Raw genomic sequence first — 52,088 nt, 5'->3', positions numbered from 1 at the left:
GCCCCGATCGGGGCCCCTGTGCTTTGAATCTGCCGCAACGTCAGTGGCCTACTTTTACTCCGCCACAGTGGCCGGTTTTTGCTCCGCCGTTGACATCCAGCGCCGTGGTGGACAGGAAATAGAGGCTGTCCGTATTCCATGCCGGCCAGTTCCAGAACCGCTGGGACGAGATCGGATCGGTCACATGCAGCGACGCGCCATTTTCGCCCTCCTGCCGGGTATAGCTGATCGCATATTCGTCTGTGCTGTTGGGCGTGAAGCCCGCCTTCACGTTCACCCGCCAATCGGCGCTGCGCGAGAAATCGCGGCGGCCGGCAGCCTGGTTGGCGGTGCCGACATAGCTTCCGGGCAAGTCCCAGTGATCGGTGAAATTGCGGGCGAAGGAAGCTTGTGCATACCACTTGTCGTGCCGCGTACCGAGCAGGACATTGGTGGTGTAACCGGCATATTCCCCCTGCCGCCCAAGGTTGATCGTCGCGCCCACTTTCGCTTCCAGCGGCTTGGTCGGCTTGGCGGTGACCAGATTGATCGCGCCGCCCATGCCGTCCGGCCCGTTCAACACCGAGACATAGCCTTTGGCCATCTGCACTTGCGCAATGTCGTTGGTGAGAAAGCGGCCGAAATCGAGCCGGTTGTCCGCCGGCAGATAGACGCGGATGCCATCCACCGTCAGCGGCACCTGGAAGCGGTTGAAGCCGCGCACGAAAATCAGCCGTTCGTTGCGGGTGCCCCCGCTGTTGCCCGCCGAGACACCCGGCGCCAATGCCACGGCGTCATCCAGTGTCAAGCGGCCAAAGGTGTCGATGGCCTTCGCGTCGAGCGTCTGGCTGGTGATCTCGATGCCCTTGGCTGGCGGTCCGGTCACGACGATCTGCCCCAGCGCGAAACTGTCAGGCTGCTCTTGTGCAAAAGCCGGCATGGTCAGCGCCGATGCCAGCAACGCAGGCACAAATCTGGTCAAACGCATGGAATTTCCCTCATGGGCGCCCTTATGTCGGGCTTATGGCTTTCCGACCATGCTATATTTGATAGAATATAGCATGGTCGGAGACCGGAATGCGCGCAGACACCGCAACGCGAACGTTGGTAGTATCCAGCCTGGTGCTCGTGATGCTGTCCGCGCCCGCTGCTGCTCAAATGGAAGCCGCGCCGCCTCCCGCGCCCATCTGCGCCGCATCGGCTGCCGCCACCGGCGCTTATGCTCCGTGGAACCGGCCCAGCCCCCTGACGGCGGGGCGCGAGGCGGCTGCACCCGCGATGTTGACGCTGGGTACTGCTGCGCAGGTCAACTTGTCCCCCACGCCAGACGTGCACTATGCCCAGCGTCCCGAAAAGCCGGGCGGGTCAGTCAGCTATGGCGGCCTGCTCGGCTTCGACGTGGTCAAGGCGGGCACCTATCGCATTGCACTGGGCTCGGCCGCGTGGCTGGACGTGATCGGCAGGCAAGGGCCGATGCGTTCTGTCGCCCATGGCCATGGGCCGGATTGCACAGGGATTCGCAAAATGGTCGATTTCACTTTGGAATCAGGGCACTATCTGGTTCAGATTTCGGCCAATGGCGGGCCTGTGGTCACAGTGCTGGCCCTCACTGCGCCGGATGTGCCTGTGCCATGAAGCGTCGCATATTATTGGCCGCTGCCGCCACCCTGGCCGTTGCGACAACGGCGACGGCGGCGCGACGGCCGGCCAATGCGGCATCGCAAGCGCCAGCGCCTGGGCAGGCCAGAATCCCGCTGGGCCGGCGGCTGTTCTACGACGCCGATCTATCGCGCGATGGCACGATGGCCTGCGCGACCTGCCATGAACAGCACTAGGCCTTTGCCGATGGCAATCGTACCCACCCCGGCGTGACCGATGAGTGGGGGCGGCGCAATGTGCCCGGCCTGGCCAATGTCGGCCGCTTCACCCGCCTGACCTGGGCCGATCGACGCCAGACCTCGCTGGCAAAACAGGTATCGGTGCCCGTTTTTGGCACGCATCCTGTCGAGATGGGGATGCAGGGTCTGACTGAGGAAATTCCCAGGCGGCTGGAGCGCGATCCCTGCTATGCCCAGATGTTCGTCGCCGCGTTTCCGCGCGGCGCAAAGCCGATTACGTTTGCCAAAGTCGCGGCTGCGCTGGCGAGTTTCGAGCGAACGCTGATCTCTCGCGACACGCCATTCGACCACGGCCTTCTGGCCCAGGATGCGCGCGCCGGATATGCCCTGTTCCGCGAGCATTGCGCCGCCTGCCACAGCGGGCCCGATTTTACGGATATGGCCTATCACCGGCTCGGCGCCGTCGATCAGGCGGCACCCGACGAGGGCTGTTCGAAATCACGCACCGATTGCATGATCGGCAACGCTTTCGCACGCCGTCGCTGCGCAATGTGGCCGTTACGGCGCCCTATTGGCATGATGGTTCCGCGCCGACCATTCCGGCTGCGATAGCCCGCCACCGCCTTGCGATTCCGCCGCAGGAAGTGGCCCCGATCGAGACCTTTCTGCAATCGCTGACCGATAAGCGGTTCCTGGCCAATCCCGACTTCGCCTTGCCGAAATCGGCATGCGGCAAGGCGCTTTGACGCAGCATCGGCCGCGCCGTTGCGGGCCTTATCGGCCGGCTTGCCATCCCGCGCCGAAATGCACGGTCACCGCGAAGCGCAGCGCATTGGCGGTACGGTGCTGGGCATATGGGCCTCGCGCCGACTGTCGGGGGCCAACGGCATGCTCAACACTATCTTCGCCTCTGGCATTGTGGTGGTCGCGCTCTACATGCTGTAGCGTAGCTAGACCGCACTTTCGGGAGGACAGGCATGAGCGAGATCGTGATTTGCCCGCATTGCGGCGGCGCCAACCGCGTGGCACGCGAAAGGCTCAGCGATGGACCCAACTGTGGCAAATGCCATATGGCTCTGTTCACCCGCTACCCCCTGCCGGTTAACGCCGCCAGCTTTGCTGCGCATGTGGGCAAGGGAACGCTGCCCGTGTTGGTCGATTTCTGGGCGCCATGGTGTGGCCCATGCCGCGCGATGGCCCCGGCGTTTGAACAGGCCGCCGGGATGCTGGAGCCCACCATGCGCCTGCTGAAGGTCGATACCGAGGCCGAACAAGCATTGGGCGCGGCGCACCGCATCCAGTCGATCCCCACCCTGATGCTGCTGGCAGGCGGGCGTGAGGTGAAACGGATTTCGGGCGCCATGGATGCGCGCCGCATCGTGGAATGGGCTCGCGGATGATGGATCACGCAAGTCACTGGAACGGCCGCTTCGCCGGGAAAGATTACTTGTTCGGCACAGAGCCCAACCTGTTCCTGACGCAGCAGGCCGCGCGCCTGCCTGCAATGGGCAACGTGCTGTGCGTGGCCGATGGAGAGGGGCGCAATGGCGTCTGCTTGGCAGCCCAAGGCCATCACGTCACCAGCATCGACATTGCCGAGGCGGGCCTCGCCAAGGCGCGCAAGCTGGCGCAGGAACGAGGGGTGTCGCTCGGCCTGCAACAGGCCGATCTTGCCGCATGGGACTGGCCCGAAGACGGCTTCGACGCAGTGGTAGCGATCTTCATCCAGTTCGCTGACCCGGCCCTGCGCGCCCGGATCTTTGCCGGAATGCAGCGGGCAACCCGTCCCGGCGGCCTGATCCTGCTGCAAGGCTATCGGCCCGAACAGATCGCCTATGACACGGGCGGACCAAGCTTGCCTGACAATCTCTACAACGAGGACATGCTGCGCGAAGCCTTCACCGGATGGGACATCAAGCATCTGGCCGTCCATGACAGCGTCATCGAGGAAGGTCCGGGACACAGCGGCATGTCGGCGCTCATCGATCTCGTGGCGCGTAAACCGGCCTAAAACAGGCTCGGGAAAAAGCGCGGCGTGATCGCGCGGTAGCGGCTGTAAGCTTCGCCATAGCGCGCCAACAGGCGGCGCTCTTCAAAATGGCTGCCCACAGCCAGATAGAGACTAGCCCAAATCGCCGTGGCCAAGGCAAGTTCGTGATCCACTCTGCCCCACAGCAGCAGCAAGGCGGCGGTATAGAGCGGATGACGCATATGGCGATGCAGGCCAGCGACCGCCAGATCCTGCGCGGCATCCTCCTCGCCGCGCAGTTGTGCCCAACCGACAAATGGCCCCAGACGATAGGCCCGCAAAGCAAACAGACCCAGCACCAACCCGCAGGCAACCATTCCCCAGCGTAAACTGGTCAGCCACAATGGCTGGGCAAAGGGTTGATTGCCCTGTGCCAACCATCGGCCCAGCCCCAAGACCACCACGATCTGCACGAAAGCCAGCGCATTGTAGGCAAGTCTATGCCCCCGCCCGAACAGACGACCCATACCATGCGAAGGCCCAGCCCCCGCCGTCAGGCTGTGGCATAGGGCAAAACCCGCCCAAGCACCCGCATACAGGATGTGATCTGCAAGGGTCATGACAGCTCAAGGATTCATGACCGCTCATGGATGGAGATAGACATAGCCCTTGCCCTGCAAACGCGCGATTTCAGCAACCCCGCTGGGAACGACATCATCAGGCTTCACACCATAAAGGTCCGCAGGGGTCAGCTTCATCCCCTGCATCGTATTGTTGCAGACCAGGAAGCGCACGCCCTTGGCCCGCAGCTCATCGACGGCTTTGGCAAGCTCGGCATCCTCCTTGGCCATCACGAAAAGCTTTACCCCGGCTGCAAAGTTGACAACACGGATTTCAACTTTGCCGTCTGTGGCGGCAATATGCGCGCCGATATGGCGCAACAGGCGGTTGAAATAGGCTTTGTCATCCGGCCAACCACCATCGTTCTGGTAGACCACCTTTTGAAAGACATAATAGGGCTGTTCCGCGACAGCATGCCGCCCTTTGGCGAAAGAAAAGGCTGGAAAGGCCAATCCTGCTGCGACCAAGGCCAAGGAACAGATCCTCGAAATTGCGCTCATCCCGCACCCCCTTCCAATTCCAAACCAAAGCGGCGCCGACGGGAAGGGTCGGCGCCGCTGTGTCCTGACATGCTTAACCGTGAAGGTTCAGACCGCAGGATCATCGTCTATCGGCGAATTGAATTCGTGCCACAGCCCGTTGATGATGCCAAAGCCCACCGCAAGGCCCAAACCCAGCACCCATGTAAAATACCACATGGAAGTTCCTTTCAGTAAAAGTCGGGGTTGGTCTGGACATCACGCAGAGTGATCCGCCCGCCCAGCATCTTCATCACCCAGGCCGTATAGCCCAGCACCATCGGCAGGAAGATCACCGTCACAATCAGCATGATGAACAAAGTCATATGGCTGGACGAGGCATTCCAAACGGTCAGGCTGGAGCGCGGGTCAATCGAGGACGGCAGGATGAAGGGAAACATCGACAGGCCCACCGTGGCGATGATGCCGGTAGTGGCCAGCGCGGTGCCGATGAGGTTCAGCGCACCGGATCGTTTGACGATACCCACCAGTGCAACCAATGGCCCGAGCAGCCCCAAGACCGGCGCCAGCACCATCCACGGATGCCCGCTGTAATTGGCCAACCATCCACCGGGCGCAGCGACGCTGGCCGACATCAGCGGGTTTGACGGGCCTTGGGTATTAACAGCCCCCGTCAGCGCCAGCCCCATGCCGCCTTTGGCCACCATCACCCCGCCGATCAGGAACAGTGCGATGCTGGCCAGCGCCGCGATACGGGCGATGGCGCGGGTGCGGGTCAGCACAACCCCCTCCTCGATCTTCACCGCCAGCCAGCCCGCACCATGCAGCGCCAGCATCGCCACCGAGAGCAGGCCGGTGAGCAGCGTAAAGGGCGTGAACAGACCAAGCAGCGTGCCCTCATAGGTCATGCGCAGATCGCTATCGAAGCGGAAGGGCGCGCCAACCAGCACATTTCCCACCGCCACACCGAATACCAACGCCGGCACGAAACCGCCCACGAACAGCGCCCAATCCCAGCGGTTGCGCCATGCGGCATCGGCATGCTTCGAACGATACTTGAACGCCACCGGCCGCAGGATCAGGGCCGCCAGAACGAGAAACATCGCAAGGTAGAAGCCGGAAAAGCTCACCGCATAGACGAACGGCCATGCCGCAAAAATCGCGCCGCCACCAAGGATGAACCACACCTGATGGCCCTCCCAGTGCGGGGCGATGGCGTTGATGACCAGCCGGCGTTCTTGATCGGTACGCGCGACGAAGGGCAGCAAAGCCCCAACGCCAAGGTCATAGCCATCGGTCAGCGCAAAGCCGATCAGCAGCACGCCCAAAAGCGCCCACCAGATTACCCGCAGCGTTTCATAATCGAGAGGGATATGCATATCCCGTCCCCTTATTCGGCGGGTAGCGGGGCAAAGCCCTGCGCCTGCGCGGTAAGCTCGTGGTGCTCGATCGGCCCCTTGCGGATTGCGGCGATCATCAGGCGGATCTCGATCACGGCCAGCGTGCCATACAGCGCGGTGAAGCCGAAAATCGTCGCCCACACCTGCGGCACGGTCAGCGAGGAGGCACCAAGGAAGGTGGGCAGCACGCCGTCCACCGCCCAGGGCTGACGCCCGATTTCGGCCAGCACCCAGCCCGATTCTATCGCGATCCATGGCAGCGGGATCATCACCACCGCCAGTTTTAGGAACCAGCGCTTTGAGAACTGGCAGGCCGAGGCGCAATAGAAGGCCATGCCGAAGAAGGCGATAAAGCCAAAGCCCAATGCCGCCATCCCCCGGAACAGGAAGAACATCACCGGCACATTGGGCACAGTGTCCCACGCCGCTTTCAGGATCAGCTGGTCATCCGCCTTGCGCGGATCGGCGACGTAGCGTTTGAGCAGCATGGCGTAACCGATGTCACGCTTATGCGCCTCAAAGGCAGCGCGGGCAGGCCCATCGGCGCGGTCAACCTTCAGCTTTTCCACCGCATCATAGGCGATGATGCCGCTGTGGATGCGCTCGTCTGCGCGCAGCACCAGTTCCTCGATCCCGTCGATCTTGCCGGTCAGGCTACGCGTGCCAATGATGCCCATGACATAGGGCAACTTGATCGCGCCATGCGTGGTGCGCGCCGCCACATCGGGCAAGCCCACCAGCGTGATGGCGGCCGGGGCCGCTTCGGTTTCCCACATGGCTTCAATCGAGGCCAGTTTCATCTTCTGGTTGTCGGTCAGCGCATAACCGCTTTCATCACCCAGCACGACCACCGACAGCGCCGAGGCCAACCCGAAGGCCGAGGCCACCATCATCGAACGGCGAGCAATATTGGTGTATTTGCCACGCAGCAGATAAAGCGCCGAAACACCCATCACGAAGGTCGCCGCGCAGACATAGCCCGCGCTGACGGTGTGCACGAATTTGGCCTGCGCCACCGGATTGAACAGCACCGCCGAAAAATCGGTCACTTCCATCCGCATGGTTTCGGGGTTGAACGTGGCGCCGACCGGGTTCTGCATCCAGCCATTGGCAATCAGGATCCACAGCGCCGAAAGGTTGGTGCCCAGCGCGACCAGAAAGGTGACCATCAAGTGCTGTACCCGGCCCAGGCGATCCCAGCCGAAGAACATCACGCCGACCATGGTCGCTTCGAGGAAGAAGGCCATCAGCCCTTCAATCGCCAGCGGGGCACCGAAAATATCCCCAACGTAGTGAGCGTAATAGGCCCAGTTGGTGCCGAACTCGAACTCCATGGTCAGGCCCGTTGCCACGCCCAACACGAAGTTGATGCCAAACAGCTTGCCCCAGAACCGCGTGATCACCCGCCAGATTGGGCGCTTGGTGATCACATAGATGCTCTCCATGATGACCAGCATGAAAGAGAGGCCGAGCGTCAAAGGCACGAAAAGAAAATGGTACATGGCTGTCAGTGCAAACTGCAGCCGGGATAACTCAACAACCGCCATATCCATCGGACATGCCCCCTTGGTAAGGCTGCGCATTCCGCACAACACCGGCAATGGCAGGCGACACACACGCGTAGACTCGCTTGCTAATTGCAGATATTTCTAATATTATTGATTTGTAATATGGTCAAGTCCCTTTCCCTCGCTCGCTCCGTCCAGGGCGCCCGCTACGGCGAGCGGATGCTGGGCCACCGCGCCGCGCCGTTTGCGCGGTCTGATCTGCGCATGGAGCTATTGGCCCACATCGCCAAGCCCACACTGGCGGGGCCACTGCCTTTGCGCCGCGGCGAGATGGTTGCCTGCTTTGGCCGCGATGTCGATCTGCTGGAAGCGTACCCGATGGATTGGATCAATGGCTGGGCGGCGATGGGGCGCAGCTGTCTCGCGCGCAAAGACGGCGTGTAGCCTTTGCGCGGGCCTTGCTGGCCGGGCACCCATGGCTGGTGCTGCATCAACCGAGCGAAGGACTGGACGCCGCAACCGAAAGCCGCCTTGTGCAAAGGCTTGGCGCGTAGCTGGATGAGACAGGTACGGGGCTGATCTTGATCAGCCACCGCCTAGCCTTGGCCAATCAGACGATCAGTCTTTAACCGAAACCTTCAGCAGGCCTTGGCGTGCATACCAACAGCGCCCGCATCGCATAGCGCGCACATGGCGTGGATCACACCCGAAACGACGGGATCGCTCAGGCTGTACCAGCGTACCTGCGCGTCGATGCGCACGTTCACCGCACCTTCGGCGCGCAACATGGCCAGGTGCTGCGAAACGGCGGACTGCGAAAGGCCCGTCATCGCCACCAGCTCGCTCACGCTGACCTCACCTTCGTCCATGCGGCACAGCATCAACAGGCGCTCGGGATGACTCATGAGCTTGAGCCGCGCCGCCATATGCGTAGCGTTCGATTTCAATTCGGAAAGGTCAGTGAGCTTCATAGTGCCTCTCCAGATAAGGCAATCCCGTCATCCCGCAAGACCACGTAGATGGCGGGAATGACCAGAAGGGTGAGCAACGTGGAGGAAGCCAGCCCGAACAGCAGAGAAATGGCCAGCCCCTGAAAGATCGGATCGGTGAGGATAACACTTGCGCCGATCATGGCGGCAGCGGCGGTCAGCGCGATGGGTTTGACGCGAATACGCCCGGCCTCGATCAACACATCGCGCAGCGATTTGCCGGGCGTGGCAGTATGGCGGATGAAATCGACCAACAGGATCGAGTTGCGCACGATGATCCCGGCCAGCGCGATGAAGCCAATCATGCTGGTGGCGGTAAACGGCGCGCCAAACAGCATATGGCCCAAGACAATGCCGATCAGCGTCAGCGGCACGGGCGTGAGAATCACCAGCGGCAGTTTGAAGCTGCCAAACTGCCCCACCACCAGCACATAGATCGCCAGCAGCGCCACCATGAAGGCTCCGCCCATGTCGCGGAAGGTGACCCAGGTGATCTCCCATTCGCCATCCCACAGGATCGATGTGTGGCTTTCGTCGTCGGGCTGGCCGTGCATCAGGATAGTCGGTTTCGTCAGCCCATGGCCCACCCAGTCATAGGCCTCCACTGCCTTGTCCACCGCCAGCAGGCCATAGATCGGCGCCTCGTAGCGGCCCGCCATGTCGGCCATCACCATGGTGGCGCCCCGCCCGTCGCGGCGGAAGATCGCCTGCCCGCCAGATTGGGCCTTGGCATCAACCAGTTCACCAAGGCTGAGCAACTGCCCTGCGGGCGTGACCGCCACAGGCGTCGCCGCCAGCGCGCCCGACCAACTCCGCTGCGATTGATCGAGGCCGATCTCCACCGGCAGCGGTTCACGATCGGCGCCGCGCGGCACGTAGGCGAGGGTTTGCCGCCCCATCAGCGCACCGATGCTGTCGAGCACCTGGCTCTCTGCCAAGCCATAGTGATCCAGCTTGTCGCGATCAGGCACCAGTCGCAGCGTTGGGCGGGCCACGCCGAACGAGTTGTCGGTATCGACGATGAAGGGCACGGACTTGAAAATCTGCTCGAGCACCAGCGCGGTTTTCTGCCTTGTCGCCTCGTCAGGTCCATAGACTTCTGCCAGCAAGGTCGCCAGCACCGGCGGCCCCGGCGGCGTTTCCACCACCTTGATCACGCCACCGGCAGGCAGTGCCAGCGCCCGCAACCGTTCACGCAGATCAACGGCAATGGCATGGCTCGACCGGCTGCGATCGCCTTTAGCGGCGAGGCTGACCATGACATCGCCCTGATTGGGCTGGCTGCGCAGGAAATAATGGCGCACGAGGCCATTGAAGTTGAACGGCGCCGCCGTACCTGCATAGGCTTCCATCGCGCTCACTTCGGGGATCTGGCGCGCAATGGCGCTGGCCTGCTCCAGAATGCGCGAGGTTTCCTCCAGCGAAGTGCCTTCGGGCATATCAGCCACCAGTTGCACTTCGCTCTTGTTGTCGAAGGGCAAGAGCTTGACCGTCACGGCCTTGAAATAGAACATCGAGCAGGCCACCAAAGTGGCAACGCCAACGCCGATCAGAAAGCGCTTGGCGCTGGCCCGCGTGGCGATCACGCGCTTGGCATAGCGGGCATAGAGCGCGCCGAGCTTGCCGCCATCCTCGCCCGCATGGCCATGGGCGAGCGCACCCCGCGCAAAGCGGATCATCAGCCAGGGCGCGATCACCACCGCAACAAAGAAGCTGAACACCATCGCCGCCGAGGCATTGATCGGGATCGGCGCCATGTAAGGCCCCATCAACCCCGAAACGAACAGCATCGGCAGCAAGGCGGCCACCACCGTCAAGGTCGCGATAATCGTGGGATTGCCCACCTCGGCCACGGCCTCGATAGCGGCCTGCTGGCGACTGCGACCATCGTTCATGCCCCAGTGCCGGGCGATGTTCTCGATCATCACGATGGCGTCATCGACCAGAATGCCGATCGAAAAGATGAGCGCGAACAGCGATACGCGATTGATCGAGAAGCCCATGATCCGCGAGGCGAACATGGTGAGCATGATGGTGGTGGGAATGACAATCGCCGTCACCCCCGCCTCGCGCCAACCGATGGCGAAGCCGATCAGGATGACGATGGACACTGTCGCCAAAGCCAGATGGAAGATCAGTTCATTGGCCTTGTCATTCGCCGTTTCGCCATAGTCGCGCGTGACATTGACCGAAACGCTGGCCGGGATCAGCCCGCCCTTCAACGCCTCGACCCGCGCCACTACGCCTTGAGAAACAGTGACGGCATTGGCCCCGTTGCGCTTGGCAATGGCGATGGAGACAGCAGGCGCTTGTCGCCATCCGCTGCCATCCTTGCTCCAGCGCCAGCTGCGCGCCTGATCCTGCGCGCCGCCTTGCTCAACCTGTGCAACATCGCCCAGAAGCACCGGCGCGCCGCTTGCAGAGCGCACTGTCAGCCGGCGCACCTCATCCACACTGGCGAAAGGCGCGCCTGCGCTCACGGCCAGCGCTGCCCCACCCTCGCGGACCGAGCCGGCGGGGAAGCTGCGGCCACCCTGACGGATGACATCAATGACGCTAGAGAGCGGCACACGCGCCGCCGCCAGCCTTGCCGGATCGGGGACAACGCGGATCGCCTCGCGCTGTCCCCCGGTGATGAAGGTCAAGCCCACATCGTCCACCTTGGCCACTTCCGTGCGCAGCTTGCTAGCCAGCGTGTAAAGGCTGCGTTCGTCCCAGCCCGGTCCTTTGGGGGTGAGCGTCAAGACCACGATGGGCACGTCGCTGATGCCGCGCACGGTGATCTGCGGGGGCTGGACGCCGGCAGGGATCTTGTCGATGTTCGCCTTGATCTTCTCGTCCACACGGGTGGCGGCCGCTTCAGGGTCTTGGCCCACATTGAACCGGGCCGTCACCATCACGCCATTGTCTTGGGCCTGGGTGTAGGCATGCTCGACGCCGTCGATGCTCTTGACGATCTGCTCGAGCGGCTTGCCTGCCAGTTCCACGCTGTCCGCCGCCGAAAGGCCGGGCGCAGCAACGCGAATGTCGACCATCGGCACCTTGATCTGCGGCTCTTCCTCGCGCGGAATGGTAATCGTGGCGATCAGCCCGACAAGGATCGCCGCCAGCAGGAACAGTGGCGTCAGGGGCGAGGCAATGGTGGCACGCGTGATGCGCCCGGAAATGCCCAGATTCATGAGGCGCCTCCCACGAGCACATCGCCGGCATTGACGCCCGAGAGGATTTCGACACTCTTGGCATCTGCGGCGGGCGATGTCTGCACGGGCACTTGCATTACCCCGCCAGATTTTGTCGCAACCTGCACATAGTCGAGACCGTAGCGCGTGACGATGAAAGCGCGGGGCACGATGATCCCGCGATGGATTCCAGCCGCCAACTGCGCCGCCATGCGCCGCCCGATCAGGCTCGAATCCAGCCCGGCCATGGCGACATCCGCACTGACCTGCCCAGCGGTCACCGCCGGATAGATGCGCGTCACGCTACCCTCGCCGCTCATCCCATCGACGCGCACCCGCGCGCCAGGTTTCACCTTGGCCGCCAGGCCTTCTGGCAGATCGAGCCGCAGCACCACCGGGCCGGAGGTGACCACCGCCACCACCATCCCTGGCACCACCGGCGATCCGGCCGGCACATCCGCGCGCAACACGCGGCCGTTGGCTGGCGCGACCACCGCACCATTGCCCGCCATCGCGCGAATGCTGGCCTGCTGGGCATGGGCGGCCCGTGTCTGGGCCGCGGCGGCGCTGGCGCCTGCCTCGGCCTGCTCCAGACGCGCCTTGGCATAGACGCCATTGGCGGCCAGGAACTTCACGCGATCCAGCTCGGCCTTGGCCTGTGCGGCCTGCGCCTGTGCGGCGGCAGCTTGGGCGCCATAAGCGGCGGATTGATAGGTGAGCTGACTGTCGGCAATCCGGCCGATGACCTGGCCCTGCCGCACCATATCGCCGGCGCGCACAGACAGGCTGGTCAGCAGGCCAGGAATGCGCGCCAGCACTTGCGCCTGGTCCTGGCTGGTCACCTCGGCAGACACGCTTTGCCAGTCGGGCGTATCGCTGGCAGTTACGGTCAAGCGTGGCCCGTTCGCCGACACTCCCGCGTCAGGCACAGGTTTGTCCTGCCCACAGCCCTGAAGTGTTGCCGCCATGAGCGCAACACCCAAGGCCCCGACCGTCAAACCCCGGCCCTGCATGCCTTTCACCCCCCAGTGGCTTCTAACCATTGTCATCTCCCGTACCCATGCCCGATGCGCCCGATCCTGCGCGCCTGCACTCAGCGCTCGACCGGCAATCCAGCCTTGGCCCAGGCGCCAAAACCGCCAGCCAGATGGGTGTCGACACTGGCTTGCGCAGCCGCGCATTTGTCGAGCGCCATGCCCGACCGCTTGCCACCGAGGCAGGTCAGGACAAGTTGCCTGGCCCCGGGAGCGGGCAGCTTGCTCGGCTGAAAGGTGGACAGCGGCATGTTGATCGAGCCGGGAATGTGCCCGCTCGCGAATTCGTCCACCTCGCGCACATCGACGACGAGAACCTGATTCGCGGCAACCATGCCCGCCAGTTCCTGCGGCCCAACCTCCCGGTGTTTTGCCGACTTTCCAAAGCCAAAGACCATGATTCGCTCTCCCATTCCGCAGCGTATGAAGACGCGTAAAAAACACCACTTGCTTATATTGCTTAATAGTCATATTAGTCAAGTGCGATTGAAGCGGATGCCGAGTCCCCATCGGTCAGAAAGCCAAGGGGCCGCATATCTCTGGGAGAGCTGATCCATGTCCAAGCCTGCAAACGCATTGCCCCGCATCCTTGTGCTGGGCGCTGGTCTCGGCGGTACCATCGCCGCCTACGAGATCCGAGATGCTACCAAAGGCCGCGCAGAGGTGTCCGTGGTGTCGGACAGTGACGATTACTGGTTCGTGCCGAGCAACCCATGGGTGGCGGTGCGGTGGCGCGAGACCGACGCGATCCGCGTGTCGCTGCCGCCGGTCATGGCCAAGAAGGGCATCACTTTTACCAGCGTTGGTGCCGCCCGCGTCCATCCAGCCGAAAACCGCGTGGAACTGCGCGACGGCACCAGCATGTCTTATGACTATCTGGTGATCGCCACGGGGCCTGAACTGGCATTTGATGAGATTCCCGGCTTTGGCCCCGATGGCCACACGGTTTCGGTCTGCCGGACCGACCATGCGGCACATGCCGCCGACGTGTTTGACGAATTCTGCAAAAACCCAAAGCCGATCGTGGTGGGCGCGGCGCAAGGCGCTTCATGTTTCGGTCCGGCCTACGAATTCGCGCTCATCCTCGATACCGAGCTACGCCGTCGCAAAATCCGCGACCAGGTGCCGATGACTTTCGTCACCAGCGAGCCCTATATCGGCCACCTCGGCCTCGACGGCGTGGGTGACACCAAGGGCCTGCTGGAAAGCCAGTTGCGCGAGCGGCACATCAAGTGGGTGACCAACGCCCGCGTCACCAGCTTCGATGACGGCATGGCCCATGTCGAGGAAGTGGGTGAGGATGACGCCGTCAAGAAGGTGCATGATCTACCGTTCGGCTTCTCGATGCTGCTGCCCGCCTTCCGCGGCATCAAGGCCGTGTATGGCATCGAAGGGCTGACCAATCCGCGCGGGTTCATCCTGGCCGACAAGCACCAGCGCAACCCCAATTTCAAGAACGTCTACTCGCTGGGCGTTTGCGTGGCGATTCCGCCGCTGGGACCGACGCCGGTTCCTGTGGGCGTGCCCAAGACCGGCTTCATGATCGAGAGCATGGTGACGGCCGTGGCCCACAATATCGCCGCCGAACTTGATGGGCGTGAGCCGAATGAAGTGCCGAGCTGGAACGCGGTGTGCCTTGCCGATTTCGGCGACGGAGGCGTTGCCTTTGTGGCCCAGCCCCAGATCCCGCCGCGTAACGTCAATTGGTCGTCTCATGGCAAATGGGTTCACCTCGCCAAGGTCGGCTTTGAAAAATACTTCCTCAAGAAGGTCCGCTCGGGCGTCAGCGAGCCCTTCTATGAAAAGCTCGCGCTGCAAATGCTGGGTATCAACAAGCTGAAAGAAACCACCAAGGAGGATGTGTGATGAGCCTTGATTCCGCTGTGATGCGCTTTGCCGGGGCAGTTGTTTTGGGCAGCGCCTTGGCCGCCCAGTTCGTGAGCCCTGCATGGATTTACCTCACCATGTTTGCCGGGGCCAACATGCTCCAAGCCAGTGTGACGGGCTTTTGTCCCGCCGCGATCCTGTTCCGCGCGCTGGGCGTAAAGCCGGGCTGCACGTTCAAATAAGGGCTGATGCCATGCGTCATCTGATCATGCTGTTGCCCTTGTTGGTGGCCTCGCCCGCCTTTGCCGAAGGGCAGGATCTGAATGCCACCATCGCCGATGCCTTGGCGCACGCTCCTGTCCTGGCCGAGGCCCAGGCGGGAGAAGCGCAGGCACAAGCAAGGCTCGACGGCGCCAAGGCACAGGGCAACCCGATGCTCAGCGTCGAAGGACAGATTGGCGCCGGGCGCATCGACAATGGTGGCTTCTTTGGCTTTACCGCCAGCAATGTCACGCCGCTGGCGCTGCGAGCAGGCGCGGAAATGCCACTGTATGCCGGCGGGCGGGTGGCTGCGGCGGTGGACCAGGCGCGTGGGGGGCAGGCGATCGCCACGCTGGCGTTGGCTGATGCACGGTCGCGGGTGATCGTGGGCGCGGTGGCTGCGCATGCTGAGGTATTGGCAGCGCGCCGGATCGAGACACGCTTTCAGCAAATGGCCACCGAACTGGCCGAAGTCGAGCGGCAAGCCCGCTTGCGATTTCAAGCCGGCGAAATCCCCGCCTCGGATCTTGCCGCTGCCACCGCCCGCCGGGCCGAGGGCGAAGCTGGCCTAGCTGCCGCGCAGGGCCGCCGCGTGACCGCAGAGGCCCAATATGTCCGCCTGACCGGCCATGAAGCGGGCGCGCTCGCCCCCTTGCCAGCGCTGCCCGCCACCCCGCCCAGCCTGGACGAGGCGCTCGACAATGCCCATCACGCCAATCCCGTCCTCGCACAGGCCGAAAAAGGCATCGACGTCGCCCGAGCCGGGTTACGCGGCGCAAAGGCGGAAAGCCTGCCCACCATTGGCGCCTTTGCCGAGGCGACCCGCACTCGCGACCAATTCTTCCCCGATTACCGCGCAGATGCGATGGCAGTGGGTATCCGTGGCCGCTGGACCTTGTTTGCCGGTGGTCGCACCACCGCCAAAATCCACGAGGCCGACGCCACGCTCGACGCCAGCGAAGCGCGCGCGCGCGAGGCCCGGGAACAAATCGACGCTGCGGTCATCGCCGCCTGGACCGGCCTTCAGACCGCGCGCCGCGTGGTCGACGCCAGCGCGGCCCGTTCCGCCGCGACCGCCGAAGCTTTGCGCAGCGTTCAACTGGAAGCCAAGGTCGGCGCCAAGCCCACTCTGGCCGTTCTCGACGCCGAGCGCGAGGCCACCGCAGCTGATGCGGCCGCCATCGAGGCGGAGGGCCAGCGCATGGTTGCCGCCTGGCAATTGAATGCTCTGGCTGGACAGATCAATCCTTGAAAGGAGGAACGTCATGCACAAGGACTGGCCGCAGATGGCCAAGGAACTGTCGGGCGCGATCAAGCAAGTTCGTCTTGGCGCACCGGATGTCATGAAGAATTTCTCTGCAATGGCCAGCGCCGCCACGGCCAATGGTGCATTGGACAGCAAGACCAAGGAGCTGATCGCGCTGGGCATTGCGGTCGCGATCCGCTGCGATGGGTGCGTGGCCTTTCACGCGCAGGCCGCCGTCCGGCACGGTGCTTCCCGCGAAGAGGTGATGGATGCCATGGGCCTCGCCATCTACATGGGCGCTGGTCCCAGCCTGATGTATGCCGCTCAAGCGGTGGAGGCCTACGATCAATTTGCCGCAGATCAGGCGCCGGGCGCCTGATCGCAGCGCCCGCCCTATTCATGCAAAATCCATATAGATCGCGAGGCCCATGGCATCCTTGTTTTGAAGAGGTTGATTGGGTTTCAACCCTTCGCTGGAGCGCTTCGCTGCGTCTTCATTTCAAAGCGCTGCGGAAATGCCAACGGTTATCATCACGAGGCTGGGCATGGCCTTAACGGAATCGGCAATCGCGCGCGTGGGGGGACGCCCACTACGGAGCAGGGAGACGGCGGCCCCGTGGCAGCCCCTCACCCTTCCGCCGGTGCGCCGACCGCCGCTGCGACCAGGCAGACCAGACCGATGGCGCCAAAGCCGATCCGCTGGGCCGCTGTTCCCACGCCATTCCTGATCGAAACGATCAACGCCAGCGCGCATTGCAGCGCATAGAACAGCGCAAAGGCGCGCGATGACAGCGCGACCACCTCGAATGGGTCGGTCAGCCAGACGATGACGATCGCCAGCGCGCCAGCCAGCAGGAAAGCCAGCGGCACGCTGATCTTGCGCCGTGACACCTCGTTGATCAGCCCGCCCGAGCCGATCGAATCTGCCACCGCCGCGCTCAACTGGCTGGCAACCGCGCCGATCAGCACGAACACGCCAAGCGCCGGCGCGATCAGTTCCATGATGTCGAGAATGCCGGCCACCCCCTGGGTGGCCGCAGCGCGTGAAAGGAACGGTGTGAGCAGCGCGATGAATGCGAGGTAGATCGCCGAGGAAATCCATTGCGCATGCCGCATCGTGCGGACCCGCAATGCCGCCGGATAGGCATGGCCGAGATAGCGCGAGGTCTCGAAGCCCTGCACCGTGATCAGCAGGCCGAGCAGCATCGGCACGCTGGCGAACGACAGCCGCGCGGGCGGCAATGCCGCTTGCATCCCGCCGATTGCCCACGCCAGCGCCAGCGCCACGAGCAGGCCGGCGATGATCCCGATCTTGAGTGAGACCGTGCCATGGGCCAGGTGCTCCACCTTGCGCAGGCTGCCCCCCAGGGCCAGCAGCGTCATCAGCACGATCAGCACGGTCACGATGATATTGGCGGCAAGGGGCTGAAGCGCCGGCGCAATGGCGATCGGCTTGAGCGAGAATTCCGCCAGCAGCTTGAGGTAATAGGCGACCGATACCGCATAGGCGAGCGCCAGCACGCCCTGCGTCAGCCGTGCCAGCCAGGCGACGGGATCGTTGAAGCTGGCCCTGGCAAGATAGCTTTCGACATGGACGATGTTGAACCGGATTACCGCGCCCGCCGCATAGGCAATAGCCAGCAGAACGGCCATGGCACCGAGCGCCGCGCTGCCGAACTCGCGCGCAAGCAACGGCCCGCAGATGAGAAAGCCCGATCCGATGATCGACGCCAGGGGCGTGACCGTCGCGCGCCACGTATCGCTACGCGCAAACCGGCCGAAGGTCAGCGCCAGGGTGACGACAAGCGCCACGATCAGGGCAACGGCAACAATCATATGATCCCTTCCATTCGGTCTGCATCGCCCGCGCGGCTGTCTTGCGCGCCAGCATGGACCAAGGCGTTCAGCACACTGTCGGCGCGCGCCACCACGGCATCGCGACATGCGCCATCCAGCGCCTTGGCGGCCAGCGCGCGAAAGGCACGGGCCTGTCTTGCCAGCGTTGCGATAAGCGCGGGATCATCGCAGTTGCGGGCAACATCGCCCAGCGCATCGAGATAGTGCTTTCCGGCGATCATGTCGGCGCTGGCATACTGGGCAAGGGCGCCAAACGCGCGGTCGACAAAACCCTCGAACGTTACTGGCTGCGCGATCAGCCGCAGGCTTCCCTCCGCATCCACGCGCTGGCACGGCGGCAGGCGCCGTCGCGCCAGAGTGGCCAGCGCCGCGCCCAGCCAGTCGAGGCAACTGCTGGCCGTGAATGGATCGTTGACGCCCGGTGACAAGGCGCGCGCGGCAATCTCCACCAGTTCATCGATCAGGAACCGCAGGTCTTGCAGCGCGCTGCGCCGCGAACCAAGCGCGACAGCATGGCGCAGGGCTGTGGCCGCCTGCTCGGTGCAGGCATCGGCCGGCCAAGCCGTCATCAGCACGCTGTGCTTGTGCACGAAATCACCCGGCTGGCGATGCAGGCGGACGACCATGTCGTGCTCCTTGGCCACGGCGATGACGGTGCTTTCGTCGATGAGCTGGATATAGCCCATGCCTTGGCACGCGATCGTGGCGGGTCGGTCCGGGCCGACAACGGGCCTCTCGGCCAACAAGGCAGCGGGCATCGGCATGGCGCTGGCGGGAGTGGCAGACGGGGGCTCGTCCCGAGCCGGAAAGCGTGCCTCGATATCATCGACCAACCGCCCGCCGATCTGTTCGATCACGCTGTTGATGTGGATTTGCATCGGCACATGGTGGATGAAGTAGATCAGCACGGCGATCGAACACAGCACCAGGACCAGGGCGATCAACAGCGCCAGTTGCGGCACGAACGCCGCGACCGCCGAGCCGCCCTCCCCTGCCGAGTGGATCGTGCGCAGCACCACCAGCGAATAGACGAACGTGGCGATGAAGGTGCCGAGGGTAACCTGGTTGCCTCGATCCGACATGAAGTTGCTGAGCAGGCGCGGGCCATACTGCCCCGAGGCATAGACCACTGCCGCGATGGTGACCGAGAAGGTCGTCCCGGCAACGCCGATCATCGAACCACCGATCGCCGACAGCAGGCTGCGCGCGCCATCGGGCCGGGCCGTGTCGAGCCCGGGCAATCCGGTCGTCCATGTCGTCGATCCGGCATGGCTGTCGATCATCACCGTGGTCAAGGCCAGCAGCAGCGCGGCCAGGGCCATGATCGTGGGGACGAACCAATAGCTTTCGCGCAGGGTGTTCGACAGCCGCAGCAGCCGCGCCTTCATGCCGGCGCTCCTTCATCCCTCGCGGTCAGGCGCTGCAACACGCCCTTGATCGTGCCGCCCTGCCCGATGACCGAGAACAGCACGACCAGGTAGGTCGCTGCCAGGATGATCGGGCGCGCCGGGCCATCGGGCAGCCCCAGCGCCAGGGCGATGGATATACCACCGCGCAGCCCGCCCCAGATCAGCGTAACGGGGGCCACCAGACCATAGCGATGCCCAGGACGGATCGCGCACAGTGGGAGGAGCACCGAGATCGAGCGCGCCAGGAGTGCCAGCGGAATGGCAGCAAGGCCCAGGACCACCAGGCGCAGATCTCCCGGAATGGTCACCACTTCCAACCCGATCAGCAGGAACAGCACGGTGTTGAGGATATCGTCGATCAGATCCCAGAACTTGTGCAGATAATCGCGGGTCGTGTCGCTCATCGCATGGGCCACGCCGGCATTGCCGATGATCAGCCCGGCCACGGCCATGGCCACCGGCCCGCTGGCATGGAGCGGCCGCGCAATGGCATAGCCGCCCATCACCACCGCCAAGCTGATCAGCACTTCGACCTTGTAATCGTCGATCGAGCGCATCAGCCGGAACGCGATCCAGCCGATGACCAGCCCGAGCACGACGCCGCCGCCCGCTTCGGTGGCGAACAGGCCGGCGGCATGGCCGAGGGAAAAGGCCTCACCCGAAAGGGCCGATACCAGCAGGATGGTAAAGATGACCACGCCCACGCCATCGTTGAACAGGCTTTCCCCCGCCACCGTCGCCTCGAGCGTGGGCGAGACGTTGGCACGCTTGAGCACGCCCATCACCGAGACCGGATCGGTCGGGCTGATCAGCGCACCGAACACAAAGCACCAGATCGCCGGCAGTTCGAAGCCGATGGCGCGGGCCAGCAGCAGGAAGCCGCCACCAATCAGGGCCGTCGACAGCGCCACACCGATGGTGCTGAGCACGATGATCGGCCAGCGACCGCGCCGCATCTCGTGCCAATCCACATGCAGCGCGCCGGCAAACAGCAGGAACGAGAGCATGCCATCCATCAGCGTGGTGTGGAAATCGATGCCGGCGATGAACCCGACAATATCCCGCGCGAACGCGGCGCCGGGCACGACGCGGGCTATGCCGACGACGAGCAGCGAGGCAATCGCTCCCATGACCGTCAGCCCGATCGAGGCAGGCAATTTGAGGAAGCGATAGTTGCAATAGCCCAGCCCGGCGGCCAGCACGATGAGAATGGCCGCCGCATCGAACGGCGTCAGCGCCACGCCGGCGATCACTGGCCTTCTCCAGCCGACAAGTGGAACCGCTGCCCACCGCCGGGCGCTGGCAGCGCGTTGACGCCTTGCGTCGCCAGCGTTGCTGCGATGGCAAGGGCGCGCCGCTGGGCCAGACTTGGCCGCGCCGGCGTTGTCCCGGCCGGCAGACCCGGCACGCCCAGCGCCGGCACATTCCACCGCCGCGCCGCCCAGGCCGAAGCCAGCACGGCCTCGCGCGCCACGGGGTCCAGCGTGTCGGCATCATTGGCAAAGGCGATCTCGGGCAGCGGGCCTTGCGGTGGCACGATCGCCACGCTCCAGCCATCGGTCTGCGCGGCAGCGCGGGCTTCGAGCACGCGATAGGTAGCAACGGTTGCGCCGGGAAGCGGCATGGCCGCCGCCGTAGCGCGGTGATGATCCCGGTCGATCGTCACGTCGTCGGCCGAAACACCGGTGATCAGCGCGATCATCCGCGCGATCCCGGCTAGGCGCTGTGTCTCCAAGTCCGGCTGATCGCCTGCCTGGCGCAGTTCCTCGCGCTGCGCCTCGATCGCGCCGGCCCCCGGTTCGAGCAAGATCTGGTCGATATTGAGGCGAACCGGGCGCCCGAGTTCCTGTTCGATCGCCTTTTGCAGCACCACGGTCTTCTGCGTCTGCCCGCGCGGCGTGATGACCACCGCGCGAATGACGTTGGGTTCGCGATCGAATGCCACGTCGAGCTGGGTCACGCGCGAAGCGCTGCCGAAGCGCTTGTTCAGCAGCGACCGCACTTCCGAGACGATCAGGGCCTCGCGCGCGATGCGGTTGAGCGCCAGGCCGAGCGGCACGGCCATGGCCACAAAAACCAGCAGCAGCAGGATGGTCTGGGTCCAGCTCTGACGGCTGGAAAGCTGGTGGCCAAAGCCGTAATAGCGCGCCATTGCCGTTGCCGAGAGCGCGATCGTGATGAAGTTGGTGACGAACAGCGCCAATGCGCCGCCCAATACGGGCAGGTTCCACGTTGCCAGGCCATAGCCGACCACGGCAAGCGGGGGCATCAACGCGGTAGCGATCGCCACCCCCACGATGGTTTCGCCCCGCCCGCGAATGATCGCAAAGCTCCCCGCGAGCGCGGCGAACAGGGCGACGCCCAGATCGAACAGATTGGGGCGCGTGCGGGCCACGATCTCCGCCGTGGGGGCCTGCAAGGGCGAGGCCGTGACGATCAGCGCCGTGAATGCCACCGCCGCAACCGCACCGACCGCCAGCGCCAGCAGCGAACGGCGCATTTCGGCAAAATCGAACAGCGCCAGGCTGAACCCGAAGCCCAGGATCGGGCTCATCAGCGGCGAGATCAACATGGCACCGATCACCACCGCCGGAGACGAGAGCAGCAATCCCAGCATCGCGATCCCGGCAGACATCATCGTCATGAAGGCATAGCGCGGTGACCAGCAGCTTTCCGCGAAGATGCGCGCAACGACCGCCTGGTGATCGACCTGCCCCACGACCCGGCGCCGCCACCAGCGGTAAAGCGCCAGTCGGCTCAGCCGCGCGCCCACCCGCATGCCTGTGTTCCGGGCCGGTTCCGTCAATGCTTCCATGCTTGCTCCGCTGTCTGCGCAAAGGCCCGCCGCCACTCCCGAGGGCCGCAGGGCGGCACCCGCGATCGCTTCAACGCCAATCGGCGGCGGTTGATCCGGTGCCACGGCACCGGTGCGGGCCGCAATCGGGATGCAGAGGCCCCTCGGCAAAGCGCGTGGCAAAGCCGGGCAAGAGCACTGGCAAAGTCATGGGTATGCAACACGGGAAACGTCCGGACACGACTGTTGGCCCGCTGGCGGCCCGACCAGCGCAAAAGCCTGCCCGCACCACGTTCTGGCCAGCGAGCACCCGCCCCCTCTATTGCATCACCTTTCCCGCACCGCAATGATTTCAGGCCAGGGCACCGCCATGCAGCAAGCCATCGGCCGCCCATCGCGCCAGCCAGTGACCGGCGATCCCGACACCTTCTGCTTCACCATGCGCGCAAACCAGATGTTGGCACACCTCGGCAAACGACACGCCGGCCAGCAGCCGCGGGGCAAGTTCGGCCTCCGCCGGGTCCAGCGTGCGAAAGCAGGCGGTGTCCCCTTGCCGCCAGACCAGCACAGCGACGGGGTGCGGCATCCTTTCCGCGCGCGGCACGGTGCCGCCAAGAACCAGCGCGGACCAGATCGCCGGCGCATTCGTGCGCAAGGTCACCAGGCGGGCACTGGGCACGCAGCGGAGCACGGCCTTGTCCCAATCGACCTGCCCCAACGCGGCGCTGGGCAGCGGATCGGCATCTGGGCCGACAAAGGCATCGGCCAGCGCCAGTTCCAGTGCGGCGAGGTCGGCCACTTCGGGATCGTCAGGCCATTGCGCGGCCAGGCTTTGCGGGAACAGGGCGGCATAGTGGTCCAGCGACCAGCTATCGGGCGGGCGATCATCGATGCAGCGGGCGGCGCTGGCCTGGAAGTCTTCAGGCCCCAGCCACTGCACCGTTTGCGGAAAGCTCTCATGCAGGCAGGCCATCAACGCCGCGCGATAATTGTTCTGGTAAACCAGCAGTCCGGCTTGGGCCACCGGGCCAAAGCGCGCCGCCGCCCGGTCCGACCCGGTCATCAGCCAGTTGCCGAATTCGGCCTGAAACATGGCCAGCGTCATGCCGCCATCCCGCGCCGTGCCAGGCTCCGGGCCTGGTCGAGTTCGGCCAGCAGGTCAGCCAGCGGCGGGATATTGTCATCGCGCTCGATCATCACCGCGACCGGGCCCAGGCGATCGATGACTTGCGCAAACAGCGTCCATACCGAGGGTGGGACCGGCTGATCATGGGTATCGATCAACAGCGTCTCGCCCTGACTGTGGCCGGCAAGGTGGATCTGCCGCACCCGGTCCAGCGGCACCCCGGCCAGATAGGCGAGCGGGTCGAAGCCATGGTTGATCGCCGAAACGTGGATGTTGTTGAGATCGAGCAGCAGGCCGCAGCCGGTCCGCGCGCAGACCCGTTCGAGGAATTCCCACTCGGCCATGTCGGACTGGGCAAAGGCCAGGTAGCTCGAGGGATTTTCGATCAGCATCGCACGCCCGAGGCACTCCTGGGCGTGGGCCAGGTTGGCGCAGACGATATCGAGCGCTTCGGCGGTATAGGGCAGTGGCAAGAGATCGTGCGCGTTGAAGCCCGGCGTGCGGGACCAGCTCAGGTGGTCTGACACGAACAGCGGCTCGATCTCGTCCACCAGGCCACGCAAGCGCGCCAGGTATGCCGCGTCCAGCCCATGGGCCGAGCCAACGGAGAGCGAGACCCCGTGCAGCGCCACCGGGTAGTGTGCGCGTACCTGGTGCAGGATGCGCCTTGGCCGCCCGCCTGGAACCATGAAGTTCTCGGATATCACCTCGACGAAATCGACCGGGACGGCCGCTTTCAGAAAGTCGGCATAATGCGGTTTGCGCAGGCCGAGGCCGAAACCGGCAAAGCTGGAGTGAGGCACGATCGCTCTCCTCTTGCCTGCGCGCCGCCGCCCACTGGCCGGGGCGGCGGCGCGCAGGCCAGGTTGGGTGCCGCAGCGCTTACTTGGGCTCGGTCAGGCTGCCGCCAGCGGCCTTGCAGGCCTTGACCGACAGAGCCTTGAAACCCTGGCCCTTGCAGTCGTTCTGGCCCTTGCAGTCATGGTTGCCCGACTTGCAGTCCGACGTGCCCTTGCAACTGTTGACGCCATAGCAGTGGACCACGGCAGTGCCGCTCGCTGCCATCGCCGGGGTGGCAACGGCTGCGGCCGACATGGCCACGACAGCGGCGGTGGCAGCAAGGCTCAGACCCGAATTGAGAGTGTTCATCATAGCGCTCCTGGGAAATGCGGTTGCCGAAAGTGGCATGGGGTTATTCGCCAGGGTGCCGGCTGCGGTTACAGCGGCGAAAAAAGATTACCAGCGCAGCAGACGCGGCCCGAGGATGGCGCCGGCAAGCGCCGCCAGGCCAATCCCCAAGGTATACCAGGTCAGCACGAAGATCGCGGACACTTCGGGGCAGTGCAGGCAATAGAGCGTTGCGCCCCACGATCCCGCCGTCAGCCCTGCGGTGGCGCCGGCGGCTCTCAGGCGCGTCGGGGCGAGGCGCCGAAACGACCACAAGAGCCCGCCAAAGATCGGCACCGAGAGCAGGAACACGATCGACGAGCACACGCTCCAGCTTTGCCCCAGCCACATCGCCAGCCATTGGGCGGGCGGAACCCGGCTCATTTCGAACAAGCCGATCGCCACCAGCGAAAGGACCGGGATCGCCATCAGCCACAACCAGCCGAACCGGCCACTATCGGGCCGGGCGAGGCGCGCCGTGGCCAGCGCAGCGCAGATGCCCAGCGACACGGTGTAGCCCCATTTCATCCAGAACGAATAGTGCCGGATGGCCGCGCCAAGCTGCGGATTGAACCCCAGCAGCCAGGCAATCAGCGCCAGCGTGATCACGCCACCAGCGGCAAGACCAATGGCCAGGCGGCGCCCCACGGCATGGCGCGGCACGGGCGTCACCTCGCGCGCCAGGGCATCGATCAGTTGGTCGGTGTTCATCCTACAATTCGCCTCTGATACGGGCCGCGAGCGCTTTCAGGCCGCGATGCACCGACACTTTCACGTCAGATTCCCCCATCCTTTCCCGCGCCGCCGCCTCGTGCGTGCTCAGTCCGTCGAGGCGGGTGGCGCGGATCGCCTGCGACTGCTTGGCCGGCAGCGCGTCCAGCAAGCGGTCGATATCGATCCGCGCGCTGCTGGCCTCCTCGAACCCCTCGGCAACCAGAATGTCGTCCAGCCCCTCGATCGGGCAGGTTCGGCCGCAGCGGCGGAAGTGGTCGACCATCTTGTAGCGCGCGATGGCGAACAGCCAGCCACCGAACGCCCGCTCCCGGTCGAACGTCGCCCGCCGCGTGTGAACGGCAATCAGCGTTTCCTGCACGAGATCGTCGATGTCGTCGCGGCGATCGCGCATGCGGCGGCGGTAAAACGCTTCGAGCACGGGAACGAGCGCGCGCAGCAATTGCGCCTGGCAGGCCGCATCGCCATCCAGACCGCCAATCATCCACGCTTTCAACTGGGCTTCGTTCGCTTGCATGTGGGCTCCCACGCCATGCTTCGCGCCAGACCCGCCGATGGTTACACCGCAAGCGGCCCATCGTCGAAAATATATTCTGTAACCGACCGTCCACCCGCGCCGAAATGCTCCCTGTCGGCCGGGGCAGGAACGCCGCCCGCGCCGCACCTGACCGCCTTCATTCCCAAGGAGCTTGATAATGACCATTACCCAAGCCGCCGCTGCCGTCGCTCTCTCCGTTGCCCTCTCGGCCACCATTGCCGGGGCGAGCGCCCAGGCCGCCGACGCTCCTAAGACCGAGAAGTGCTATGGCGTCGCGCTCGCCGGCAAGAACGACTGCAAGGCCGGTGCCGGCACCAGTTGCGCCGGCACCTCGGTCAAGGACTATCAGGGCAACGCCTGGAAAGCGGTGAAGATCGGCACCTGCACGTCGATCAAGACGCCCCACGGCATGGGCTCGCTCACGCCGCGCGGTTGAACCAGCCCTCTCCACCAAGCGGTGCCCGGACGCTGCCATCCGCACTGTCCGGGCCGCCTTGCCATGTCTGCCGAACGACCAAGGACAAGCCGATGACCACGCTGATCTCGTTTTGCCACCACGCCACCGATCAGGCGCGGCGACTGCTTCCCGAATGGCTGTTGCTGTTGGTGGCGAGGCTGGGCGCGGGCGCCATCTTTTTCCTGTCGGGCCGCGCCAAGGTGGAAGGCTGGTTCACCATCACCGACGGCACGTTCGACCTCTTTGCCAGCGACTATGCGCTGCCGCTCGTGCCACCACACCTCGCCGCCTATGCCGCGACGATTTCGGAGCACCTGTTCTCGCTGCTGCTGTTCCTTGGCCTGTTTACCAGATTGGGGGCGCTGGGCCTGCTGGGCATGACACTGGTGATCGAAGTGTTTGTCTATCCCGATGCCTGGCCCACCCATCTGAGCTGGGCCGGTCTGCTGTTGCCCCTGCTGGCCAAGGGTGGTGGAACCCTGTCCCTCGATCACCTGCTGTGGCCCCGGGTGCCGGTGCCGACCAGCAAGAACACCAATATCCCCGGATCACGCGCCGAATAACTTCTGTGACGTCCACGCATCCTGGCGGCGGTAATCACCCGTGCAAGGATGCTGGAGAGGCGCGATGCGCCTTGAGCGCGATACCAAAGTTGCTATGCCGGAGCTTATCCTGACCTCGGTTCCGGCTAGCATATGATGCCATTCTGCATGTCGATATTCAGGTTGAAACACCTGCTGACCGAGAAGTCGTCAGATCATCCCTCAAGGCTGTTAATGTGCCCGGCGAGAAAACTCCCAGCGAATTCCGCGTTTTCGGGTATCTCTCTGATGATCAGAGCGCCGACTACATCTAAAGCCGATCGCCCTGATCGAGTCTGAGCGCTAGAGGATCAAATGACGGACTTGCTGTCCTGGGATACCGGCGCGATCATTCCGCTGGAAAGTTATGTGCGTCTACGCGCCAATCCAGGCTATCCCAGCGCCATCCGCTGGCTAGCACGGGCAATGCTCGAAAGCGCTGACGCCGACCCCGCTATCGCCGGCATACTCAAGGATGCAGGTCGCAAGGTCGCCGCTTTGTGCACGGCGATGCTTCACGTTTCGGGCGGCATAACCCTGCCGCGCTTGAAGGAGTTGATGACACAGCTTGGGCTCGCTAGCCCCGGCCGGGCGCGCTTGCTTCTTATCTACATGGGCTATCTTCGGTTTATCGAAGTGAGGCCGGCACGTCCCTCGCATTCCCCGGCCGTTTACCTCCCGACCGACAAATTCCTGAATACCTACACCGCTCATCTTCGTCAGGTTGTCGAGGCGACCGCTTGGATTGCACCGGCAGCAAAGCAGGTGGCTGGCGCCTTGGACGATCCCCGCACCTTTCACGCCTTGGTGCGGCACTTGACGCAAGGGTTTCTGGACAGCAGCGCGCAGGGACACGACGTGGACAACTACTTCCAGGTTTTCTCGCATCGTCACGCCGGAGCCCAAATCCTCAACCAGCTTGTGAGCGAAGCGCCGGGCGATAGCTTCCCGCCGACCGGTTCGATCCCTTTTGCAGTTGCTACGGCAGCGCGGCGCTTTCATGTATCCCGCCCCCATATCCGGCGTCTTTTCCAATCCGCCGTAGAGGCACAGCTGATCGAACTAAACGACGGAGCGGTAACTTTTACCGACGCCGGCCAGGACATGATCGAGTGGGTCTTCGCCACGAAGATGATCGTCTATCTCGGAGCCGTTGCCCGCACATTCCGCGACATTAGCGACCAGAAGAATGTAGATCGCGACGGCATCGCCGCCTGAACCTCCATCACGAGCTGATCAAAAATGTTCCATCACCGAAATCACGCCGCTGGGATATCGCTTGGGCAGGCCACAGAAAGACGACGTCGTTAATCGCGTCGAGTGCTCATCCGGCCGCGCAAGCTTATCCTGACGCAATTAACTCGGTGGGGGCTCTATGAAGCACTTCCTTTCAGCAGTCGCGCTCCTCTGTGCGGCGTCGAGCACGTCTGCTGCGGCGCAGAGCGTTTTCAACGGCGAGTGGGTACTCGATCTTTCGTCGGCGCAGCTTTCGAACAAGCCGTTCACGGTGACGGTCAAGGACGGGCAATTCACCTGCGACAGCTGTGTCCCGTCATACACGATCCCTGCGGATGGTGCGTTTCATCCCGTGGCCCGCCAGACCAGCCTTGACGAAGCATCGGTAACGATCATCGACCCCCGCACCATGCGGATGGTCGAGCGCCTCCGTGGCCGGGTGGTGCACGATGAAACCGACGTTGCCTCACCCGATGGCGCGACGCTGACCTACACCGTCGTCATTGGCGGCGCCACCAGCGGGAAGACGACCAAAGAGACCGGAGTCCAGGTTCGCACGGGGACTGCGGATCCCGCCGCACATCTGACATCGGGCGCATGGCGCACCACCACAATCGCCGATCCGAGCGCGGAAAAGACCCGCTTCACTATCACCGTCAACGGCAACGTCATGTCCCAGCGTAACTCCACCGGCCAATCCTTCGCAGCGACGATCGGCGGCGGGTTCGTGCCGATATCCGGCACGGACATACCCGGAGAGGTGTCGGTGACACGCGATGGCCCGCGCACGCTGATCGAGACGTTTCGGCGCCAGGGGCAGATCGGGATCGTACGCACGCTGACCGTGCTCGCAGACGGCAAGACGCTGGCAATCAGCAATGACAACAAACTGCTCGGCTCTGTCGACCGTCTGACCGCGCACAAGAGCTGACCAGAAGGGGTCGCACAATGAGGATCGTCATTGTTGCCGCGGCGGCAAGTGGCAGCTCGCCTCCGCCCCCGATCACCAAGATGAACTGACGACACCGCGGGGGCTGACATGCGCAGGCCGGATTGCATCGAACGCGCAGGATTAAGCGATGCGTCAACAAGCGGTTGGTCCGCGACCTGGTTCGCAAATCAGGCCCAGCCCTGGGGGGTGATCTGGTGTACTCTGTGAAAACCTCATCGGGCCTGCTTCGCGTGCTCGGGACCGCGTTCGCGCTCGCTGTCGGGCTCGGCAATATGGTCGGTAGCGGCATCTTTCGCAGCCCAGGCAATGTGATTGCGCAGACCGGCAGTGTCCGTCTTGCCGTGTTGCTGATCGTCGCGGTGGGGGCGCAGTCGCTGCTGTCGGTAAATCTATGGGCAGAAGTGTCGACTGCCATCGGCTTGTCGGGCGGCAGCGTCGTCGTCGCACGTCGGGCATTTGGCGACACGGCCGCCATGGTGATCGGCTGGACGGACGCGCTAAGCTGTATCGCCGGCACCGCGCAGGCTGCGGCGGGGGCGCCGATCTTTCTGGCGATTGTATGGCCGATCATCGCGCCGGACCCAAGGCTGAGCGCGGCGATTCTTCTGATCGTTTTCTCACTGATCAATTGGCGCGGTGTCGTGACTGGCGAAAGGACGCAGATGACGGCCAGTCTGGTTCAGGCGGCGTTGGTCATCGGAATCATTATCCTGTTGTTCGTCGTTGCCCCGACCGCAGCGCCAGTGGCAGCATTGGTGCCGGCGAAGGCCCCGATCTGGACCGCCGGGGGACTGATCATCGGCTATCAGTTGGTCTACGGCACCTATGTCGGTTGGAACAACGCCGCCTATTTCGCCGAAGAAACCGCCGATCCCGGCCGTACGGTGCCGCGCGCGCTAGGCTGGTCGGTCATTGCCTTCGGCGCGCTGTACGTCGGCATGCTGCTGGGCCTTGGCCACGCCCTGCCGTTGGCGAAGCTTTCGGGCGCGGCATTCCCTGCGCAACTGGCGCTTGGCAGCGCCCTGGGTACAACGGGTATCAGAATTTTGTCGGCCGTGGCGTTCGCCACGCTGGTCGTCTGCATGAACAGCGGGATCATGCCCGGCACGCGCGTCCTGCTCGCGCTCGGCAAGGCATCCTACGCCCCGCGTTTCCTGACCAGCGTCAACGCTGGCGGCACGCCGGATCTTGCGTTGTTGGCATTCGCTGGCGTCGCTGTCCTGTTGGTGCTTACCGGGCGATACGAGACAATCTTCATGCTGATGGGGACTTTGGCGCTGGCAGTGACCGCCGCGATGGACCTGGCGTTCTTTCAGCTGCGGCGGCGCGAGCCAGAGCTCAACCGGCCCTACCGCGCGATAGGCTACCCGTTTCTGCCGGCGCTCGCCCTGTTCATGGACCTGGCAATCCTGCTGATGATCGCGCTGTCCGACATGCGCAGCACGTGCCTTGGGCTGCTGATAGCGGGGGCTGGCGGCATCGTCGCACTTATGCTCTCCTCAGCGCGGCGCGGGCGCGAGCGCGCTGCGGTCTCATAGCAATGAAAGAATGATCCAGCCGAAATCATGCGGAAGGCTCAACGATCAGGGGATCGCTTTGCACCCGCCAAAAAAGTCACGCTCGTTTACGAGCGGCAGTGAGACGTCGTAGAAAGACCTACCATTACCTAGGCGGCGTGGACAAATTCCACATCGCCTAGATCCCGCGAATACGCGCGACTTATCAACCTGCGCAGGCTTGTTATGATTGCGCAACGGTACGGGGCGAAATGAGCATGGCGATGCGCAAGACTCGGCAGCGAGCTCGACCGGGAGTTTTGGCCGCCGCACTCTTGATCTTGGTATCGGCATGCCAACGCGATGCTGACCCGATATCGGCGTTGGCATGGGCCTATCCGCACGGTCCGACGTCGACCTACGGACAGCCGCTGGGGAGGGGGCCGTTTCGTGTGCCTGGCAGCCCGCTCGTCTTATCCCGCGCGCAGATGGAAGCAGCGCCAAGGCCGATCGACTGGCACCCACAAGATCACCCGCCGGCTCCAGCGGTCGTAGGCGGTCCCGAACGGGCCGGGCTCACGCCATGCGCAGAATGCCATTTGCTGAACGGGGCGGGCTTTCCCGCCTCGGCGGATCTGGCCGGCCTCCCAGCCGATTATATCATCGAGCAAGTCACGGCGTTTCGAAACGGCGATCGCCGGTCAGCCGCGCGCGGTCAGCCCAGCACGGCCGAGATGATCAAGGTGGCAAAAGCAGTCTCGCCGACGGAACTCAGACGGGCGGCGACATACTTTTCGCAACTGCCGAGGTCGCGCTGGGTAAAAGTCGTCGAGAGCGCTACGGCGCCGCAGACCTATCCCGACAAATATGGCTGGCTCAATGTCGCTCCAGGCGGAGGAACCGAGCCGATCGGCAACCGCGTTGTCGAATTGTCCAGTGACCTGCAACGCATGATGATCGACGACGATCATGTGGTGATGACCGATTATGCCCCGTTGGGGGCTATCGACAGCGGGAGACGCATCGTCATGACCGGCGGTGGCGGCGGGATGCCGTGCCAGAGCTGTCACGGCGAACGCCTGGAGGGCGTAGGTATGACGCCGCCGATCGCCGGACGGCCAGCCGGCTATGTCGCGCGTACGTTGTGGGATATGCGGACCGGAGCACGTGCCAATCCGGGGGTTGCGCCCATGAAGGTAGTTGCCCGGGGATTGTCCGCAGCAGACGTCAGGGACGTTTCCGCCTACCTTGCCTCACTACAGCCCTAGGCCGTAATGTCGGTGTGGTCACAGTCGTGCTGCCAGGCAGCGAGCACGAACTGGACCGCCCTGGCTTTTCCGAAGGCTCCTGTTTGTGAAAAGGAGCTTTCGTTATGAGCAAGACCCGGAACAAATTTTCGCCTGAGGTGCGCGATCGCGCTGTGCGCATGGTTGGCGGCGCTAGGCATGACATCGGCCGAAGCCAATACCACTACTACAAATCGCTTTCACCCGATGCCAAGCACCTCGATCCAGCCGGTGATCGCTACCGCGCTCTATCATCCCCGCGTAATTGAGCATTCACCGCTGGTCTCGCTCCACGCAGTACTGATGAAGTGCTCCGATGGTTCGGGTGGAGTAAGAGGCGCACAGGCGTTAGCAGGACAGCAGCAAAGACGCGATCGGCAGGGCGATTCGGCAGCATCAAGAACTCGAACCTGCCCAAGATAATTTCTGAGGGTATCGCTTAGGGCATCAAGCAGAAGATCCTCACAAAAAGTGGCGGAATTCAGGCATAAATGGGCGTGAATGGGAGTCCTCTCCTGGCGCCACTTTCTCTCTTGCAAATCTCCCTACACATGCGCTGAATGGCTGGCATCGGCCAGTTTCTCCGCGCTGTTCGCGCAGCGCTATTCTGGCGCGTTCGGTACCAATCGAAAGCCACACAGGTATCCTGATGGGTATCGGCCTCTGCCATTCGGCGGGGCGACGTGCGCTTGAGCACCCTCTTTGCGATTGCGAAGACCAACAGCCGGCGGGCAAGCAGGTCTGGAACGGTTTACACGCCCTATCGCGTTCGAACCGCAGCAAATGCCTCGATCAGTGGGCATCTGCAAAGCTAGAGGTTAGGCAGCAATCGAGAGGAGAGGCCTTGATGGAGATTCGCCAGATCGCGCGCCTGGCCGTTTTCGTTGCCACACCATGCGCTGCCTCTGCCCACGCCGTGGAGCGCGCGGACAAGACCGAAACCGAGCTGCGGCGCTGCCTGGATGGCGCGAGCAACGTATCCACGGCCGGCCAGGTCGGCTGCGAGGTCGCTGCCCGCGACGCCTACGACAAGCGCATGGGCACGGCCTACCGCGCGCTGTTGCACGCCTTGCCCAACGACGCGGCGGGTAAACTGCGCGAGGCGCAGCGCGCGTGGCTGCGCTTTCGTGACGCGCATATCCAGGCAAGCAACGCACTGTTTGCAACGCGACAGGGCACGATGTACGTGCCGATGCAGGCGGCCGACCACACGGCGATCGTCAGGCAACGCGCGATCGAACTGGAAGCGCAACTGCGCATTTTCAGGATCGACTAGTAGGCCGTTAAGGCGGTGATCATGCCGCCCGCGAGGTGGCAGAGAAAAATGGCGGTTACAAAGGCCGCGCCTAACGCGAACAGCCCCATCGTTCGGCATCGAGCCGCAACGTTTCGCGATCACCCAGCAGCCCGGCGTCGCGCCGTTTCGCCTGGCGCCAGGTGAGCGCGCGCTTCTGCCGCGCTCCATCTTGGCCAGCGCCACGCCTGCCGCACGCGGCACTTGCATTGGCGGCATTGACCGGCTTTGCCGCCCTCGCAACAAGGATTATGCGCTGGCGCCCGCGCGGCGGGCACAGATCGCATAACAAGCGCAACGCCTGCCCGATAGGATCGGCGCAATGACCTGCACCGCCCTGCCTGCTGCCACGCCCGATCTGGCCACCCCGCCCGTCGCCCCCGCGCCGATGGCTTATGCCCAATGGGTTGCCGCCGCCGTGGCGCTGGCACGCCAGGCGCCGCGCCCGATCGTGAGCCTGTTCGAAAGCGCGGTGCCCGAACCGCGCGCCTTGCTGCGCCAGGCCGTTCTGGCCACGGTCGAACCCGATTTTTCACCGCGCTATGTCAGCGCCTTTGGTGATGGCAACCCGTTCGTGCGCGCGATGCTGGCGCAAAGCCATGGCGTCGCTATCGACCAGGTGCTGTGCACCACCGGCGCCACGGGCGGCCTCGCCCTGCTCTATCGCGCGCTGCTCCGGCCTGGTGACCGCGTGCTGGTGGAAGTGCCGGGTTTCGATCTGTTTGCCGGCGCAGCGCAAGTGCAGGGGATTGGCGTGGATACGTTCACGCGCCCAGCCCCGCATTTCGGCATCGACGTGGAGCAGGTTGCCGCCGCGCTTCGCCCGGAAACGCGGCTGATCGTGGTGTCTGACCTGCACAATCCCTCGGGCATGGGCATCCCGCGCGATACCCTGGTCGCGCTTGCCCACTTGGCACAGGCACGCGGCGTGCTGCTGGTGGTGGACGAAGTCTATGGCGACTATGCCGACAAGGCCAGCCGCCCCGGCCCGGCCTGCGCGCTTTCGCCGGCGGTGATCAGCCTGTCGAGCCTGACCAAGATTTTCGGCCTGGGCGTGTTGCGCTGTGGCTGGATCGTGGGTGCGCCCGGCGTGATGGCCACCCTGCGCGACTATGCCGCGCGCGCCGAATTCGGGGTTTCGACCCTGTCGCACGCGGTCGCCGCCGAAGTGATGCTGCGCGCCGACGCCTTTGCCGATCACTGGCGCAGCCATGTGGCGCGCGCGCGGCCCCGCTTTGCCGCGTGGTTTGCCCGCATGGTGGATGCCGGACTGATGGCGGGTGAATTGCCCGATGCGGGCTGCATCTGCTTTCCCGCTTTGCCCGGCATTGCCGATACCCGCGCCTTTTCCGAAATGCTGATCGCGCAAAGCGGGGTGATCGTGGCGCCGGGCGAATTCTTTGGCCAGCCCGGACACATCCGTATCGGCTTCTGCCTGCCCGATGCCGAACTTGACGCCGGCCTTGCCGCGCTGGAAGCGGCCCTGCGCCAGGCAGCAGGCAACCGCTTGGCAATCTGACCACGCAACAGGGGATTTCTGCCAATGCCGCGATTGCCCCATTCCCTGGCCGCGTTGCTGGCCGCAGCCGTGCTGCTGCCTGCACCGGCTCGCGCCACTCCGCCCGCGTTGACGGTCACCTTTGCCCCGCGCGCCGATGTGGCCGACCGGGACCGCGTGGGCACGGTGGAGATTACGCTGCGCCTGTCCGGCCTGACCGCCAAGGCTGGTGCGCCGGTGTTGCAATTGCCGCTGGTGGCCAGCAACGTCGATACCGTGGCCAGCCTGCTTGGCCCGCTGCACGCACGCGATGCGGCCGGGCCGCTGCTCTTGCATCCACGCGATGCGGTGCTGGCCGACAGCGCCGATGGCGATGCGGTCAGCGGCGGGCCAGGGCGGGAATGGCTGGCGCCGCGCGCGGTCCGGGGGCCGCTCGTCGTCTCCTATCGCGTGCCTGCCCAGGCCAGCCTGCCACCGCGCGGCCCCGCCCCGCCCTTTGCGTTCAGCGCCGATGGTGGCGCGGTTTCCGCCGCAGGGCAGGTTTTCCTGCTGCTGCCCCCCGGCACCACGCGTTGGCGCGCCACGTTCGGCTTTGATCTGTCGCGCGCGCCCAGGGGCAGCCGCGGCGTCAGCTCGCTGGGCGCAGGAACGGTCACGGCGGCAGAACCACTCGACGCCAGCGCCCTGCGGCAAAGCTTCTTCATGGCCGGTCCGATCGGCACCTGGCCGACGGGTCACGCGCAAGATGGCTTTTTCGGCGCCTGGCAAGGCCGCCCGGCCTTCGATGCCGGCGCCCTGCTGGCGTGGACCGGTGCGCTCCATGGCCATTACCGGCAGATGTTCGGGCAGACCCGGCCCGCGCCCTATGGCGTGTTCCTGCGCTACAACCCGATCAACGCGGGCGGCGGGGTGGGCCTCCACCATGCGTTCGTCACCACGTTCGGCACGGGGCGCGGCGCGGACCTGGCCAGCATCCGCATCACGCTGGCGCACGAAATGTTCCACACGTTCCAGCCCTATGTCACCCGGCCCGGCGGCCTTGAATCCGCGTGGTTCGGCGAAGGACTGGCCACGTTCTACCAGGCGCGCCTGCCGTTCCGCTTTGGCATGATCGATGCCGATGCGTTCCTGCACGATCTGAACTGGACGGCCGCGCGCTATTACACCAGCGCCATGGCCAGCGTGCCCAACGCGCAAGTGCCGGCACGGTTCTGGGCCGATACCCGCATCCGCACCCTGCCCTATGACCGCGGCATGCTCTATTTCGCCACGGTGGACCACGCCCTGCGCCAGAAGAGCGGCGGACGCGAGAATCTCGACACGCTCGTCCTTGCCCTGCTGGCCCGGCAAAAGGCCGGCGCGACCCTCGCCAACGCTGATTGGGAAGACCAGTTGGCCCAGCACCTGGGGCCGCAAGGCGTAGCCGATTTTGGCGCGTTCCTGGATGGCGCCGTGCCGCTGCCGGCGTCCGACGCCTTTGGCCCGTGCTTTGCCCGCACCACCACCCGCCTGCGCCGCTATGAGCTGGGCTTTGCAACGGACGTTCTCGCCGAGCCCAAGCGGGTGGTGCGTGGCCTGGTGACCGGCTCTGCCGCTGCGCTGGCCGGTGTGCGCGATGGCGACGAGATCGTCGATCCGGTGCCGCAGGACGGCATCCAGGGCGAGCAGACGCAGGAACTGACCCTGCGCCTGCGCCGCGATGGCCATGTCTTTACCGTTACTTACCTGCCGCGCGGCGAAACCGTCGATGCCTGGCAGTGGCGGCGCGTGCCGGTTTCTCCCGGCACGGCCTGTGCTCTTTGAGATGCGCCCTTTGCGAAAGGTTGTCCCGATGCGCGCCCTGCTGCTTCCCCTCGTCCTGGCAAGCGCCGCTGCGCCGTTGCACGCCCAGCCGGCTTCACCGGCGCCCGCGCAAACCGCCCAGCACGCGCTGGCAGCGCCGGTAATCACCCACCACAAGGGCACGTTCGGCGGGCAGACCCTGGCCTATACCGCGCAGGTGGAGGCGACCGAGGTAAAGACCGTGGATGGCGCGGCCCGCCTTGTCAGCTTCGCCTATCTGCGCGATGGCGCCAACCCCGCCACGCGGCCGGTGCTGTTCGCGTTCAACGGCGGGCCGATCGTGGCCTCGGCCTATGTCCACGTCGGCGGCCTTGGGCCACGCCGCGCCGCTTTCCCCGATGACATCGCCGCCGACCCGGCCAAAGTCACGCTGGCAGACAATCCCGCTTCGCCGCTCGACGCCGCAGACATGGTCTTCGTCGATCCCGCGTCCACCGGGTTCAGCACCGTGGCGCCGGGCACCGATACTCATGCGTTCTGGTCGGTGCGTGCCGATGCTGCGCAAGTTGCCGCATTCATCCGCGCCTGGCTGGCCGCGCATGGGCGAACCGGGGCGCCGGTCTATGTGTTGGGCGAAAGCTATGGCACCAACCGCGCCTGCGAAATCGCGCGGCAATTGGCGCAGGGCCCCGATCCGCTGCCGCTGGCCGGCGTGGTGCTCTATGGCCAGGCGGCCAATATCATCGAATATGCCCAGCGCCCCGCCAATGTCACCAGCTATGTCGCCTCGCTGCCCACCCTGGCGGCGATCGCGTGGTATCATGGCCGGGCCGATCGGATGGGTATGAACCTGCCCGCTTTCCTCGCCGCCGCGCGCGCCTTTGCCAAGGGCGATTACCTGACCGTGCTCTATCAGGGCAGCGGCGCGCCCCTTGCCGATCGCGCCCGCGTCGCCGCGCGCCTGGCCGCGTTCACCGGCATCCCGGCCGCCTGGTATCTGGCGCACGACTTGCGCATATCCAAGGAACGCTATCGCGTCGAACTGCTCAAGGACAAGGGCCTCGTGCTGGGCCGCATGGACGCGCGCTATACCATGGCCGCGCCCGCGCAGGGCGGCGCCCCCGATGCGTCGGAAGCGATTACCGATACCCTGGCCCGCCTGTTCGAGCGCTACCGCCACGACGAACTCAAGGTGGCGGAAACGCAGCCCTATGTCCTGTCCGCTCCCGTCGAAGGGTTTGACCAGTGGGGCTGGGGATCGGGCACCAGTCCCTTTGCCGATTGGCCCTATTACCAGGGCATCACCGCGATGATGGCGGCCAACCCGCGCTTTCAGGTCCTGGTCGCCAACGGCTATTACGATACGCAGACCACGATGGGCGGGGCCGAGCTGCTCGCCACGCAATCGGGCTGGGACCCGCAGCGCGTGACCTTGCGCTATTACGACGGGGGCCACACCGGCTATTCGGTGGCCGCCACGGCCCAGGCCCTGGGGAACGACATCCGCATGCTGATCAGCAAGACTGCTCCTGCTCAAACCGGGCAGGCGCCGCGATGAGCCGCGCCCTGCTCCCGCTCGTCCTCGCTCTCGCCGCAGCGCCACCGGCAGCGCAGGCGGCGGACGAAAGCCTCGTCATCGTCTCCAACGGCGAAACCGTCGGCTCGCTCAAGATCCACACCCAGGGCAACCGCGTGGCCGTGGATTACCGCGTCGACGACAATGGCCGCGGGCCCAAGCATCACGAGGATCTGGTGCTCGATCCCTCGGGCGTGCCGACCAGCTGGACGATCCATGGCACCTCGCTGATGGGCGGCACGGTGGATGAAAGCTATGCCTATGCCGGGCAGGAGGCGCGCTGGAAAAGCCAGGCCGACGCCGGCAGCCAGGCCTTTGCCCGGCCGCCGCTCTATATCGCCAACGATGACAGCCCCTATGCCCTGGCGCTCTATGCCCGCGCAGCGATGGGGCGGCCAGACCATTGCCTGGCCGTGCTGCCCTCGGGCCGGGTCTGCGCGCAGGCGGTGCGCACGTTCGCGCTGGGCAGTGGCAAGGCGGCCCTGCCGGTCACTGCCTGGCGCATCACCGGAGTGCAGCTCAACCCCGGCTATGTCCTGCTCGACCAGGCTGGGCAGTTGGCCGGCGTGTTCGGCCCCGGCGCCGATGGCACCACGATCCGCGCCGGCCATGAGGCGCAAGTGCCGATGCTGGGCAAGCTGGGAACCGAGCTGGAAACGGCGCGCGCGCTGGCCCTGCAACAGCAACTGGCGCACCGCTTTGCCACGCCGCTGCGCATCCGCAACGTCCACGTGTTCGATCCGGCCAGCGGCACCCGCTCTGCCCTGTCGGCCGTGGTGGTGATGCGCGACACGATCACCCAGGTCTTGCCCGAAGACCCCGCCGCGCCCGATCCGGCCGACGAGACGGTGATCGATGGCCAGGGCGGCACGGTCTATCCCGGGCTGCACGACATGCATTCGCACGCCACGCTGCCGGCAGGGCTGCTCTATCTGGCGGCCGGCGTTACCGCCACGCGCGACATGGGCAACGACAATGCCTTCCTGCAAGACCTGATCACCCGCGTCGATGCCGGGCAGGTGGCCTGGCCGCGCATCGTGCCCAATGGCTTTATCGAGGGGCGCAGCCCCTATTCGGCGCGCTTCGGCTTCATTCCCGCCAGCGTGGACGAAGCACTCAAGGACGTGCGCTGGTACGCGGCGCGCGGCTATGCCGAAATCAAGATCTACAACTCGATGAACCCCGATTGGGTGGCGCCGATCGCGGCAGAGGCACACCGCCTCGGCCTGAAAGTGACCGGCCATGTCCCCGCGTTCGACACGCCCGACCGGGTGATTGCCGATGGCTATGATTCCATCGCCCATGTCAACCAACTGATGCTCGGCTGGATCTTGCAGCCGGGCGAAGACAGCCGCACGCCCCTGCGCCTGACAGCCATGGCCCGCGCCGGCAGCCTCGATCTATCCGCGCCCGCCGTGCAGCACACCGTGGGGCTGATGCAGCAGCATCATGTTGCGCTCGATACCACGGCCTCGATTCTCGAACAGCTGATGCTCAGCCGCGCCGGGCACGTGCCGCCGGGGCAGGAGGATTTCCTCGGACACATGCCGATCGGCTTCCAGCGCTATCGCAAGCGTTCGTTCGTCAGCGTGCCCGATGCCGCCACCGATGCGGCCTATCACAGTGGCTTTGCCAAAGTGCTGGAAACCATCGGCATGTTGCACCGCGCCGGGATCGTCCTGTTGCCTGGGACCGATGAAGCGACCGGCTTTGCCGTGCAGCGCGAGCTGGAGCTTTATGTGCAGGCCGGCCTTACCCCGGCAGAGGCGCTGCGCACCGGTACGCTGGATGCCGAGCGCTTTTTCGGGCGCGAGGGGCAACTGGGCACGATCGCGCGGGGCAAGCTGGCCGATCTGGTGCTGGTGCCGGGCAATCCGGTGGAAGACATCGCCGCCATCCGCCGCCCGCGCCTGGTGCTGCGCGGCGGGGTCGCCTATTTCCCCAGCGAGATCTACACCGCGCTGGGCATTGCCCCGTTCACCACGCCACCGCAGCTTCACCCCGCCAAGGAAGCCCTGGCCAGCCAGGATGCCGGCCTGACCGCCCGGTCCGCCTTTGGATACGAGATTGCCGACCATGCCGATTGATCGCCTGATCCTGGCCGCTGCCCTGGCGCTCGCCCCGCTCGCCGCCCCGCTGCCCGCGCACGCTCAGGACGCCGGCCCACGCGCTTTCATCACCAAGGGTCAGGGCACGTTCGGCACCACGCGCATGGCCTATGACGCGGCTGAAGAGGAATTCATCCTGCGCAGCCCCGATGGCAAGGCGGCCGCCAGCGTCTTTGCCACCAGCTATCTGAAAGCCGGCGGGAAGACCGCAAAACCCGATGCCAGCCGGCCCGTGCTGTTCGTGTTCAACGGCGGGCCTGGCTCGGCTTCGCTGTGGTTGCACATGGGCATACTTGGCCCGCAGCGCATCGATTTCGACGATCCCGATCATCCCCAGACCACCGCCCCGTTCCACACCGTGGCCAATGCCGACAGCCCGCTCGACGTGGCAGACCTGGTGCTGATCGATCCGCCCGGCACCGGCTACAGCCGCATCCTGGCCGATGGCACTCCGGCGATGTTCTATGGCGTGGAACAGGACGCGGTGGCCACGGTGCAGGTGATGGAACAGTGGCTGGCCCGCCACGGCCGGATGAACGCGCCCAAGTACATCCTGTCGGAAAGCTATGGCACGGTGCGTGCGGCGGTGGTGGCACGGCTCTTGGCCGGCGGCCCCACCCAGACCGGACAGATGGACGGCATCAGCTTGAACGGCGTGATCCTGCTGGGCCAGGCGATGGACATGGCCCATGGCGCGGCGGGCGACGATCGCGGCTATCTCGGCATCCTGCCCAGCCTGGCGGCCACGGCATGCCATTTCCACAAGGTGGCGCCTGGCTGCACCCCGCAGGGCCAGGTCGATGCGGCGCAGGCCTTTGTCGATGACACCTATCTTGGCGCGCTGCATGCCGGGTCGCGCCTTGATCCCGCGCGCCGCGCCGCCGTGGCACACGCCATGGCGCGCCTTGTCGGCCTGCCCGCCGAAACGATCCTGGCCAACGACCTGCGCCTGTCGGGCGCGGCCTTTGCCCGCCTGCTGCTGGCGTCCGAGGGACGGCGCACCGGGCTCTATGATGCGCGTTTCACCCTGCCGCTGGCCGCTGCCGGGCCAGACCCGGTGGCCGATGATCCGGCCATGGCGCAATATGTGCCGGGCTTTGTCGCCGCGTGGGACGCCTATGCCCGCGACACGCTCAAGATCACCCTGCCCCAACCCTACAAGGCGATTGCCTTTCGCGACGTGAACGGGGCGTGGGATTATGGGCCATCGCCCAGCAACTATGCCACCGATCTTGCCACGGCGATGAACCGCAACCCGGCGCTGCGCGTGCTGGTTGGCACCGGGCTCTATGACCTGGTCACGCCACTGGGCACGGCAAGCGATACGATGGCCCATTCCGGTGCGCCGGCAGACCGCGTCGCGTTCCGCACCTATCCCGCCGGGCACATGGCCTATCTGGGCCGCGAGGCGCGCCAGGCCCTGGCTGCAGACTTGCGCGCCTTCATCACGGGCAGCCTGCGATGAGCGCACCCGAAGCGCCGATCCAGCTCGGCAAATCGGTGGGCCTGGTCGGTGTCGTCACGTTTGGCGCGGGCACTGCGATCGGGGTCTCGATCTTCACGATCCTGGGACCGACCGCGCAAGTCGCCGGGGCGGGCCTGTTGCCGGCGATCGGCCTGGCCGCGTTGCCGATGCTGATCTTTGCCGTGGCCTATGCCTATCTCGGTTCGGCCCTGCCGGTATCGGGCGCATCGTATGAATGGCCGCGCCGCTTCATCCACCCGGCGGTGGGCTTTCTCATCGCCTGGATGCGCATCGTGGCCAACGTGGGCGCCATGGCGATCCTGAGCCAGGTACTGGTCGGCTATCTCGGCATGGTCGTGCCGCTGCCGCCCCTGCCCGCCATGGCGGCACTGATCACGCTGGTCTTTGCGCTCAACTATCGCGGCGTTGCCCTGGCGGCCAAGGCGCAGACCGCGCTCATGGCCCTGCTGCTGGTGGTGCTGGCGCTGCTGGTCGCGCTTGGCCTGCCGCATGTGCGCGTGGCCACGATGGGCGCGCCGCTCTCGGTGCCGCTGCCCCAGGTGCTTGCTGCCGTGCCGCTGATGATCAGCCTGTTCCTGGGCATCGAAAGCGCGGTGGAAATCGGCGAAGAAGTGCGCAATCCCGCCCGCACCATGCCCTTGGGCATCGCGCTGGCGATTGCGCTGACGGCGCTGGTCTATGGCGCTGTGGCGGCCACGGCGCTGGGCTTGATCGGCCCGGCCGGATTGGCCGCCAGCAAGGCGCCGCTGCTCGACGCCGCGCGCGTGGTCATGGGCAGCCCGGCCGCCACGATACTGATCGTCGGCGCGGCCACACTCTCCATCGTCAAGTCGATGAATGCGCTGGCGCTGACCTTTTCGCGCAGCCTCTTTGCCATGGGGCGCAGCGGCGCGCTGCCCACCGCACTTGGCCGCGTCCACCCGCGCTTTGCCACGCCGCACGTGGCCGTGCTGCTGGCCTGGGCCTGCGCCATGGCCGGCATGCTCCTGCCGCAAAGCCTGGTGTTCCTACTGCTCGCGGTCAATCTGCCGACCATGTTAAAATACGCCGCCTGTTCGTGGTCGGCCACGGTGGTTGCCCGCCATCACCCCGAAATCCATGCCCGCGCGGCGCTGGGCATGGCGCCGGCCACGGTCACGCTGATCGGCCTGGCCGGCGTGGTGGCGGCGCTGGCCATTGCGGCGTTTGGCGTGGAAGCCGATCCGCGCCCCTATCTGCTGGTGGGCGGCTGGCTGGTCCTGGGGCTGGCCTGGTGGTTCGCGTTCGCGCGCAAGAGCTGATCGATCATCGCGCGCATGGCCCGGCGGCCGGGGGCATCGGCAAAGACCGAATGCCCTGCCGGCAAGGCCACCAGCCGCGCCCGTGATCGCGGCAGCCAGGCATGGCGCAGCGCGTCGCGCGTCGCCATCAGCGGCACGGCCATATCGTAATAGCCCCCCACCAGCGTCACCTCGAGGGCAGGATGGTCGGTCATGGCCTGGGCCAGGTTGCCCAGCAGATCGGGGCGGCGATCGGCCTCATCCCCGTCCGCCCCCTCCATGCGCGGCCAGCGCCACTGGAAATTGACGTCCAGCGTGAGCGAGACATAGTCGCGCGTGGTGTGCACACCCAGTTCGCGGCGCAGGTAATCGCCCAGCGCGGCAGACACGATCACATTGCTCGCGCCCAGCCCCAGCGCGGGATCGCTGGCCGCCGATGGCCGCCCAGCCACCTGCGCCGGACGCGGTGCGGCGATGCGACTGTCGAGCCGGCCCACCACCTGGCCCTTGCCGGCCAGCAGCGCGGCGCGAAACATCTCCACGTCCACCCGCAGGCGTGCAGCGCGGATCGCGGCCGGTGGCAGGCCGATCAGCCGCGCCATCTGCATCGCCACGCGGGCCTCCTCCGCCGGGGCCAGGGCGCTGCCCGCCAGCAGGGCGCGGGCATAGGGGCCGGCGGCAAAGGCAGCCGCGCGCGCTTCCACGCGCGCTGCGGGCATGCCGGCAAGCGCACCCTTGCCATGGGCTACTGCGGCCACGGCCATGGCCGGCAGTGCCTCGACCAGTTCGCTGTCCCCCTGCGGCCCGATCGCCAGGGCGGGAGAAAGCAGGACCAGCCCAGCCAGGTTCACACCCTTGAGCAAGGGCAGCATCGCCGCCGCACGGGTGCCGCCATAGCTTTCCCCCACCACGATGACCGGCGCACCCGCGCGGCCATGCGCGGCAAGCCAGCCGGTGATCGCCTGGGCCATGGCGCGCGCATCACCGGCCACGCTCCAGAACGGGGCACCGCCGCCAGGCGTGAGCGGGCGGCTGAACCCGGTGCCTACCGGATCGACGAATACCAGGTCGGCCCGATCGAGCGGGGTCTCGGCGTTGTCGACCAGGCCAGCGCCATCGCGCCGGCGCGGCCCCATGGCGTCGATATGCAACGGAGAGGAGGAAGCACCTGGCCCGCCGTTGAACGCAAAGATCACCGGCCGCACGGCATCGGCCGTGCCGCTGCGCAGATAGGCAATCGTGGAAATCGTGGCTGCCGGTTGCCCATCCGGCCCAGGCAGCACCTGCTGCTCGAACACGGCGTCATAGTCCAGCCGCCCGGCGGGCGTGGCCAAGGCGTGATGGCTGATCGCCGGGGCAATCGGGGCATCCTGTGCGGGCGCAAGTGCGGGCGCAGTGGCCAGCAAAAGCGGCGCCAGCGCCAGGGCCGCGGCGTTCACCGGCATGCCCCGGCAGGCGCCGCCGCCCTGTGCCCCGCTGGCGCAGCCCGTTGCCATTGCCAGCCATCGACATGCCCATGGGGCGTATCCCACTGCGCCGCCACGCGGGCAAAGCAGGGGCCAAAGGTATCGGACAGCGGATCGAGCGTGTCCGTGCCGTCCAGGATCAGGCGCTTGAAGCGATCGCGCTCGCCCTCGTCGCCCAGCTCGCGCACGATCGCCGCCAGCCAGGCCTCGGTATCGAACCGCACGCCCTGCTCGCGCGACAGGAACAGCGGGAACAGCACGCTTTCGAGCGTGCGCTGGCCCTGGCTATGGGCACGGATGCGCGCGTCCAGATCGTGGAAATACATCGCCGCGCGATAATAGACGATGTGGCGCACCTCTTCATCGCCAAAGCCGATCTTGACCACATCGGCCGCCGCCATGTTGCGCGCCTTGCTGGTGAAGTAGCGCCGCGCCAGCCGGTTGACCGCCGCGAGATAGGCATCGGCGCTTTCAAAGCCGCCGCGCCATTGCAGATCGTCTTCGTAATAGGTGGTCAGCCCTTCGGAAAACCAGCTGGAAATGCCGCTGGGTGCGTCGATCTGACCGGTCCACTGGTGGATCATCTCGTGAAAGAACAGGGAACTGGGCATTTCGCTCTGTTCACCCGGCGCCAGCGGCCCGCGCGAGAGCATGAACGACTGATCCAGCGCGGTGCCACCGCCATAGGGCGCCGCGTCGCGGAACTGCACGAAGATGCGATAGGCACGCTGGCCTTTCAGGTGGGGGAAATACCCTTGCAGATAGCGGTGCGCCGCCCCGGCCCGCGCCAGCGCCGTGGGCACATCGAACACCGGCTGGCCCAGCCAGGTCCCGGCAAAGCCGTCGCGCGTGCCGGTCGCCGGCCAGTGGCCCAGCGGCCCGGCCATGAACCAGCTATCGGCCAGCGCCTGCGCGCCACCGGGCACCACCACATCGCCTGCGCCATAGGAGATTGCCGCGCTCGCGCCCCTGGCCATGGCCGAAAGATCCCAGTGCAATCGCGCGGGTAGCGCATCGCGGTTTTCCGGCAGCAGCAGGAACCCGCCGCCCGATGCTGCCAGGCCCCCGCCCACCGCGCGCAGGCCAAAGGCCGGCCCACCGGGCCCACCCGCCGGCATCACGGCGGCGCGATAGCGGATCGCCACTTGCCCCTGCACCGTGCGGGTGGCGCGCCAGTGCCGATACCATGGGAACCCGCCTTTGACCGGCGCATCCTCGCTCACGGCCAAGGGCACTGGCCCCCGCGCGTCGGTAACAGCCAGGCCGCTGAGCCGGTCGGCCACGCCCGGCGCACCGGGATAGACCACCGGCGCTGCCAGCAAGAGCGTGCCGTCTGCCGGCGCGGGCAAGTCCATCGCCACGGCCACCCCCGCCACCGCGCCATCGGCCATGTCGGGCCGCAGCGTGACGGCAAGCTGGTCTGGCTGGCGCGGCGCCGTGCCCATGGTCAGGGCAGCAGCCAGGGGCAGCAGGGCCCGGATGGAAAGCACGGTTTGAAACTGGGGCATCGCGGCGCTCGCTATGATGATGCTGCGCAGCCTAGCGTAGCGGCCCGGGCAGTGCGTGCCTTTCGCGCGCCCATCCTGGTCGTGAGCGACATAGATTATGCGGCAAGTGCCAGTGATGCAGGTGAATCGCGCCAGGGGCCACGGCACGGCTCACACCGCGCAAGCGCGCTTTCACGCATAAATATAATCGGCAGCCGGTCAGCCCACGCCATATCCAAATAAAAATTCCCGCTCCGTTGTGGTGTTCTTGCCGATAACGAACCAACCAGAACATGAGGGCATCCATGCAGACTAACACCACCGGCGCGTTCCGCCGTCGATCCGCCCTGGCCCTGACCCTGGCGCCGATTCTGTCCGGCGGCCTGGCCCTGGGTGCCCATGCGCAGACCGCCACGCCGGTCGCGCCGCAGGCCAGCACAGAAGAGCCGGGCGATACGATCATCGTCACCGCGCTCAAGACCAACCAGCGCCTGATCGATGTGCCTGCCCCGGTCACCGCGCTGTCAGCCAACACGCTCACCGAGCAGAACCTGACCAACATCAGGGACTACTTCAACCGCATCCCCGGCCTGCAATATTCCGGCCAGGCCGTGCACAGCCTGTCGCTGCGCGGCATTACCACCGGCGGGGCCACCAATCCCACGCTGGCCGTGCTGGTTGACGATGTGCCCTTCGGTTCGGCCACCGCCAACGGCGATACCGACATTCCCGATTTCGACCCGGCGATCCTTTCGCGCATCGAAGTGCTGCGCGGCCCCCAGGGCACGCTCTATGGTGCGGCCAGCCTGGGCGGCATCATCAAGTACGTGACGCAAGACCCCAGCACCACGCAATTTACCGGGCGGGTGGAAGCGGGCGTTTCCACCGTGGCCCATGGCGGCCAGGGCAATTCGCTGCGTGGCTCGCTCAACGTGCCGCTGATCAAGGACCGCGTCGCGCTGGCGGTCAGCGGCTTCTATCGCCGCGATCCGGCCTGGGTGGACAACACCGACAGCAACACCGGGCAATTCCTGGCCAATGCCAACCACCAGCGCCAGTGGGGCGGCCGCGCCGCGCTGCTGCTGCGCCCGGTGGATAACCTGACGATCACGCTCAGCGCCATTCGCCAGCGCCTGCGCACCGAGAACAGCGGGTTGGTCGATTTCAAGTCCGACACCGATTTCAACAGCGTCAACGCCGATCCCTATTCGGTCACCCGCGTGCTGGGCCAGCCCAGCCGCAGCCAGTTCGATGTCTATTCGGCGCGCGCCGTGCTCGATCTGGGCAAAGTCCAGGTCACCTCGGTCACCGGCTGGAACGTCAACGAATCCGTGCCCTACCAGGATCTCACCAGCATCTTCGGCGGTTTGCTCGGCCGCTATTACCCCGGCCTGTCGTCGGTGTTCCTGACCAATTCGCACCGCGCCACCCGCTTCTCGCAAGAGCTGCGCCTCTCGGGCAACAGCACGGCACTCGACTGGATGCTCGGCGGGTTCTATTCGGTCGAGCACGCCAATATTTCGCAAACCATGCTGCTGATGAACGCCAGTGGCAGCCTGATCGACACGCCGTATGTCGGCGCCGGGCCTTCGACCTATCGTGAACTGGCGGCGTTCGGCACGGTGACCGGGCACCTTGCGCCCGGCCTCGATCTGCAAGTGGGCGGCCGCTATGCCCACAACAAGCAGGACAACCTTTCCACCGTCGCCACCACGGGCGTTGCGCAATACATCTTCGGCTTTTCCAGCAGCGAAGAACACCGCACCTCGGAAAGCCCGTTCACCTGGCTGGTTTCGCCCAGCTGGCACATCACGCGCGACGTGATGGTCTATGCGCGCGTTGCCAATGGCTATCGCCCCGGTGGCACCAATACCCTGGCCGATGGCGTACCTGGCACCTATCGCTCTGACCGCGTGGTCAACTATGAAGCGGGCGCCAAGGGTTCGGTGCTGGAGGGCAAGCTCGATTTCGACCTGTCGGTGTTCCAGATCGACTGGAGCCGCATCCAGTTGCAGAACACCTCGGCCAACGAGCTGACGTTCACCACCAACGGCGCCAAGGCGCGCAGCCGGGGCGTGGAACTGGCCGGAACGGTGCGGCCTTGGACCGGCGGCGCGATCAGCGGCAACGCCACGTTCACCGATGCCGTGCTGACCCAGGCGCTGCCGGCGGCCACCGATGGCGGTTCCGCGCTGGTTGGCGCCAAGGGCGATCGCCTGCCCAACTCGGCGCGGTTCACTGCCAATATCGGGCTCGATCAGAAAGTGCGCCTGGGTGAAGGCGTCAGCGGCTCGCTGGGCGTGAACTATGCCTGGACGGGCAAGCGGCCGGGCGATTTCCTCAACAGCCTCGCCGCGGCCGGGCGCGAACGCCAGATGCTGCCCAGCTATGGCCAGCTCGACGTGCGCGCCGGTGTCGCGCTCGACGCTGGGTGGAGCGTCAACATCTTTGCGCGCAACCTGACCGACGAACGCGCCGTGCTCTATGCGATCAACCGCAACGGCACCACCGCGCCCTATGGCCGCTACATCCCGCCCCGCACGGTCGGCGTGCAGTTTGCCGGTTCCTTCTGAACGGCCAATCCCCCGAACCATTCGGGTCGCAACGGTCCGCTGCCTCCATTCCACGGAGGCAGCGGATTTGCCGTTTCAGGAAGACTGACTTTCCCCGCCCGCATGCACGCGGGCACCCCCTACCCCGCCCGCACGCGCTCCAGCAGCAACTGCGCGGCGGCGATATCCTGCACGGCGTGGCCGAGCGACTTGTAGAGCGTGATATCACGCGCATCGCGGCGTCCGGGTACCTGGCCGAGCAGCACCTCGCCGATCTCGGCCACGATATGGGCGTCGTTCACCACGCCGGCGGCGCGGGCGACCAGGAATTCGGCAGCAGCCTCTAACGCGTTGGCCTTGCTGTCGGCGATATAGCGCGCGGCCGCGACAAGGGCGGTGTCGGCTTCCACCGGGCCGGGCGCGCTCGATCCCACCAGGTTGACGTGCGTGCCGGGCCGCACCCATTGCCCCAGCAGGATCGGCTGGGCAGCGCCGCTCACGGTGCAGATCACATCGGCCTGCGCCACTGCCGCTTGCGCGTCTGGTGCCACGGCCACGGGCAAGCGGTCCTGCCATTGCTGCACCACAGCCGCCGCGCGGGCAGGATCGCGGCCCCAGATCAGGATGCGCTCAAAACGATGGACCAGCGGCAGCGCGGCCAGGTGGGTATGGGCCTGCCCGCCGGTGCCCATGATCAGCAGCACGCGGGCATCGGCGCGGGCCAGGGCGCGCGTGGCCACGGCCGTCGCTGCGGCGGTGCGTATGTGAGTCACCGCCTCGGCATCGACCACGGCCACGGGATGGCCTTGTGCCGGCTCGAACAGGGTGATCACGCCGCGATGGCTGCGCTGGCCCGGCCGGGTCGGATCGGCGAACACGCTGATTAACTTGGCCCCGAACATGCCATCGTCTGCCAGGCTCGCGGTCATCTGGGCAAAGGTGCGCCCCTCGCCCATGTGGATCATGGTGCGCGGCAATTGTCGCGTTGCGCCGCCCGAAAGCGCGCGCATCGCCGCCTCCATGGCCGCGATGCAGGCAGGATAATCGAGCAGGCGATGCACGCGCTCGCCATCGATGAACACCAGGTCTTGCGCCATCTTGGCCTCTTTCATGCGCGCGGCAGGGCCGCCAGGAACCGGTCTATGTCGGCATCGTCGTTCTGCACCGAAGGCGTCAGGCGAAAACGGTTGGCCGACAGCGTCAGCTTGACCCCCGCCGCCGCCATTGCCGGGCCAATCCTGGCGCGGGCATCGGCGCAGATCGCTGTCACGATCGGGGCGCGGCATTCGGGCGGGGTCATCACCGCATAGCCGCGCCCGGGCAATTCGGCTTTCAGCCGGGCTACCAGCCCTTGCGCATGGGCCTGGATACGCGCCACGCCCGTGGCCATGATCCAGTCGAGCGAATGGTGCAGTTGCGCGATCACCGCGTGGCTGTGGGTGCCCAGGGCAAAGCGGCCGGTGGCATTGTCGGCAAACGCGTAGTCGGCCACCGCCTGCCCCGGCGGATCGAGCGGATAGATATGCGGCTGGAACGTATCGATGCCGTAATACCCATAGGCACAGCGCTTGAGGCGCGGCCATACATCGCGCCGCACATAGAGGAACCCCAGCCCGAAATCGCCCATCAGCCATTTGTACGATGCGCAGGCGGCGAAATCGACACCGCTGGCCTTCACGTCCACCGGCACGCAGCCGGCGGCATGAATCATATCGGCATAGACCAGCGCGCCATGGGCATGGGCCAGGTCGCACACCGCTTTGAGGTCATGCTCGAACCCATTGATCGTCGACACCTGCGAAAGTGCCACGAGCCGCGCCCCACCGGCAAGCGCCCTGGCCATATCCTCCATGCGGATGCGGCCGTCCACCGCCTGCACCCAGGTGACGTTCACCCCCTGCCGCGCCATTTCTTCGTAAAGCGGGATGGAGCCGAAGAAATGGAGCGTGTCGGTCACCACGCGGGCACCGCCGTTGCCCGGCAGGTCCAGGGCGCACAGCACCATCTGCTCGGCCGCCGTGGTGCTTTGCACATAGGTCACTTCGTCGGCATCGGCGTTGATCAGCCGGGCAAACTTGGCCAGCAGGCCGGCCTCGTCCAGATCATAGCCTTGTGCCGCCGGGTCCAGCCGCCGCTTGGCGAGATATGCCTCAATCGCCGCCTGGCCGCCTAGGCTTAGCGGGTGCTGCGATCCGTTGTCGAGGTAGGCCAGGCTGGTGGGCGCAAAGGCAGCGCGGGCCGGCAGCGTGGTGGCGATTGGCGCGATGACGGTTGGTGCAGTTGCCGCCGCCCCGGCGTGCGCAGCCTGCGGGCCCACTGCCATGCCGGCAGCCACGCCCGCGCCGAGCCCCTGCATCGCCTGGCGCCGCGTCAGCCCCGCGCCCACCATCGCCTCTTTGCCCTGCCGATATGCCATGGTGCCCTGCATAGCCGCGCGCCGCTGCCAATTCATGCCGTTTCGCAGCGTGTTTGCGCATAACCATGCCGGGCAGGAACACAACGCGGCGTTCATGCAAGCTGACCATGCATTTCGTCGATTTAATCTTGTGTTGACCCAAAACCCGGATAGCGATTGCGCAAATTGCAGGAATTTTCGCATGGCCGAACCGCTCAGCCCGATCGATCTCAAGATTCTCGACCAGATCCAGCAGGATGCCAGCCTTTCCACCACCGAACTCGCTGAAAAGGTGGGCCTTTCGCAATCGCCGTGCTGGCGGCGGCTGCAACGGCTGCGCGAGGAAGGCTATATCAAGGGCCAGGTCGCCCTGCTCGATCGCAAGCAATTGGGCGATGCGATCATTGTTTTCGCCACGCTCAAGATGGCCGCGCTGTCGGACAAGCAGCGCGAGGATTTTCTGCGCAAGATCGAAATCACGCCTGAAATCCTGGAGTGCCACACCATTTTCGGCGAGCGCGACATCCTGATCAAGGTCATCGCGCAATCGCTGGAATGGTATCAGAAATTCATCTTCAAGGTGGTGCTCAAGCTGCCCGGCGTGATCGACATCGTGTCCACCGTCACGCTGTCGGAACTCAAGCACACCACAGCCATTCCCGTGCGCGGTTTTGCCAGCGTGTGACGATCCCGGCGTGATGCCGTGCCCGCGATCCTGCGTTCGAACGGAGAAGGGTCATCGCCGCGCCTGCTGGAACACGGCCATCTGCGCTGCCAATGCCGCCTGGAAAGCAGGGCGCGCCCTGCCGCGTTCGACGTAGGCGGCCAAGTTGGGGTGGGCTGCCACGAGGCCGGGTTCTGGAACATTGCGCAGCACGTCGATCATCAGCAAGTCACCGATCGTGAAGCGATCCTCCAGCCAGTCGCGATCCCCGATCTCCCGTGCCAGTTGCGCCAGCCGCATGACGGCCAAGGGGCGCACCGCGGCCTTGGCTTCGTCTTGCCACGGTTTTCCATCGGCGAAGAAGCGCAAGATGGTCAGCGTGCCGAGAAACGGCTCGATACTGTTGAGCGCCGCGAACGCCCAGCCGATCGCCCGCGCCCGCCCGGCGGGGTCGCGGGGCAGCAGCCGTTCGTCCTTTTCGCCGATGTGGATCAGGATCGCCCCGGATTCAAACAGGGTCAGGCCGTTCTCGCGATAGACCGGAACTTGGCCAAAGGGCT

General features: G+C 65.4%; 49 protein-coding genes and 1 pseudogene (1 of these 50 only partly in view). 26 read left to right on the top strand and 24 right to left on the bottom strand.

Features of this window, described 5'->3' with window-relative positions; all coding sequences use genetic code 11:
• Window positions 1-40: 40 nt before the first annotated feature.
• Complete coding sequence (locus C8K14_RS17930) at window positions 41-967, bottom strand: TonB-dependent siderophore receptor (protein WP_107718084.1); 927 nt, start codon at window positions 965-967, stop codon at window positions 41-43.
• An 89-nt stretch (window positions 968-1,056) separates the two neighbouring features.
• On the opposite strand from C8K14_RS17930, the gene C8K14_RS17925 reads away from it, so the two are divergent.
• From C8K14_RS17925 to C8K14_RS17910, 5 genes and pseudogenes are all read left to right on the top strand, one after another.
• Window positions 1,057-1,614, top strand: coding sequence for a hypothetical protein (locus C8K14_RS17925; RefSeq protein ID WP_107718082.1), 558 nt, complete (start codon window positions 1,057-1,059; stop codon window positions 1,612-1,614).
• Window positions 1,611-2,429: pseudogene (locus C8K14_RS22930) on the top strand (cytochrome-c peroxidase). Before C8K14_RS17925 ends, C8K14_RS22930 begins: the two are co-directional and overlap by 4 nt.
• Window positions 2,430-2,621: 192 nt before the next feature.
• The gene (locus tag C8K14_RS22695) at window positions 2,622-2,762 is read left to right on the top strand and encodes a hypothetical protein (RefSeq protein ID WP_158271955.1); all 141 of its coding nucleotides are present in this window, start codon (window positions 2,622-2,624) and stop codon (window positions 2,760-2,762) included.
• Window positions 2,763-2,794: 32 nt separating this feature from the next.
• Complete coding sequence (trxC, locus tag C8K14_RS17915; protein WP_022677841.1) at window positions 2,795-3,217, top strand: thioredoxin TrxC; 423 nt, start codon at window positions 2,795-2,797, stop codon at window positions 3,215-3,217.
• The gene (locus tag C8K14_RS17910) at window positions 3,214-3,828 is read left to right on the top strand and encodes a class I SAM-dependent methyltransferase (RefSeq protein ID WP_233251140.1); all 615 of its coding nucleotides are present in this window, start codon (window positions 3,214-3,216) and stop codon (window positions 3,826-3,828) included. Before trxC ends, C8K14_RS17910 begins: the two co-directional genes overlap by 4 nt.
• On the opposite strand, the gene C8K14_RS17905 is transcribed toward C8K14_RS17910, so the two are convergent.
• The 5 genes from C8K14_RS17905 to C8K14_RS17885 all read right to left on the bottom strand — a co-directional run bounded on the left by C8K14_RS17905 (window position 3,825) and on the right by C8K14_RS17885 (window position 7,839).
• Entirely contained in the window at window positions 3,825-4,259 is a 435-nt protein-coding gene (locus tag C8K14_RS17905) for an isoprenylcysteine carboxylmethyltransferase family protein (protein WP_233253934.1), read from the bottom strand. The genes C8K14_RS17910 and C8K14_RS17905 overlap by 4 nt on opposite strands.
• 171 nt (window positions 4,260-4,430) lie before the next feature.
• Window positions 4,431-4,907: a DsrE family protein gene (locus tag C8K14_RS17900; RefSeq protein ID WP_107718078.1), complete on the bottom strand. Its 477-nt coding sequence runs from the start codon at window positions 4,905-4,907 to the stop codon at window positions 4,431-4,433.
• Window positions 4,908-4,994: 87 nt separating this feature from the next.
• Window positions 4,995-5,105 carry a cytochrome bd-I oxidase subunit CydX gene (gene cydX / locus C8K14_RS17895; protein ID WP_084391181.1) on the bottom strand — a complete coding sequence of 37 codons (111 nt, stop codon included), beginning with the start codon at window positions 5,103-5,105 and terminating at the stop codon, window positions 4,995-4,997.
• Between the two features lie 11 nt (window positions 5,106-5,116).
• On the bottom strand, window positions 5,117-6,265 hold the full coding sequence (gene cydB / locus C8K14_RS17890) for a cytochrome d ubiquinol oxidase subunit II (protein ID WP_022677836.1): 1,149 nt from the start codon (window positions 6,263-6,265) through the stop codon (window positions 5,117-5,119).
• Window positions 6,266-6,276: 11 nt separating this feature from the next.
• Complete coding sequence (locus tag C8K14_RS17885) at window positions 6,277-7,839, bottom strand: cytochrome ubiquinol oxidase subunit I (protein WP_054132113.1); 1,563 nt, start codon at window positions 7,837-7,839, stop codon at window positions 6,277-6,279.
• Window positions 7,840-7,956: 117 nt separating this feature from the next.
• On the opposite strand from C8K14_RS17885, the gene C8K14_RS17880 reads away from it, so the two are divergent.
• A complete protein-coding gene (locus tag C8K14_RS17880; protein WP_107718076.1) occupies window positions 7,957-8,238 on the top strand; it encodes a hypothetical protein in 282 nt (93 codons plus the stop codon).
• 194 nt (window positions 8,239-8,432) lie between these two features.
• On the opposite strand, the gene C8K14_RS17875 is transcribed toward C8K14_RS17880, so the two are convergent.
• The 4 genes from C8K14_RS17875 to C8K14_RS17860 all read right to left on the bottom strand — a co-directional run bounded on the left by C8K14_RS17875 (window position 8,433) and on the right by C8K14_RS17860 (window position 13,394).
• Window positions 8,433-8,765 carry a helix-turn-helix transcriptional regulator gene (locus C8K14_RS17875; protein ID WP_062788729.1) on the bottom strand — a complete coding sequence of 111 codons (333 nt, stop codon included), beginning with the start codon at window positions 8,763-8,765 and terminating at the stop codon, window positions 8,433-8,435.
• Window positions 8,762-11,962 (bottom strand): efflux RND transporter permease subunit, encoded by a 3,201-nt coding sequence (locus tag C8K14_RS17870; protein ID WP_107718074.1) that lies wholly within the window; start codon window positions 11,960-11,962, stop codon window positions 8,762-8,764. Before C8K14_RS17870 ends, C8K14_RS17875 begins: the two co-directional genes overlap by 4 nt.
• Window positions 11,959-12,855, bottom strand: coding sequence for an efflux RND transporter periplasmic adaptor subunit (locus tag C8K14_RS17865; RefSeq protein WP_233251139.1), 897 nt, complete (start codon window positions 12,853-12,855; stop codon window positions 11,959-11,961). Before C8K14_RS17865 ends, C8K14_RS17870 begins: the two co-directional genes overlap by 4 nt.
• Before the next feature lie 200 nt (window positions 12,856-13,055).
• Window positions 13,056-13,394 carry a rhodanese-like domain-containing protein gene (locus tag C8K14_RS17860; protein WP_022677830.1) on the bottom strand — a complete coding sequence of 113 codons (339 nt, stop codon included), beginning with the start codon at window positions 13,392-13,394 and terminating at the stop codon, window positions 13,056-13,058.
• Window positions 13,395-13,551: 157 nt separating this feature from the next.
• Here C8K14_RS17860 and C8K14_RS17855 point away from each other — a divergent pair, with 157 nt between their 5' ends.
• Genes C8K14_RS17855 through C8K14_RS17840 form a run of 4 tightly spaced genes read left to right on the top strand, consistent with a single transcriptional unit; the run spans window position 13,552 to window position 16,709 of the window.
• Window positions 13,552-14,862 (top strand): NAD(P)/FAD-dependent oxidoreductase, encoded by a 1,311-nt coding sequence (locus tag C8K14_RS17855; protein WP_107718070.1) that lies wholly within the window; start codon window positions 13,552-13,554, stop codon window positions 14,860-14,862.
• Window positions 14,862-15,065, top strand: a complete 204-nt coding sequence (locus tag C8K14_RS17850; protein WP_107718068.1) for a DUF2892 domain-containing protein — start codon at window positions 14,862-14,864, stop codon at window positions 15,063-15,065. Before C8K14_RS17855 ends, C8K14_RS17850 begins: the two co-directional genes overlap by 1 nt.
• A gap of 11 nt (window positions 15,066-15,076) precedes the next feature.
• Window positions 15,077-16,336: a TolC family protein gene (locus C8K14_RS17845; RefSeq protein WP_107718066.1), complete on the top strand. Its 1,260-nt coding sequence runs from the start codon at window positions 15,077-15,079 to the stop codon at window positions 16,334-16,336.
• Window positions 16,337-16,349: 13 nt separating this feature from the next.
• Window positions 16,350-16,709 (top strand): carboxymuconolactone decarboxylase family protein, encoded by a 360-nt coding sequence (locus C8K14_RS17840; protein ID WP_022677826.1) that lies wholly within the window; start codon window positions 16,350-16,352, stop codon window positions 16,707-16,709.
• A gap of 248 nt (window positions 16,710-16,957) precedes the next feature.
• Here C8K14_RS17840 and C8K14_RS17835 read toward each other — a convergent pair whose 3' ends face one another.
• The 9 genes from C8K14_RS17835 to C8K14_RS17795 all read right to left on the bottom strand — a co-directional run bounded on the left by C8K14_RS17835 (window position 16,958) and on the right by C8K14_RS17795 (window position 25,932).
• Window positions 16,958-18,166, bottom strand: coding sequence for a hypothetical protein (locus C8K14_RS17835; RefSeq protein ID WP_107718064.1), 1,209 nt, complete (start codon window positions 18,164-18,166; stop codon window positions 16,958-16,960).
• Complete coding sequence (locus C8K14_RS17830) at window positions 18,163-19,575, bottom strand: DUF2254 domain-containing protein (RefSeq protein WP_107718062.1); 1,413 nt, start codon at window positions 19,573-19,575, stop codon at window positions 18,163-18,165. The genes C8K14_RS17835 and C8K14_RS17830 overlap by 4 nt, the downstream gene beginning before the upstream one ends.
• Window positions 19,572-20,849, bottom strand: a complete 1,278-nt coding sequence (locus C8K14_RS17825) for a sodium:proton antiporter (protein ID WP_062788741.1) — start codon at window positions 20,847-20,849, stop codon at window positions 19,572-19,574. Before C8K14_RS17825 ends, C8K14_RS17830 begins: the two co-directional genes overlap by 4 nt.
• Entirely contained in the window at window positions 20,846-22,411 is a 1,566-nt protein-coding gene (locus C8K14_RS17820) for a DUF389 domain-containing protein (protein ID WP_107718060.1), read from the bottom strand. The genes C8K14_RS17825 and C8K14_RS17820 overlap by 4 nt, the downstream gene beginning before the upstream one ends.
• Window positions 22,412-22,742: 331 nt before the next feature.
• Window positions 22,743-23,495: a DNA-binding domain-containing protein gene (locus C8K14_RS17815; protein ID WP_107718058.1), complete on the bottom strand. Its 753-nt coding sequence runs from the start codon at window positions 23,493-23,495 to the stop codon at window positions 22,743-22,745.
• On the bottom strand, window positions 23,492-24,322 hold the full coding sequence (locus C8K14_RS17810; protein ID WP_107718056.1) for a DUF692 domain-containing protein: 831 nt from the start codon (window positions 24,320-24,322) through the stop codon (window positions 23,492-23,494). Before C8K14_RS17810 ends, C8K14_RS17815 begins: the two co-directional genes overlap by 4 nt.
• Before the next feature lie 76 nt (window positions 24,323-24,398).
• Entirely contained in the window at window positions 24,399-24,665 is a 267-nt protein-coding gene (locus C8K14_RS17805) for a hypothetical protein (protein ID WP_107718099.1), read from the bottom strand.
• Window positions 24,666-24,752: 87 nt separating this feature from the next.
• The gene (locus tag C8K14_RS17800; RefSeq protein ID WP_022677819.1) at window positions 24,753-25,394 is read right to left on the bottom strand and encodes a DUF1109 domain-containing protein; all 642 of its coding nucleotides are present in this window, start codon (window positions 25,392-25,394) and stop codon (window positions 24,753-24,755) included.
• A gap of 1 nt (window position 25,395) precedes the next feature.
• Entirely contained in the window at window positions 25,396-25,932 is a 537-nt protein-coding gene (locus C8K14_RS17795; protein ID WP_107718054.1) for a sigma-70 family RNA polymerase sigma factor, read from the bottom strand.
• Between the two features lie 178 nt (window positions 25,933-26,110).
• On the opposite strand from C8K14_RS17795, the gene C8K14_RS17790 reads away from it, so the two are divergent.
• The 14 genes from C8K14_RS17790 (at window position 26,111) to C8K14_RS17730 (ending at window position 42,985) form a co-directional block, all read left to right on the top strand.
• Window positions 26,111-26,389 (top strand): DUF2282 domain-containing protein, encoded by a 279-nt coding sequence (locus tag C8K14_RS17790; protein WP_022677817.1) that lies wholly within the window; start codon window positions 26,111-26,113, stop codon window positions 26,387-26,389.
• Window positions 26,390-26,481: 92 nt separating this feature from the next.
• Window positions 26,482-26,973 carry a DoxX family protein gene (locus C8K14_RS17785; RefSeq protein ID WP_022677816.1) on the top strand — a complete coding sequence of 164 codons (492 nt, stop codon included), beginning with the start codon at window positions 26,482-26,484 and terminating at the stop codon, window positions 26,971-26,973.
• Window positions 26,974-27,306: 333 nt separating this feature from the next.
• Window positions 27,307-28,209 (top strand): hypothetical protein, encoded by a 903-nt coding sequence (locus C8K14_RS17780; protein ID WP_108350171.1) that lies wholly within the window; start codon window positions 27,307-27,309, stop codon window positions 28,207-28,209.
• A 157-nt stretch (window positions 28,210-28,366) separates the two neighbouring features.
• Window positions 28,367-29,158 carry a hypothetical protein gene (locus C8K14_RS17775; RefSeq protein ID WP_107718050.1) on the top strand — a complete coding sequence of 264 codons (792 nt, stop codon included), beginning with the start codon at window positions 28,367-28,369 and terminating at the stop codon, window positions 29,156-29,158.
• A 215-nt stretch (window positions 29,159-29,373) separates the two neighbouring features.
• Window positions 29,374-30,717: an APC family permease gene (locus C8K14_RS17770; RefSeq protein WP_133726872.1), complete on the top strand. Its 1,344-nt coding sequence runs from the start codon at window positions 29,374-29,376 to the stop codon at window positions 30,715-30,717.
• 236 nt (window positions 30,718-30,953) lie between these two features.
• A complete protein-coding gene (locus C8K14_RS17765) occupies window positions 30,954-31,943 on the top strand; it encodes a c-type cytochrome (RefSeq protein ID WP_158272944.1) in 990 nt (329 codons plus the stop codon).
• Window positions 31,944-32,047: 104 nt separating this feature from the next.
• Window positions 32,048-32,230, top strand: a complete 183-nt coding sequence (locus C8K14_RS22475; RefSeq protein ID WP_133726871.1) for a hypothetical protein — start codon at window positions 32,048-32,050, stop codon at window positions 32,228-32,230.
• Window positions 32,231-32,808: 578 nt separating this feature from the next.
• Window positions 32,809-33,237, top strand: coding sequence for a lysozyme inhibitor LprI family protein (locus C8K14_RS17760; protein ID WP_107718045.1), 429 nt, complete (start codon window positions 32,809-32,811; stop codon window positions 33,235-33,237).
• A gap of 340 nt (window positions 33,238-33,577) precedes the next feature.
• Window positions 33,578-34,774, top strand: a complete 1,197-nt coding sequence (locus C8K14_RS17755) for a pyridoxal phosphate-dependent aminotransferase (protein WP_233251138.1) — start codon at window positions 33,578-33,580, stop codon at window positions 34,772-34,774.
• 24 nt (window positions 34,775-34,798) lie between these two features.
• Window positions 34,799-36,556, top strand: a complete 1,758-nt coding sequence (locus C8K14_RS17750) for a peptidase M61 (RefSeq protein ID WP_107718043.1) — start codon at window positions 34,799-34,801, stop codon at window positions 36,554-36,556.
• A gap of 28 nt (window positions 36,557-36,584) precedes the next feature.
• Window positions 36,585-38,093 (top strand): S10 family peptidase, encoded by a 1,509-nt coding sequence (locus C8K14_RS17745; protein WP_107718040.1) that lies wholly within the window; start codon window positions 36,585-36,587, stop codon window positions 38,091-38,093.
• Window positions 38,090-40,198: an amidohydrolase family protein gene (locus C8K14_RS17740; protein ID WP_107718038.1), complete on the top strand. Its 2,109-nt coding sequence runs from the start codon at window positions 38,090-38,092 to the stop codon at window positions 40,196-40,198. The genes C8K14_RS17745 and C8K14_RS17740 overlap by 4 nt, the downstream gene beginning before the upstream one ends.
• Window positions 40,188-41,684, top strand: coding sequence for a S10 family peptidase (locus C8K14_RS17735; RefSeq protein WP_107718036.1), 1,497 nt, complete (start codon window positions 40,188-40,190; stop codon window positions 41,682-41,684). The genes C8K14_RS17740 and C8K14_RS17735 overlap by 11 nt, the downstream gene beginning before the upstream one ends.
• Entirely contained in the window at window positions 41,681-42,985 is a 1,305-nt protein-coding gene (locus C8K14_RS17730; protein WP_107718034.1) for an APC family permease, read from the top strand. The genes C8K14_RS17735 and C8K14_RS17730 overlap by 4 nt, the downstream gene beginning before the upstream one ends.
• On the opposite strand, the gene C8K14_RS17725 is transcribed toward C8K14_RS17730, so the two are convergent.
• Together C8K14_RS17725 and C8K14_RS17720 are read right to left on the bottom strand one after the other, a co-directional pair.
• A complete protein-coding gene (locus C8K14_RS17725) occupies window positions 42,916-44,460 on the bottom strand; it encodes a peptidase S10 (protein ID WP_107718032.1) in 1,545 nt (514 codons plus the stop codon). The genes C8K14_RS17730 and C8K14_RS17725 overlap by 70 nt on opposite strands.
• Entirely contained in the window at window positions 44,400-45,938 is a 1,539-nt protein-coding gene (locus C8K14_RS17720) for a hypothetical protein (RefSeq protein WP_107718030.1), read from the bottom strand. The genes C8K14_RS17725 and C8K14_RS17720 overlap by 61 nt, the downstream gene beginning before the upstream one ends.
• 284 nt (window positions 45,939-46,222) lie before the next feature.
• Here C8K14_RS17720 and C8K14_RS17715 point away from each other — a divergent pair, with 284 nt between their 5' ends.
• Window positions 46,223-48,490: a TonB-dependent receptor gene (locus C8K14_RS17715; RefSeq protein ID WP_158271953.1), complete on the top strand. Its 2,268-nt coding sequence runs from the start codon at window positions 46,223-46,225 to the stop codon at window positions 48,488-48,490.
• Window positions 48,491-48,609: 119 nt separating this feature from the next.
• Here the strand turns inward: C8K14_RS17715 and C8K14_RS17710 are convergent, their stop codons facing one another.
• Together C8K14_RS17710 and C8K14_RS17705 are read right to left on the bottom strand one after the other, a co-directional pair.
• Entirely contained in the window at window positions 48,610-49,581 is a 972-nt protein-coding gene (locus C8K14_RS17710; RefSeq protein ID WP_107718026.1) for an ornithine cyclodeaminase family protein, read from the bottom strand.
• Window positions 49,578-50,885, bottom strand: coding sequence for an aminotransferase class V-fold PLP-dependent enzyme (locus C8K14_RS17705; protein WP_233251137.1), 1,308 nt, complete (start codon window positions 50,883-50,885; stop codon window positions 49,578-49,580). Before C8K14_RS17705 ends, C8K14_RS17710 begins: the two co-directional genes overlap by 4 nt.
• 181 nt (window positions 50,886-51,066) lie before the next feature.
• Here C8K14_RS17705 and C8K14_RS17700 point away from each other — a divergent pair, with 181 nt between their 5' ends.
• Window positions 51,067-51,549, top strand: a complete 483-nt coding sequence (locus C8K14_RS17700; protein ID WP_022678075.1) for an Lrp/AsnC family transcriptional regulator — start codon at window positions 51,067-51,069, stop codon at window positions 51,547-51,549.
• A 51-nt stretch (window positions 51,550-51,600) separates the two neighbouring features.
• Here the strand turns inward: C8K14_RS17700 and C8K14_RS17695 are convergent, their stop codons facing one another.
• Window positions 51,601-52,088, bottom strand: the 3' portion of a protein-coding gene (locus C8K14_RS17695; RefSeq protein ID WP_107718024.1) for a glutathione S-transferase family protein. 181 nt of this gene lie beyond the right edge of the window; 488 of the gene's 669 nt are visible here — the last part of the coding sequence; its start codon lies off the right edge, out of view — the gene reads right to left on this strand; the stop codon is at window positions 51,601-51,603.

It is taken from the genome of Novosphingobium sp. GV079 (assembly GCF_003058045.1).
GTDB classification, from domain to species: Bacteria; Pseudomonadota; Alphaproteobacteria; order Sphingomonadales; family Sphingomonadaceae; genus Novosphingobium; species Novosphingobium capsulatum.
This window is presented reverse-complemented; position numbering and strand designations above follow the sequence as displayed.

Excerpts from the sequence above, each read along its gene's own strand:
- C8K14_RS17930 (WP_107718084.1), bottom strand. The coding sequence starts at position 967 with ATGCGTTTGACCAGATTTGTGCCTGCGTTGCTGGCATCGGCGCTGACC.
- C8K14_RS17925 (WP_107718082.1), top strand. The coding sequence starts at position 1,057 with ATGCGCGCAGACACCGCAACGCGAACGTTGGTAGTATCCAGCCTGGTG.
- C8K14_RS22695 (WP_158271955.1), top strand. The coding sequence starts at position 2,622 with ATGCACGGTCACCGCGAAGCGCAGCGCATTGGCGGTACGGTGCTGGGC.
- trxC (WP_022677841.1), top strand. The coding sequence starts at position 2,795 with ATGAGCGAGATCGTGATTTGCCCGCATTGCGGCGGCGCCAACCGCGTG.
- C8K14_RS17910 (WP_233251140.1), top strand. The coding sequence starts at position 3,214 with ATGATGGATCACGCAAGTCACTGGAACGGCCGCTTCGCCGGGAAAGAT.
- C8K14_RS17900 (WP_107718078.1), bottom strand. The coding sequence starts at position 4,907 with ATGAGCGCAATTTCGAGGATCTGTTCCTTGGCCTTGGTCGCAGCAGGA.
- cydX (WP_084391181.1), bottom strand. The coding sequence starts at position 5,105 with ATGTGGTATTTTACATGGGTGCTGGGTTTGGGCCTTGCGGTGGGCTTT.
- cydB (WP_022677836.1), bottom strand. The coding sequence starts at position 6,265 with ATGCATATCCCTCTCGATTATGAAACGCTGCGGGTAATCTGGTGGGCG.
- C8K14_RS17885 (WP_054132113.1), bottom strand. The coding sequence starts at position 7,839 with ATGGATATGGCGGTTGTTGAGTTATCCCGGCTGCAGTTTGCACTGACA.
- C8K14_RS17880 (WP_107718076.1), top strand. The coding sequence starts at position 7,957 with ATGGTCAAGTCCCTTTCCCTCGCTCGCTCCGTCCAGGGCGCCCGCTAC.
- C8K14_RS17875 (WP_062788729.1), bottom strand. The coding sequence starts at position 8,765 with ATGAAGCTCACTGACCTTTCCGAATTGAAATCGAACGCTACGCATATG.
- C8K14_RS17870 (WP_107718074.1), bottom strand. The coding sequence starts at position 11,962 with ATGAATCTGGGCATTTCCGGGCGCATCACGCGTGCCACCATTGCCTCG.
- C8K14_RS17860 (WP_022677830.1), bottom strand. The coding sequence starts at position 13,394 with ATGGTCTTTGGCTTTGGAAAGTCGGCAAAACACCGGGAGGTTGGGCCG.
- C8K14_RS17855 (WP_107718070.1), top strand. The coding sequence starts at position 13,552 with ATGTCCAAGCCTGCAAACGCATTGCCCCGCATCCTTGTGCTGGGCGCT.
- C8K14_RS17850 (WP_107718068.1), top strand. The coding sequence starts at position 14,862 with ATGAGCCTTGATTCCGCTGTGATGCGCTTTGCCGGGGCAGTTGTTTTG.
- C8K14_RS17845 (WP_107718066.1), top strand. The coding sequence starts at position 15,077 with ATGCGTCATCTGATCATGCTGTTGCCCTTGTTGGTGGCCTCGCCCGCC.
- C8K14_RS17840 (WP_022677826.1), top strand. The coding sequence starts at position 16,350 with ATGCACAAGGACTGGCCGCAGATGGCCAAGGAACTGTCGGGCGCGATC.
- C8K14_RS17835 (WP_107718064.1), bottom strand. The coding sequence starts at position 18,166 with ATGATTGTTGCCGTTGCCCTGATCGTGGCGCTTGTCGTCACCCTGGCG.
- C8K14_RS17830 (WP_107718062.1), bottom strand. The coding sequence starts at position 19,575 with ATGAAGGCGCGGCTGCTGCGGCTGTCGAACACCCTGCGCGAAAGCTAT.
- C8K14_RS17820 (WP_107718060.1), bottom strand. The coding sequence starts at position 22,411 with ATGGAAGCATTGACGGAACCGGCCCGGAACACAGGCATGCGGGTGGGC.
- C8K14_RS17815 (WP_107718058.1), bottom strand. The coding sequence starts at position 23,495 with ATGACGCTGGCCATGTTTCAGGCCGAATTCGGCAACTGGCTGATGACC.
- C8K14_RS17805 (WP_107718099.1), bottom strand. The coding sequence starts at position 24,665 with ATGAACACTCTCAATTCGGGTCTGAGCCTTGCTGCCACCGCCGCTGTC.
- C8K14_RS17800 (WP_022677819.1), bottom strand. The coding sequence starts at position 25,394 with ATGAACACCGACCAACTGATCGATGCCCTGGCGCGCGAGGTGACGCCC.
- C8K14_RS17795 (WP_107718054.1), bottom strand. The coding sequence starts at position 25,932 with ATGCAAGCGAACGAAGCCCAGTTGAAAGCGTGGATGATTGGCGGTCTG.
- C8K14_RS17790 (WP_022677817.1), top strand. The coding sequence starts at position 26,111 with ATGACCATTACCCAAGCCGCCGCTGCCGTCGCTCTCTCCGTTGCCCTC.
- C8K14_RS17785 (WP_022677816.1), top strand. The coding sequence starts at position 26,482 with ATGACCACGCTGATCTCGTTTTGCCACCACGCCACCGATCAGGCGCGG.
- C8K14_RS17780 (WP_108350171.1), top strand. The coding sequence starts at position 27,307 with ATGACGGACTTGCTGTCCTGGGATACCGGCGCGATCATTCCGCTGGAA.
- C8K14_RS17775 (WP_107718050.1), top strand. The coding sequence starts at position 28,367 with ATGAAGCACTTCCTTTCAGCAGTCGCGCTCCTCTGTGCGGCGTCGAGC.
- C8K14_RS17765 (WP_158272944.1), top strand. The coding sequence starts at position 30,954 with ATGGCGATGCGCAAGACTCGGCAGCGAGCTCGACCGGGAGTTTTGGCC.
- C8K14_RS22475 (WP_133726871.1), top strand. The coding sequence starts at position 32,048 with ATGAGCAAGACCCGGAACAAATTTTCGCCTGAGGTGCGCGATCGCGCT.
- C8K14_RS17760 (WP_107718045.1), top strand. The coding sequence starts at position 32,809 with ATGGAGATTCGCCAGATCGCGCGCCTGGCCGTTTTCGTTGCCACACCA.
- C8K14_RS17755 (WP_233251138.1), top strand. The coding sequence starts at position 33,578 with ATGACCTGCACCGCCCTGCCTGCTGCCACGCCCGATCTGGCCACCCCG.
- C8K14_RS17750 (WP_107718043.1), top strand. The coding sequence starts at position 34,799 with ATGCCGCGATTGCCCCATTCCCTGGCCGCGTTGCTGGCCGCAGCCGTG.
- C8K14_RS17745 (WP_107718040.1), top strand. The coding sequence starts at position 36,585 with ATGCGCGCCCTGCTGCTTCCCCTCGTCCTGGCAAGCGCCGCTGCGCCG.
- C8K14_RS17740 (WP_107718038.1), top strand. The coding sequence starts at position 38,090 with ATGAGCCGCGCCCTGCTCCCGCTCGTCCTCGCTCTCGCCGCAGCGCCA.
- C8K14_RS17735 (WP_107718036.1), top strand. The coding sequence starts at position 40,188 with ATGCCGATTGATCGCCTGATCCTGGCCGCTGCCCTGGCGCTCGCCCCG.
- C8K14_RS17730 (WP_107718034.1), top strand. The coding sequence starts at position 41,681 with ATGAGCGCACCCGAAGCGCCGATCCAGCTCGGCAAATCGGTGGGCCTG.
- C8K14_RS17725 (WP_107718032.1), bottom strand. The coding sequence starts at position 44,460 with ATGGCAACGGGCTGCGCCAGCGGGGCACAGGGCGGCGGCGCCTGCCGG.
- C8K14_RS17720 (WP_107718030.1), bottom strand. The coding sequence starts at position 45,938 with ATGCCCCAGTTTCAAACCGTGCTTTCCATCCGGGCCCTGCTGCCCCTG.
- C8K14_RS17715 (WP_158271953.1), top strand. The coding sequence starts at position 46,223 with ATGCAGACTAACACCACCGGCGCGTTCCGCCGTCGATCCGCCCTGGCC.
- C8K14_RS17710 (WP_107718026.1), bottom strand. The coding sequence starts at position 49,581 with ATGAAAGAGGCCAAGATGGCGCAAGACCTGGTGTTCATCGATGGCGAG.
- C8K14_RS17705 (WP_233251137.1), bottom strand. The coding sequence starts at position 50,885 with ATGGCATATCGGCAGGGCAAAGAGGCGATGGTGGGCGCGGGGCTGACG.
- C8K14_RS17700 (WP_022678075.1), top strand. The coding sequence starts at position 51,067 with ATGGCCGAACCGCTCAGCCCGATCGATCTCAAGATTCTCGACCAGATC.